The organism is Enterobacter cloacae complex sp. S2 (assembly GCF_015159675.1).
Taxonomy (GTDB): Bacteria; Pseudomonadota; Gammaproteobacteria; order Enterobacterales; family Enterobacteriaceae; genus Enterobacter; species Enterobacter intestinihominis.
The window spans coordinates 1-57095 of sequence record NZ_JADDTS010000006.1 but is presented as its reverse complement, the minus strand read 5'-3'; the positions used below and the strand labels follow the sequence as shown (position 1 = coordinate 57095).

Sequence of the window (57095 nt, the reverse complement as noted above, 5' to 3'; positions counted from 1 at the left end):
CGCCCAGCTCGCTCGCTTCGCAGCGAACCGAACCGCCCATCGCCTGGGCAATAGAACGGACAATAGCTAGCCCCAGACCACAGCCGCCGGTAGCACGGTCGCGGCTGGGGTCGAGGCGCACAAACGGCTCGAAAACTTTTTCACGCTCCGCTGGCTCAATACCGGGGCCATCGTCTTCCACACACAGAATTGCCTGGCTCCCCTGCAAATCTAAACCTATGCGCAGCGTGGTTTCGCTGTAGCGCATGGCGTTGTTCATCAGATTATCCAGCACGCGTTCCATCAGGCGCATGTCCAGCGCGCCGTACGCGCCGGGGGTAATGGCTGTAAGCAGTTTTCGCTGAGGGTTAACGCTCTGCACATCGTTAATATGCGTCTGTAGCCAGACGGGAAGATCCGGCGTACTGAGGTGCAACTCCGTCTGAGGCCGATCGAGGCGGGCATAGGTCAGCAGCTCTTCAATCAGCGCTTCAAGCTGGCCAATATCCCGATTGAGGGCCTGCGATTCTGCGGCGGTGAGGTTCTCGCTCATCTCCAGGCGATAACGCAGGCGTACCAGCGGAGTGCGCAGTTCATGCGCAATGCCGTCGATAAGCTGCTTCTTGCTGGCAATCAGGGCGTTGATGTTATCGGCCATCTGGTTAAAGGCAATACCGAGACGGTCAAAACTGGAACCACTGTCGAAATGTATGCGTTCAGTTAAATGACCCTCCCCAAAACGCTGTGCGGCGGATTCCAGTTTCAGCATGTCCTGCCAGTGCGGTCGCATCCAGATGAACACAGGGAAAGCGAGCGAGATGGCAATAAAGCCCAGCAGGGCGAGATCCAGCAGGCGCATCTGGTGCAGGTAATAGAGATAGGGCACTGGCCCGACGGCCAGGACATAGTGGCTGCGCGGAATACGCTGAATGAAGGTATATTTCTCGTCCAGTGCGACGATGTCTCCGTCGCGCAAACGCTGCATCGCCGGCGGCGCTAAATCAAAATCCTTCATGGGTTCGATACGCAGATCAAACGACAGATTCAGATCCAGCTCTTTTAACGTACGTGCCCAGTCATGCGGAGGAATTTCGCGCAGCTCGCTACGCATCAGGTAGAGCGAGCTTTTCATCAGATCGTCCAGGGATTGTCTGCCCGCACGCTCTGCGGTGAACTTATAGACCAGCCCGACCAGCATGGTCATCACCAGAAAGCAGACAAACAGCAGTAAATAAAACTGAACAAACAGCTTTTTCATTAATTTCACCGAAACAGGGGCTTCACTACACGTCTTTTACCAGCAGGGTCGCTATGGGCGCAAGTCAGGCATGATGCGTTGAAAAGGGGGTAATCGTCGAAAGGTAATAAAACACGGCATCGCTTTATTCCATCAATGCCCGGGTAATCCGTTTACGCTTCGCTATACGAGTTTATTTGCGATTGAGAGTATTTGTGAATCAGAATAACAATGACAAAGGCCACCTGCGGGTGGCTTTATTTATGGCGTTTACCAGTGAGAGGTATCCGGCGCAAACGGTGTGACAAAGATACTTATCTTTGTAACCTGAACATTACCACATTCGTTAATGTCTGGATTTGACTGTGCTGACAATCAGTGGATTCGTGGCAAACCCATGCGGACACTTACGCGCGTTGCAATGCACCGCGTAGGTACATATCTCCTCTTCCTGGTTTCGATTGTATGGGCAGGCCATCTTGTTTTTAATTTCACTCCATAACATCTCGTTGTAAGGGGAGATGTTGTATATCGATATTGGCTTGAAAACGCCATTAATGAAGACGCCATTCTTTGTCGGATATATCCTATCGCCGGGGTACAAATAGACATCGCTTTCATACCAAATGATGAGTTTCAAGAACTTGAGTCCCAAGATGCTTGAATAAACGATTCCCGTGTTAGGACAAATTACCGAGCTAATGACTCTCCATGACATTGCTATACCTCGTTCATTAAATAATTGAGAGAGTATAAGGTTTAGCATGAGAATTAGATTTCTGCAAACGCGTAAGCTATTGAAAAAGATCGATATTATTTATATGCTAACTATATCCCCTTTGTTTTCATAAGGATAAGATAATAATTTAGTCAATTGTAAAGTTCATTTTTAACACAATGTGCATTTAAGTGACGGATTTTTGATCGATAATGGTTCCTGAACTGCTGAATATATATTGTACTATAGCAATGAAATACATTAGAGCTACTTTTGTTTACGCTAAAAATGCACATCGAAATTGAACAGGTAAGAGGAATGTGAACAAGGGATATTTCATGACTGACGATGCATATAATCGAAAACTTACGACGTATACCGATAACATTCCTGATGCATCGCAAGTTATTTTTCGAAATTTACTGTGTAGTTTTTTTTCAGGTTTCCCATGCGTGCGGGGCAAACAGGTAGCCCTTATTACGTACGGTTTTAATGCGGTAGGGCTCGGTGGCGCTGTCCTGCAGTTTTTTTCGCAGGCGAGAAATCGCCACATCAACGCTACGATCCATTCCGTCGTAACTTACGCCGCGCAGATTTTTCAGCAATGCATCCCGGTCCATAATTTGCCCGGCATGAGTTGCCAGCTCCCACAGCAGGTCAAAATCTGCGGTTGAGAGCGCAATTAGCTCCCCGGAAAGCATAACCTGTCGGTTGACCGGGTCGATAGAAAGCGTGCCGAACCGCATCGCCTTATGCGGCGTTAAAGAGGGCGCAGGCGCTTCACGCTCAGCGCTGGCACGCTGACGCAGATGAAGGCGCAAACGGGCAAGCAGGACCGCCGGCGGCGTGGTTTTCAGGATGTAGTCATTCGCGCCCATCTCAAGGGACAGAATATGATTCATATCGCTGTCGAGAGAGGTCAGCAGCACGATCGGGCCGTCCCACTTCGCGCGCAGATCCCGGCAAAGCGTCATGCCATCTTTTCCGGGCAGCATAATGTCCAGCAACACCAGGTCCGGATTTTCGCGGGTGACGACGTCTTCAGCGCGATCGCCACGAGGTTCGACAACCACTTCAATATCATGTTTACCCAGATAAGCGGCGATCAATTGACCCACTTCGGGTTCATCTTCAACATAAACAATCTTATTCATACTACGTCTGTCATCGCGAAAAACGTCAACATACACCGCACAACCTTAACCTTCCATTAATCTTTCATAATTAGCCGGAGTTCCGTTATCCTGCACGGGAATGTTATTTGATTGTTAAGGGAAAAGAATGGGGCTGTTGATCAAAGCCGCGCTGGGTGCGCTGGTCGTGCTGCTGATTGGGGTGCTGGCTAAAACGAAGAGCTACTACATTGCCGGGCTTATCCCGCTGTTTCCCACCTTTGCGTTAATTGCGCACTATATTGTGGCCTCTGAGCGGGGTATAGAGGCGCTGCGTGCCACCATTGTATTCGGGATGTGGTCAATCATCCCGTATTTCATTTATCTGCTGTCGCTGTGGTACTTCACCGGTTTTCTGCGTCTGCCCCTGGCGCTGGGCGGGGCGGTGGTCTGCTGGAGCCTCAGCGCCTGGGTGCTCATCTTCTTCTGGAGCCGCTTTCACTAGCGCAGCGGGCGGCCACCGTCCACGGCAAACGTCCTTCCCGTGACGTAACAGCTGGTCAGCAGATAATCGATCAGGTCGATCACCTCTTTCTCGCCGGGCGCAATTTTCATCAACGACTTGTTAAGCGCCTGCTGACGATACTCGGCATCATCGCCCTCGTTAAATAAAATCATCGCCGGGGCAATCGCGTTGACTTTTACCTCGGGGGCCAGCTTGCCCGCGAACGAGCGAGTCATATTATCCAGCGCGGCTTTGCTAGCCGCGTAGGCGATGTGTTTATCGCTGCCTCGCTCCACCACGTAATCGGTGAAATGGATAATGTCGCCTGCGGCATGGCCGTGTCCGCGTAGCAGATCCTGTAGGGCATGGTTGAGCAGATAAGGCGCATTAACGTGGATCTGCATCATGCAGGCGAGCGTTTCGCTGAGCGAATGTCCTGCTTTTTCAGGAAGCCAGGTACTGGCGTTGTGAATAACCGCCCGCAGCCCGGGGGTGGTCGATTTCACTTTTTCCGCGAAAGCAAGAATACCTTCATCCGTGGAGAAATCCGCCTGAATGCAGACGGCTCCGGCATGTCGTAGCCCTTCAATGGAGGGATATTCCGTGCGGTAACTGACGATAACCGGATGGCGAAGATTGAGAAAGTGATGGGCGAGGGCGAGGCCGATGCGACGGCCTGCGCCAGTGATCAATATTGGGCGTTGCTGCGTGTGTCCCATCGTAATCTCCTTTTCAGTTCAACAATGGGACAGGCGGCGCTATCCCATTAACATCCACGTTGCCGGTACGGCAGCGACTAACAGCAAACCTATCAACGCCATTTCGCGGCGCTTAAGGGCATTATCAAGCTGATGCGTACGGCGAGCGTAGATAAACACCAGCAGGCCTGGCGCGTAGAGCACCACGGACAGCAGCAGATGCATCGGGCCGGAAGCATACAATAACCATAGACCGTAAATACAGGCACCTACGCCTACCGCATAGTGTGCCGGGCGGGTCGCAATTTTTAACAGATATGCGCCCACTAAGAAATAGGGTACCAGAATCATCTCGGAGGCGATGGTCAGCAGCGTGTTATAGTCCGAACCTGTGAGCCAGATCAGCACCAGACAGACCTGCACGCTGATGTTGGTGAGCCACAGAGAGGCCGATGGCGCACTGTTTTTATTCTGACGGGCAAACAGGCGCGGGAACGCTTTGTGCGTGGCGGCCAGGAACGGAACTTCCGCCGCCATAATGGTCCAGCTCAGGTACGCGCCGCAGACGGAGACAATCAAACCTGCCGCGATAACCACATCACCCCAGGGACCGAGCATTTTCACCATCAGCCCGGCCATGGACGGATTACGCATCTCCGCCAGTTCAGGGCGGGCCACCACACCGAGCGACAGCAGCGTCACCAGCAGATAAACGCCCAGCGCCGCCAGGACGGCCAGCAGTGTGGCGCGTCCCACGTCGCGTTTGTTACGCGCGCGGGCAGAGACCACGACGGCACCTTCAACACCGATGAACACCCACAGGGTAATCAGCATGGTATTTTTCACCTGCTCCCAGACGGGAACGCCCAACGCAATACCGCTGAAATCGAGCGTAAAGACATCGAGACGGAAGGCGAGGAAGGCCAGCACGACGAACAGGCCAAGCGGCACCAGCTTGGCCAGCGTCGCCACCAGGTTAATGCTGGCCGCGGTCTGAACACCGCGCAAAATCAACCAGTGAACAATCCACAGCAGCACCGAGGCGCCGACGATGGACTGCCAGGTATTGCCGTCACCAAACAGGCGCAGTTCGGGCGTATCGGTAAAGAAACTGAGCGCCGAGAAGACGATAACCAGATAGGAGACGTTGGCGATCACCGCGCACAGCCAGTAGCCCCAGGCGGAGCAGAAGCCAATCAGCTCGCCAAAACCTTCACGGGCGTAAGTGAATATTCCGCCGTCCAGATCCGGTCGGATACGGGTCAGCAGCAGCATGGCGAACGCCAGCAGCAAAATCCCGACGCCGGTGATGCCCCAGCCAATTAGTAATGCGGCCGGGCTGGCGACGGCCGCCATGTTCTGCGGCAAACTGAATACGCCCGCGCCCAGCATTGAGCTCAATACAAGTGCAGTTAACGCACTCAGGCCAAGTTTCTTTTCCATTGGCTTCCTGTTATGAATAGTCCAAATCCAGAATAATTATTTCGCTAAGGCGCATAAAAATGGTGGATCACGCTAAGGCGCGGGATTTTACGGAGTGTGACGGATGCATGCAATGACATGGGGCAGAAATCAGAAAAAAAGTAACAAAAAAGGCGGCACTGCGCCGCCTTTATGAAACCGTTTTGTTACTTGTACAGATCGGCACTGATGGTCAGGTTGTTGCCACGTTCCTGCCACTGGCGGGTGATGTGGTAATACTTCGCGCCTTTCTTCGCAGCACGCTTCGCCACCTGATAGGAGATTTCTGTCATGTTGCCATAGTTGCCCGTAAACTTGATGCTGTCGAACGGCACCATCTGCGCGGCAGTGGCTTTGTTCAGCTCTTCAATTTTCGTGCCGTCTGGTAACGTAACGGTATAACGACCGCCTTTGGTGGATTGGGTTTCAAAGAAACGACCCACTTCAGCGCTTGGTGCCGCAGACGTTGCTACGCCCGGAATTTCAACTTTCTTCGCTTCTTCACCGCCTTTTGCTAACGCAGCACGACCGGCTTCTGAATCCGCTGGAATCGCATCCGGGCTTTGCACTACGCGTTTTTTCGCATCTTGCTTATAGATGAAGGCGGTAATGCGCTGGTTTCCGCCCTGGTTGGCATCAACCTGACGCACGATATAAAACGCGTAAGCGCCTTTTTCTCTCGCGGCTTTGGTGATGGCATCGTTAACTTCAGGCTGGCTGCGGTAGAAGCCCTGAACGGTCACGGTGTCATACGGTTCCAGCTGAACAGCCTGATCTTTCGGCAGTTCAACAATGCCGTTAATCACGCGGTTTTTCTGTTGATCTGCCTTTGGGGCATTCTCTTTGTACAGCGCAACAGTCACGCGCTGGTTACCGCTGTTGCCCTGATCGGACTGGTCAACAACGTAAAACGAGGCAGCGCCGTTCTTATCGGCGGCTTTTGATGCGGCGGCGACGGCATCGCCAATGGAATTATACCGACCCACAATGACCGTATGGTCAAAAGGTTTTAACGCTGCCGCTTGCTCCGGCGTCAACTCTGTCGCAGCATTCGCTGACAGGGCGGTCGCGGAAAGAAGTGCGGACGCCAGGAGTGTGTTCTTAAGCTTCATAAAAATAATCCTTCGCCTTGCGCAAACCATGTACTGGTGTTGTTGTTAATTTGAGACGGTCCCGATTATGGCATTTAACACCCGTCGCTGTCTGCGGCATTTTTCACAGCCTGTGCTCAGCAAAGGACCTGATTCGATAACATTTTGTGATATGTGGAAAAAACAGGCGTTTCACAAGAAAAACTGATTAAGCATATGACTTTTACAAGTTAATTTAATGTTAATGAGTTGTTCTTTTATGGCGCTATATCATGTTTTTACCGCTTCGCTTGCGCGATTTATCGGTCCTGAAGGCGAATTTAAGGTAAATATCTCTGTCAGTGACCCCGATCGCTTATTTTTCACAGATAAAATAAGAAATAGTGTTTTCTGGCGGTAGATCACGGGCGCTATTTTCAGTAGGTTATAGAAAGTTTGTTACTGTTTTATTTTCCGGGGTTAATCATTCTCCGTCGTTATCGCGATGGTGAAAATTGATACGAACCGCGGGCAATTATCGACAAACCATCATCACAAACCGATGGAAGGGAAAACTATGCGTATTGGGGTACCAAAAGAACGGTTAGCCAATGAAACCCGCGTAGCGGCAACACCAAAAACGGTGGAGCAACTGCTTAAACTGGGTTTTACCGTCGCGATTGAAAGCGGCGCGGGCAAACTGGCGAGTTTCGATGACGAGGCCTTTACTCAGGCTGGCGCGGACGTAGTGGACGGTGCTGAGGTCTGGCAATCACCCATTATTCTGAAGGTAAACGCACCGGAAGAGAGTGAAATTGAACTGCTGAACGCGGGCACGACGCTTGTGAGCTTTGTCTGGCCAGCCCAAAACCCGGAGCTGATGGAGAAGCTGGCGGCACGCGGTGTCACCGTGATGGCGATGGATTCCGTGCCGCGTATTTCGCGCGCGCAGTCTCTGGATGCGCTGAGTTCTATGGCAAACATTGCCGGCTATCGCGCCATTGTCGAAGCTGCTCATGAGTTTGGTCGCTTCTTTACCGGTCAAATTACGGCCGCAGGCAAAGTACCACCCGCGAAGGTGATGGTAATTGGTGCCGGTGTGGCAGGTCTTGCCGCTATTGGGGCCGCAAACAGCCTGGGCGCTATTGTTCGTGCGTTTGATACCCGGCCGGAAGTGAAGGAGCAGGTGCAGAGTATGGGCGCCGAATTCCTTGAGCTGGACTTCAAGGAAGAAGCGGGCAGCGGTGATGGTTACGCGAAGGTCATGTCTGAAGCCTTTATTAAGGCGGAAATGGCGCTCTTTGCGGCGCAGGCAAAAGAGGTGGACATCATTGTCACCACCGCGCTTATTCCGGGTAAACCGGCACCGAAGCTGATCACCCGTGAGATGGTGGATTCCATGCAGCCGGGCAGCGTGATTGTCGATCTGGCGGCGCAAAACGGCGGTAACTGTGAGTATACCGTGCCAAATCAGGTCACGACGACCGCGAACGGCGTGAAGGTGATCGGTTATACCGACCTGCCAGGACGTCTGCCAACCCAGTCCTCTCAGCTGTACGGCACGAACCTCGTTAATCTGCTGAAGCTGCTCTGCAAAGAGAAAGACGGCAACATCACCGTTGATTTTGATGATGTGGTGGTGCGCGGCGTGACCGTGGTGCGTGAAGGGGAAATTACCTGGCCTGCACCGCCGATACAGGTTTCCGCTCAGCCTCAGGCTGCGCCGAAAGCGGCGCCTGAGCCTGCAGAACCAGCGAAACCTGCGTCGCCGTGGCGCAAATACGCCATCATGGCGCTGGTCATTATCCTGTTTGGCTGGCTGGCGGACGTCGCGCCAAAAGAGTTCCTTGGCCACTTCACCGTCTTCGCGCTCTCCTGCGTGGTGGGTTACTACGTCGTGTGGAACGTTTCCCATGCGCTGCATACCCCGCTGATGTCGGTTACCAATGCCATCTCCGGGATTATCGTGGTTGGGGCATTGCTGCAAATTGGTCATGGCGGCTGGATCAGCTTCCTGAGCTTCATTGCAGTGCTGATCGCCAGTATCAATATTTTCGGTGGTTTCACCGTGACTCAGCGCATGCTGAAAATGTTTCGTAAAGGCTAAGGGGTAGCATATGTCTGGAGGATTAGTTACAGCCGCATACATTGTTGCTGCAATCCTGTTTATTTTCAGTCTGGCGGGGCTTTCCAAACACGAAACGTCTCAGCAGGGAAATAACTTTGGTATCGCCGGGATGGCGATTGCGCTGATTGCCACCATCTTTGGGCCGGACACCGGCAACGTGGCGTGGATCCTGGTGGCGATGATCATCGGTGGTGCGATTGGTATTCGTCTGGCGAAACGCGTTGAAATGACCGAGATGCCGGAGCTGGTTGCTATTCTGCACAGCTTCGTGGGTCTGGCCGCGGTGCTGGTGGGCTTCAACAGCTATCTGTACCACGAACCGGGTCTGGAACCGATTCTGGTGAACATCCACCTGACCGAAGTGTTCCTCGGCATCTTCATTGGTGCGGTGACCTTCACCGGCTCAATCGTGGCGTTCGGCAAACTGCGTGGGAAGATCTCTTCCAAACCGCTGATGCTGCCTAACCGCCATAAGCTGAATCTGGCAGCGCTGGTCGTTTCCTTTGTGCTGCTGGTGGTCTTCGTGCGTACCGAAAGCGTAGGCTTGCAGGTGCTGGCGTTACTGGTGATGACCATTATCGCGCTGGCCTTCGGCTGGCATCTGGTGGCGTCTATCGGCGGGGCAGATATGCCGGTAGTCGTCTCCATGCTGAACTCCTACTCCGGTTGGGCAGCGGCAGCAGCAGGCTTTATGCTGAGCAACGACCTGCTGATTGTCACCGGTGCGCTGGTCGGTTCTTCCGGTGCGATCCTGTCTTACATCATGTGTAAGGCGATGAACCGCTCGTTTATCAGCGTCATCGCGGGTGGCTTCGGTTCTGACGGTTCATCAACCGGTTCTGATGAGGAAGTGGGTGAACACCGTGAAATCAGTGCGGAAGACACCGCAGAGATGCTGAAAAACTCGCATTCCGTTATCATCACCCCGGGCTATGGCATGGCGGTGGCGCAGGCGCAGTATCCGGTGGCGGAAATCACCGAGAAACTGCGCGCCCGCGGTATCAAGGTTCGCTTTGGTATTCACCCGGTGGCGGGGCGTCTGCCAGGCCACATGAACGTGCTGCTGGCGGAAGCGAAGGTGCCTTACGACATCGTGCTGGAAATGGACGAGATCAACGATGATTTCGCCGACACCGACACCGTGCTGGTGATTGGCGCCAACGACACCGTTAACCCGGCGGCGCAGGACGATCCGCGCAGCCCGATTGCGGGTATGCCTGTTCTCGAAGTGTGGAAGGCGCAGAACGTCATTGTCTTCAAACGCTCTATGAACACCGGCTATGCTGGCGTGCAGAACCCGCTGTTCTTTAAAGATAACACCCACATGCTGTTTGGCGACGCCAAAGCCAGCGTGGATGCGATTCTGAAATCTCTTTAATTCCGCTTCATCCTGACAAACCGCCCCTGGGGGCGGTTTTCTTATTTCTGCGGTCAGCCATTCTCCTCTGTCTATACTTTACCCTTTGTGTAATACGAGGAGGTGTAATGCAATTTCTGTCCCGCTTTGACATCATCGCGCTGATGATGACGCCATCATTCTGGATTGGCGTCGCCACGGTAGTCTTTGTAACTCTGCTGGTGTACTGGCTGCTGACGCGCCTGATCGCCTTTGTTAAGAAAGGGATCACCACCTGGGGCGACAAGCATCCCACCACCAACCGGATGCGTTTTATCCTGACGGATATGCTTAACCGCACCAGCCGCTTCCTGCTTTTTGTCGTGGCGCTGCTGTTCAGCCTGCGTTTCGTCGACTTACCGGATCATCTCTTTGGTACCGTGAGCCACGCCTGGTTCCTGGTCTTCGCTATCCAGGTGGCGCTGTGGATGGATCAGGGGGTGGTGTCGTGGCTTCGTCACGTCATGCTGGCGCCGGGAAGCCATAAAAACCCGGTGACGCTGGTGATCACGGGGCTTATCCTCCGTGCCATTGTCTGGTCAGTGATGCTGCTGTCTATTCTTGCTAACGCGGGCGTCAACATCACTGCTCTGGTTGCCAGCCTTGGGGTAGGGGGTATTGCTATCGCCCTCGCGGTGCAAACGATCCTGAGCGACGTGTTTGCATCGCTCTCCATCGGTTTTGATAAGCCGTTCGAAATCGGCGATTTTGTGGTGTTTAACGATGTCGCCGGGACGGTAGAGCACATCGGCCTGAAAACCACTCGTATCCGTAGCCTGAGCGGGGAGCAAATTGTCTGTGGGAACGCCATCCTGCTGCAACAGACGCTGCATAACTACAAGCGGATGCAAACGCGCCGGATCGTCTTTACCTTCGGGGTCGCCAGCGACACGGCGCCGGAAAAACTGCGTTCAGTGGGTGATATGGTCAAACAGATCATTACCGACGTCGGGGAAACGAAGTTTGACCGCGCCCATTTCCTGGGCTTCGATCGCGATCGCCTGACCTTCGAGGTGGTCCATATCGTTAATACGGCGGATTACAACAAGTACATGGATATTCAGCAGGAGATCAATATTCGTATTCTGGAGGGGCTGAACCAGCAGGAGATCAAGCTGGCGCTGCCGAGCATGGTTCTGCACGCGCCCTGGATGAATGCTGGCGACGAGGCACCGGCGCAACGGTTGAGCGAAGCGCAATAAAAAAAGCCCGCCGTTACCGGCGGGCTTTCATTTTGGGGTCAATCGTCTTCCTCATCGTCCAGTTCAACCGGCGTCTGATACTGATCCGGTTTGATAACCAGAAGGTCGCAGCGAAGATGGTCGATCACCTGCTCGGCGGTATTACCCAGGAACGCGGCAGAAATACCGGTCCGGCCAATGGTGCCCAGCACCACAATCCCGGCCTGCAAATGCTCCGCCAGATCCGGAATAACCTCTTCCGGTAACCCTTTTTCTACGTGGGTCATGTTCTCATCGATACTGAATTTCTGGCGCAGCGCTTTCATGGCCAGCAGATGCTGACCGCGAATCGCATCGTTATACACGCTCGGGTCAAATTCAGGCAGCTCGATGGCGATATTGATTGGCGTAACCGGATAGGCTCCCACCAGATGGACTTCAGTGTGGTTAACCTGGTCGGCAAGCTGAAGGGTCTCCTTCACCAGCTTCTCGTTCAGCGAATTGTGATAATCCTCTTCGCTGGCCAGATTAACCGCCACGACGGCTTTCCCGCCCTCAGGCCACGGCTGATCTTTCACCATCCATACCGGACAAGGGCATTTGCGCAGCAGGTGCCAGTCGGTCGGGGTGAAAATCACGGATTCCAGTTTGTCATGCTGGTGCGCCATTTTCAGCAGCAGGTCATGCCCACCGGCCACCACTTCCTGAATAATGGCTTCGAAAGGGCGGTTGTGCCAGACCACCTTGATATCGATAGGTACGCCCGCTTCCAGATAATACTTCGCCTGCTCGCGGATCCACGCGGTACGCTGGCTGATCACTCCCTGACGCATAGCGGTGCGCTCGTCAGGCGACAGAAGGGTGGTCATCTCGTATGAGAAGTCATAAATCGGCAAAAAGGCTTTAATTTTGCCACCAATCCGTTGATGTAAATACACAGCACGTCGTAATGCTGGCTGATCGTCCTGATTCGGATCGATAGCCACCAGCATATTTTGATACTTTGCCATACAGGTCTCCTTACTACTGTCACCACAGTCTGTAAGTAAAAGAGTAACCTATATATCTTGAATGAAACAGGGGGGAAGTTTTTGCCAGATCAATAATCATGAAAATTTATCGACCTGGCATAAGATATCCGGGAGAGTTATGCCACGTTACGTGAGTGACCCGCCAGAATGGCCAGTGCTTCACCGTTTTCAATGGTGATGTACTTACCTTTAACCGCCAGCATTCCGCTCTTCTGGAAACGACCCAGCAGACGGCTGATGGTTTCCACGGTCAGGCCCAGATAGTTACCAATATCGCCACGCGTCATGGTCAGACGGAATTCGCGTGGGGAGAAGCCACGTTCCGCGAAACGGCGGGAGAGGTTATAGATAAAGGCGGCCAGACGCTCTTCGGCATTCTTTTTGGAAAGCAGCAGGATCATATCCTGATCGCCTTTGATCTCACCGCTCATCAGACGCATCATCTGCTGACGCAGGTTCGGCATCTTACCGGACAGATCGTCCAGCGTTTCAAACGGGATTTCACAAACCATAGAGGTTTCCAGCGCCTGAGCAAAGCTCGGGTGATGGCCACTGCCGATGGCGTCAAAGCCGACTAAATCGCCCGCCAGATGGAAGCCAGTGATCTGCTCGTCACCCTGTTCGGTAATGGTGTAGCTTTTGATGGTGCCAGAACGGATAGCATAGAGCGATTTCAGTTCGTCTCCCGCTTTAAACAGCGTCTGCCCTTTCTGAATAGGCTTTTTGCGCTCGATGATATTGTCAAGCTGATCGAGTTCGTGCTCATTCAGAGTAAACGGGATACAGAGCTGGCTGATGCTGCAATCCTGGCAATGGATAGCACAACCGCCAGACTGAATGCGTCGTATAATTCGCTTTTCCGGGATCATAGGTTTGCTCAAGCCTTAATTGATATTGGTCAATTTTAACATCTTTTTGGTAAGGACGTAAGTCTGGCAAACCCCCAATAAAGACAAGAGACGGCAGCGTGTTGCCATCTCCTTGAAATTCCACAGAATGATTAAGGATTATGAACCTAACAGGAAGAAAATTAAGCACAAAAAGCCTGGGAATTACAGCAGAAAATACCCTTCGTGACGCAGCAGCCACTCTTTGCGCTGTACGCCCCCGGCATAGCCGGTGAGGGTGCCGTTGCGCCCAATCACGCGATGGCAAGGCACCACAATGCTGACGGGGTTAGAGCCATTTGCCGCACCGACCGCGCGCGCCGCACCGGCACGGCCAAGCTGTTCTGCCAGCTGACCGTAGTGCATCACCTGCCCGCAGGGAATATTACGCAGCGCCTGCCACACCTCGCGCTGGAAAGGGGTACCCGCCGTGGCGGTTGGCAGGGTATTAATAATGCTGAGATCGCCCTCGAAGTAGGCCGTCAGTTTATCGCTCAGCCCGCCAGGATTATGGGCAGTAATACGCTCGTAACCCTCGGCGCGATAATGGATGTTGAGCAGCTCAACCATCCGGTCGCTGTGCTCTTCCCATTCAACCGCGCGCAGATTGAACGCTTCATCCGCGATAACCCACAGCGGCCCCAGCGGCGTCGCAATCTTATCTTCGAGTAATCTCAGCATCAGTACTCCTTAGTTCAGCCTCGGGTAAACACCCGGTCCAATCGGCAGGCCGACAAGATACCACGCCACCAGCATCACCAGCCATACCCCTAAGAAGATAAGCGGATAGGGCAAGACCAGCGAATAGTAGGTACCCAGCTTAGCCTCCGGTCTGTAGCGTTGCAGGAAGCCTAAAAACAGCGGAACGAAGGGTGACACGGGCGCCAGCGGGATCACCGAAGAATCGGCGACACGGAACAGGATCTGGGCGAACGCCGGATGAAAGCCGAGCATCATAAACATGGGGACAAAGATGGGGGCCAGAATCGACCAGATGGCCGACCCGCTGGCAATAAACATGCACAGCAGGGACGACAGCAGCGCCAGGCCGACAAACGCCGGAACCCCGCTCAACCCCGCCGCCTCCAGCGCGTCCGTCAGGCTCACGGCCATAAACTTGCCCATGTTGCTCCAGTTAAACATGGCCACAAACTGCGCAAGCGGGAACACCATCACGATAAAACCCGCCATCTCCTTCATCGGCTCGATCATCAGGTGCGGCAGATCTCCCTGACGGCGGATTTTACCGGTAGCGATGCCGTAGGCGAGCGAAACGACGAAGAAGAAGAGAATTATCAGCGGCACAATACCCTGAATAAACGGCGAGGGAAGTACGGTGTGTTTGATTGGATCGCGCAACACGCCATTCTCCGGCACCACCATCAGCGCCACAGCCGCAATGAATGCCAGCGAGACGATCCCGGCGACGCGCAGGCCGAACTGCTGCTCTTTGCTCAGCGTCTCCAGCTTTTCATCGCTCCGGCCTTCCCATTTACCCAGGCGCGGCTCAACGATCTTATCGGTAATCAACCCCCCGACAATCGTCAGGACAATCACCGAACTGGCCATAAAGTACCAGTTGTCGATCACGCTGACGTGCATGGCCGCATCGATGGTGCTGGCTGCCTCCGTGCTGATGCCGGAGAGCAGCACATCTGTGGTCACAATAAGCAGGTTAGCGGTAAACCCACAGCCGACGCCCGCGATCGCCGACAGCAGGCCCGCAACAGGATGACGGCCAACGGCGAGGAAAATCAGCGCCCCCATCGGCGGCATGATCACCAGCGCCGCGTCGGACGAGATATGGCTGAAGAAGGCAATAAACAGCACCATATAGCTGGCATAACGCGCGCTGACGTGCGAGGCCATTTTCACCATCAGCGCGGGCAGCAGACCCACGCGTTCGGCCAGACCCGCGCCTAACACCAGCGCCAGGATGGCGCCCAGCGGCGCAAAACCGCTGAAGTTTTTAATCACGTTCGGCAAAAACCAGTGCAACCCCTCCACGCTGAGCAGATTTTTTACGGCCACCATGCTGCCGTCGGCCGGGCTGCGCACGCTCACATCAAAGGCGGACAGCACGGCTGTCGCGACCATCAGGATGACAATTAAATAGATAAAAAGCAGGAAAGGGTGCGGCACTTTATTGCCGATCCTTTCAACCCAGCCATAGAGCTTACCGGATGGGGAATGCGAAGGTATGGATGACATACTCATGGGCGTTCCTCGGGACTGTTGTTGTGTTGTGTTGTGTTGTGTTTTTTTATTTTAAAGGTGACGGTGTCACGTTCTGTGGGATCGGACACTCGTACGGTTTTTGTGTTATGTGTTGTTCAAATTCTTCACGACATTTTCGCAGCAGGTCGGCATCCTGAAGCAGATGCAGCGCGGTCGCCCCCATCACTTTTCCGGCCAGCAGCATGCCTTTATGGGCAATAGAGGTACGCCCCTGCGCCACCAATTGCCAGGTATGCAGCGGGGTGCCGACGGTAAAACAGGGGCTAAAGCACTGTGCGACAGGCATCTTCCAGCTGACATCCCCCACGTCGGTGGAGCCAGCCAGCACGTTATCGGTGATGGCGTAAGGGGCAACTTCATCCACCAGCAGCGTCTCCTGATGGCGTCGGGCAAAGGCTTTTCCCTCTTCGGCTCCCGTTGCGGCAATGTTTTTCAGGCTGTTTTGCAGGTCGTTTGCCGTGAGCGTGGCGCGGATTTCACGGGCAAATTCGCGTTCTTCTTCCGTCCAGTCCGGCGTGCCGTAATGCTGCAATGCGCGGTACATGGCCGCTTCGAGCGTACGGTTCGGCAGATAGCTGGAGCAGGCTTTATCAAAGCGACACTCGACAGTGGTTTCGGTCATCATCGCCGCGCCTTTGGCGATTTTCTCGATGCGCGCGTAGATCTGCTGCGCATCGGCCATCTCCGGGGCGCGGATCAGGTACAGCACTTCTGCCTGGGCCTGCACCACGTTAGGCGAAATTCCGCCGGTATCGGTGATGGCGTAATGAACGCGCGCTTTTTCAATGATGTGTTCGTTGAGGAAGTTTGTGCCGGTGGTCATCAACGTCACGGCATCCAGCGCGCTACGTCCCAGATGTGGGGAGTTTGCGGCGTGGGCGGCGATCCCCTTAAACCGCCAGGCGGCCTGAATATTGGCCAGCGTGCTGACGTTAAACATCCCGGCAAAGGCTTCCGGATGCCAGGTCACGGCAGCGTCCACGTCGTCAAATAATCCTTCACGCACCATAAAGGTTTTACCGGAGCCGCCTTCCTCGCCGGGGCAGCCGTAAAATCGTACCGTTCCGCTGCCGCCGTGCTGTTCCAGCCAGCTTTTCACCGCCACCGCACCGGCAAAGGCAGCAGTACCCAACAGGTTATGCCCGCAGCCATGGCCGTTAGCCCCCGGGGTGGCGGATTGCGCCGTCGCGCAGTGCGCCTGCTGGCTCAACCCGGCCAGGGCGTCGTATTCGCCCAGAAGGGCGATAACGGGCTTGCCGCTGCCGTAGCTGGCAATAAAGGCGTTGGGAATGCCTCCGGCTTCCCGCATCAGGGTAAAGCCCTCGGCTTCCAGCGCGCTGGCAAGCCGTTCGGCGGACCAGAACTCTTCAAAGCGCGTTTCGGGATGATCCCAGATGTCGTCGGCAATATCGGTAAACGTCTGACATCGCGTGTCGATGGCATCAGCGATAAAAGCGTAGTTCTCCTGCATTACACACCTCGCGTCCACGGGAAATTAAGCGCAGTTCGCGCCAGTGTTTCGATGGCAACGTTCATCACCTGCTCATCAAAATCGAATTTTTCGTTGTGATGTCCGGCGCTCAGTTCGGTGCCGAAGACCATATACGAGGCCATGCCGCCGTTCTGCTGCACGCGGGCCATCATTAGCGTGGCATCTTCGGAGCCCGCAGGCGCTTTGACCTTATTAATGGCATGAGTCACGCCGTGCACCTGGCTTGCCTGTTCGCGCAGATAATCGACCCAGGCCGGGGTGGGGGCACTGGAGGTCGCCGCCCCCATCAGGTTTATCCCGGCTGTTACGCCGTAGAGTGCTGCCGCGCCGGTAATCACCGCCTGCGCGCGCTCAAAGACATACTGATTAATAGCCTCGCTTTCACCGCGGGTTTCAACCTTAAGCAACGCATCAGCCGGAACCACGTTGCGTCCGCTGCCCGCCTGCATGACTCCGACGTTAACCCGGGACGCGCCTTCGCTGTGTGGCGCGATGCCATGCAGCGCGATAGCGGCCTGGGCCGCCGCGAGCAGGGCGTTACGGCCCTCTTCCGGTTTACCGCCAGCGTGTGCGGCAACGCCGGTAAAGCGCACGTCAAATTTGGTGGTCGCCATGAAGTTATCGCTGCCGCAGATCACCGTCCCTTCCGGAACGCCGGTTCCAATATGAATGGCGGTAAAGTAGTCCACGTCGTCCAGCGCCCCTGCAGCGACCATAGCGCGGGCGCCGCGCGTACCCTCTTCGGCAGGCTGGAAGATCAGTTTGATGGTGCCGTTGAGCTGGGCTTCATGCTGCTTAAGCACCTGCGCCAGCCCCAGACCAATGGTGGTGTGGCCGTCGTGCGCGCAGGCGTGCATCATGCCCGGGTTGCAGGAGGCAAAACCGTCGCGGTACGGCCGGTGGCTGTCGTCATGCGCTTCGCTCAGATCAAGCGCATCCATGTCCACGCGAAAGGCCAGCGTCGGGCCGGGGCGACCAGTATTCAGGGTCGCGACAATGCCGGTGAACCCGCCTTCGAACGGCGCGAGCCATTTCTCCGGTGCGCCTTGCGCGCGGGCGCGGGCAAATTCCCGCGCCAGGGTTGCGTCATCGGGCAACCCCATCCGGCTTTCGGCATCCACGACATCGCGACCCATCGCCAGCTCGTAACCCAGCGAGTCCAGGATCTCCGAGACTTTCGCGGCTGTGCGGAACTCCACCCAGCCGGATTCCGCGAAATGGTGAAAATCGCGACGCCATGCGCTCAGTTGGGGGGATAATGTGTGGATGTACTGCGCCAGTGCGTTCATATCTTTTCCTGTCATCATTAAAATATGTGAACTGCTTCACGCTGTGATAGTTTTTACTTATCACTAAGCGATTTTTCACAGTTTTAACCGTTCAGGAATTACCCTCGCACATCCGATTCCATTAAAGTAGATGACAGTTTCTTTACTCTGATAAACAACGGTTATCGGTCGGGCTATGTCATTTCAGATTAAATTTCATCAAATTCGGGCTTTTGTCGAAGTGGCGCGTCAGGGCAGTATTCGCGGAGCCAGCCGGGTGCTGAATCTTTCGCAGCCCGCGCTGACTAAATCCATTAAAGAGCTGGAAGAGGGCATGGCGGCACAGCTGTTTGTGCGCCGGAGTAAAGGTGTCGCCCTGACCGAGTGCGGGGAAGGGTTTTATCACCGCGCTAATTTGATTCTGGAAGAGCTTCGCGCAGCGCAGGATGATATCCGTCAGCGTCAGGGGGAGCTGACCGGGCAGATCAATATTGGGATGGGTGCCAGCGTGGCGCGCAGCCTGATGCCCGCCGTTATCTCCCGTTTTCATGCGCAGCATCCTCAGATCAAGGTGCGGATTATGGAAGGTCAGCTGGTATCAATGATCAATGAATTACGCCAGGGTGAGCTGGACTTTACCATCAATACCTATTATCAGGGGCCTTACGATCACGAATTTACGTTTGAAAAACTCTTTGAGAAACCTTTTGCGGTATTTTGTCGGGAAGGACATCCGGCGTTGGGGGCTACCTCTATTAATGAACTTCTTCATTATAACTGGACAATGCCAACGCCGCGGGGAAGTTATTATAAGCAGCTTGAGGATATATTTCATCATCGCTCGCAGATACCGCGTATTGGCGTCGTTTGCGAAACCTTTTCGTCCTGTATTAGCCTTGTCGCACAAAGTGACTTCCTGAGCGTGCTGCCGCAGGAGCTGGGCTGCGACCCGCTGCTGGCGCACCGGTTGGTCATGCTGCCGGTTGTGGAAACACTTCCCAGAGCGGCCTATTATTTAATTCAGCGCCGTGATGCACGCCAGACGCCCCTGGCTGAATCATTAATTACACAATTCAGAAGGGAAGCGAGAAAAATAGTTTTATCGTGAAATTGCCAAAGAAAAAATAGAGCCTGTCCGACATCAGACAGACCCTACAGTACACACAGCAGTGCGTCCTTTCGCAAATCCTGGGTATTATATCCATGAGGCAGGTATATTTAGGTATAACATCTTTCCTGAAAAAAGAAAGGCGGCACGTCATTGGTTTTACAAAATTTCAACGCAAATCACTTATTTTAACTCTGCTGTAGTTTTAGTTAAGTAATATTTAAATAACTTTAATGGTAGCTATATATATTCATCAGATTAATATTTATCTTGCCCCTTGCGGTAAGGGTTATTGAGGCCCCTGCCCGGTGCAGGTATAGTACAAGCCCCGATGTGCCCGGAGGATTTCCATGAACCCTGACGACAAATCACTTTTTCTTGACGCCATGGAGGATGTCCAGCCCCTGAAACGCTGCACCGATATCCACTGGCGCAAAGCCGTAATACCCGGGTTCGCCAGGAGATCGATACCGAGCAGCTCGACAACTTTCTCACACTGGGTTTCCTGGAACTCTTGCCGCTTGAAGAGCCGCTGATGTTCCAGCGCGAGGGCGTTCAGCAGGGCGTTATTGACAAGCTGCGCTCGGGTAAATACGCCCGACAGGCCAGCTTAAATCTGTTGCGTCAGCCCGCCGAACGCTGCCGCCAGATGCTGTACGCCTTCATTCGCCAGGCCTGCCGCGACGGTTTACGTAACCTGATTATCATTCACGGAAAGGGCCGCGAGCAGAATTCGCACCCGAACGTGGTGCGCAGTTATCTTGCCCGCTGGTTAACTGAGTTCGAGGACGTGCAGGCTTTCTGCGTGGCGCTGCCGCATCACGGCGGCAGCGGGGCATGTTATGTTTCACTCCGAAAATCCGATGAGGCGAAACAGGAGAACTGGGAACGTCACGCCAAGCGCAGCCGTTAACGGTAAGGCCTAGAACGTCTCCCAGTTTGTGTCACCTGAGGCACTGACCGTGGCGGGACGCAACAGTTGCGGTGCTTTTGTATTTTTTGGCCGCGGAGCGGTGTTTTCCTGCATGTTCAGCCGGAATGCCGCCACGGCCTGGCGCAGCTGTTCAGACTGATCTTCCAGCGCCGCCGCCGCCGTTGCCGACTCCTGTACCAGCGCGGCGTTTTGCTGCGTTACGCTGTCCATCTGCGAGACCGCCAGGCTGACCTGTTCAATACCGCGGCTTTGCTCGTCAGACGCCGACGAGATTTCAGCCATAATATCGGTTACGCGTGTCACGGCCGCGACGATCTCTTTCATGGTCGCACCCGCCTCGCTCACCTGTTCCGAGCCGGTATTCACCCGGCTGACGGAGTTTTCAATAAGCCCTTTGATCTCTTTTGCCGCCTGCGCGCTGCGGCTGGCCAGCGTCCGTACTTCGCCTGCCACGACCGCAAAGCCGCGGCCTTGTTCGCCGGCACGGGCGGCTTCAACCGCCGCGTTGAGCGCCAGAATGTTGGTCTGGAAGGCAATGCTATCGATAACGCCGGTGATATGCGCAATTTGCTGAGAACTGTCGGCAATGTCATTCATGGTACGCACTACATTATTCACCACCTGGCCGCCGCGTGCGGCGGTTTCAGACGCATTCTTTGCCAGCAGCGTCGCCTGACGAGCGTTATCCGAGTTCTGTTTCACCGTGGCCGTCAGCTCTTCCATGCTGGCGGCGGTCTCTTCCAGCGAGGCTGCCTGCTGCTCGGTTCGGGCGGAAAGGTCGTTACTCCCGGCGGCAATTTCTCCTGCGCCCGTGTAGATAGAATCTGTGCTGCCGCGCACGGCGCTGACGGTGCTGACCAGCGACTGTTGCATCTCATGCAGACCGGCGGCCAGCTGGCCCATTTCGTTGCGCCCGGTAATCGCGACGTTTTGCGTCAGATCGCCGCTCGCGATGGTGCGAATATGGTTCATGATGGCGTTGAGCGGTCTCAGGAGCAGGTGCTGTAAACCCTGCCAGATCACCACCAGCACGGCGATAACGGTCAGGAAGATCGCCGCCAGCGTCCACTGCATCTGGGTAAAGCTGTTCTGGTTCTCTTCGGCGGCGGCTTTCAGCAGGACGTTGTTTTCCGCGCGCCAGCGGGTATAGACCGCCTCCATCTCATCCTGCGCCTGCTGGGCGTCCAGGTCGCCATAGGCCTGATAGTTATCGGCGCGCAAGTACGCAATGGACAAGCGCATTACCTCGTGCATGTTCTTCCAGGCTTTCTGCATCTCTTCGGTGAGCGCGGCATTTTGCCCCTTCACCTGCGGAATCGCCTGCCAGTTTTTGTAATAGTCTTCGGCTTTGGCCAGCGAACCGTTCGCGGTGCCCAGCAGCGTATTGATTGCCGCGAGAGAGGCCGGGTCGCGCTGGTTTTTCAGGTAGCGGATCGCCACGCGGGTGACGGTAACGCGCGTTTTCACCAGGGTGTTCACACTGTCGCTGAGGCTCTCCTGCTGGGCATTAAGCAACCCGGAGTTCTGAAAGTTGTGACGATCGTTGTTAACGGCAGAGTAGAACAACCCTCCCGTGACAACTTGCAGCAGACAGAATATGGTGAGGGCAAAGATAATACCGGTAATCACGTGCAGATTTTTCAGCATGACGGTCATCCGTAATAGAAGAGGCAGGGTTACATCAATACTATCGTCGTAGCGAATTTAAACTTTAATTTTACTATTGCTTAACTAATGGTTTCGTTGGGGAACCTGTTGTAAACCCGGATCATTTTAATGAGGAAGGTCAGCATGAGCAGCATAGATAAATGCGGAACATTCACGCTCGGAACGCGTACGGTTAAACGGTTTGGCTATGGCGCGATGCAGCTTGCCGGACCTGGCGTTTTTGGTCCGCCAAAAGACAAAAATGCGGCGCTGGCGGTGTTGCGTGAAGCGGTAGAGTCGGGGGTAAATCACATTGATACCAGCGATTTTTACGGCCCCCATGTGACCAACCAGCTTATTTGCGAGGCGCTTCATCCGTACCGGGACGACCTTACGATTGTGACTAAGATCGGAGCCCGACGCGGCGAGGACGCCTCCTGGCTGCCGGCGTTTTCCGCCCAGGAGCTGACGCAGGCGGTGCATGACAACCTGCGCAACCTGAAGCGAGATGTGCTGGACGTGGTTAACCTGCGGATCATGTTTAGCGCCCACGGACCAGCGGAAGGCTCGATTGCCGCGCCGCTAAGCACCCTCGCGGAGCTGCAACAACAGGGGCTGGTTCGCCATATTGGGCTGAGCAACGTCACTGCTTCGCAGGTGGCTGAAGCGCAGAAGATGGTTTCCGTGGTATGCGTACAGAACATGTACAACGTGGTGAATCGCGGTGACGATGCGCTGGTAGATTCGCTGGCGCAGCAGGGGATTGCCTGGGTGCCGTTCTTCCCACTGGGTGGTTTCACGCCACTGCAATCTTCCGGGCTACAGGCGGTGGCGGATTCACTGGATGCGACGCCTATGCAGGTGGCGCTGGCATGGCTGCTGCAACGCTCGCCAAATATCCTCTTGATCCCGGGTACTTCTTCGGTGGCGCATCTGCGTGAAAACCTGGCGGCAGCCGATCTGGTATTGCCGCCTGAGGCGCTGGAGACGTTAAATACGCTGGTAGAGTAACCCAGACAGCAGCAAAAGCCCGGGGGGATTTTTCGGGCTTTTGGTGTTTATGACGCAATCTGATTCCTTTGGCGGTGAAGTGCTAACGCTTCCGCCACGATTTCCTGCTTACTTTTCCGTTTTTCATACGCAGTAATGCGGATGTACTCCATCAGCGCTGGATCGATGCGCGCACTTAACATCCTGAGATCGGCCTCCTTTGCTACACCGCGAGCAACACGCTTGTCGGGATAATCACGGGCTGGCATAGAAAACGTCCTCCAAAAATTGTCTTGTTAATTTGTGCTGTAAAATATGCGCTAGTCTTGGTGTAAAGTCAATGGCTAGTGAAGGCGCAGTGAATTACTGTTTTGATTTTCTGTGATTCAAGACTTCATTAAGTGATTTAATAGTGTTTGTATTGTCACTCTGTGAGTCCGCTTTGATGCGGAAAGTCACATTTTCAGTGCTGATAATGACGGAATGTTCAACGCACCAGACGCTCTAAAATTATTGATAATTTCTTCCTGAAACTTAACTCAGGTTTATCCCTGTGCTTATTCATGGTTATTGCTTAATTAAATCTTCTGTTTGAAGGCTCAGCTGTAAAAATCTGACGCTATAAGACCGGCCTTGGGGGAATCCTGATATTAATCCTTTAAGCAACTTCCGGCTGGTCATATATTCCAGCATAGGTGACGTAGTTAGCGATATTCGCTATTTTAACCCTGTTAAACCCATGTAATTTCGCTGGTTTTCATTTCTTCCGACATAATAGATTTTGTCTACGGTCTCTTTTTAATTTATGCTTCGCATACGAACAATTAGCGTTGTGCAGGGTTTTAACATCGTGGCAGTTAATAAAACCCTGCTTTATATAAAGTAATCAGGAGATTCATTTTTATGTCAGACAATAATCCCCGCCCATTGGGCTGGTTAGGCCCGTGGTGCCTGCTGGTGGGTGTGGTACTTCTTGTGACGGGGCTGTTTTTTGCCATCGGCGGTTTTAAACTGGTTTCCCTGGGGGGGAGTTGGTACTTTCTCATTGCCGGGGTTTTCACGCTGCTCTCTGCAATTCAGTTTTTCCGCCGCAAATCCTCTGCCGTAGGGCTGTTTGCTCTGGTGTTTCTTGGCACCCTGATTTGGGCATTTTTCGATGCCGGACTCGACTTCTGGCCCCTGGTTTCCCGATTAATGGTACCCGCCGGGCTGATGGTGCTGGCAGCAGCCACCTGGCCTGCATTGCGTAAGCGTGAAGGAAAACCGTCCTCTACGAAAGGGGCGATGGCGGTCTGCGCGGTCCTTATTATCGGCATGGGCGTCACCTTTGTTCAGATGTTTCAACCTCATCCGACCGTGCCGTTTAGCGGCGAAAAGCGCCCGCTGGTGCCGGTAAAAGAAGAGGCGAAACAGCAGAACTGGGATCACTACGGTAATACGGCTGGCGGTAGTCGCTTTGTGGCGCTGGACCAGATAACCCGTGACAACGTGAAAAACCTGAAACCGGTCTGGACCTACCATACCGGTGATATTCCGCAAAGTCCGGATGGCAATGGCGCAGAAGATCAGCAAACGCCGCTACAGGTAGGCGATCGTGTCTTCCTCTGTACGCCGCATAACAACGTGATCGCCGTGGATGCCGATAGCGGGAAAGAAATCTGGAAAGCGGAAATCAACGCTAAGTCTGCCATCTGGATGCGCTGCCGTGGCCTGGCGTACTTTGATGCCACCAAACCGCTGGCACAGCCAACGGTAGCCGGCTCCACACCGGTTCTGCCAGCGCAGGTCGCACCGGGCGCGGCATGCCAGCGCCGTATCCTGATGAATACCATTGACGGTAAGCTGATCGCGTTAGACGCCGATAACGGCAAATTCTGCCCGGATTTCGGCACTGACGGCAGCGTTAACCTGCATGAAGGAATGGGCGACGCGTCAGATCCAACCTATGTGTTGACGTCGGCCCCGACGCTGGCGGGTACCACGGTCGTGGTTGGCGGCCGCGTTGCGGATAATGTCAGCACCGATATGCCGGGAGGCGTAATACGTGGTTATGACGTGATCACCGGCCAGCTGCGCTGGGCGTTCGATCCGCGTAATCCGGATCCGAACTACGTTCTGAAGCCGGGCGAACACTACAAACGCAGCTCCGCAAACTCCTGGGCCCCTATGTCCTGGGATGCGTCGATGAATACCGTGTTTATCCCGATGGGAAGTTCCTCTGTCGACCTGTGGGGCGCTGACCGTATTCCGGAAGATCACAAATACGCCACCTCAATCCTCGCGCTGGATGCGACTACCGGGAAAGAGAAGTGGGTATACCAGACCGTGCATAACGACCTCTGGGATTTCGATATCCCGATGCAGCCGAGCCTGGTTGATTTCCCAACGAAAGAGGGCAACAAGCCCGCGGTGGTGGTGGGCACTAAAGCGGGGCAAATTTACGTTCTTGATCGCCTGACGGGTAAACCGCTCACTGAAGTGAAAGAGGTTCCGGTAAAACCAGCGGATATTCCACGTGAACAGTACCCGGCAACGCAGCCTCGCTCTGTGGGGATGCCGCAGATTGGCGCTGAAACCCTGAAAGAATCGGATATGTGGGGGGCGACGCCGTTTGACCAGTTGGCCTGTCGTATCAGCTTCAAATCAATGCGTTATGACGGTCTGTACACGATGCCGGGAACCGATATTTCCCTGAGCTTCCCGGGCTCGCTGGGGGGAATGAACTGGGGCAGTTTGTCCACCGATCCGAACAACCAGTATATCTTCGTCAATGACATGCGTCTGGGCCTGTGGGTTCAGCTGATTAAGCAAGATCCGCAGAGCGCGGTGGCAAACACGGGCGGTGAAGCCGTGAACGCCGGGATGGGCGCCGTTCCGATGAAAGGAACGCCGTATTCGGTCAACAAAAACCGTTTCATGTCACCGCTGGGCATTCCGTGCCAGAAACCACCGTTTGGCTCTCTCTCCGCCATTGACCTGAAAACGCAGAAAATCGTCTGGCAGGTGCCGGTCGGTACCGTACAGGATACCGGTCCGTTTGGGGTAAAAATGCGTATGCCAATGCCTGTCGGTATGCCGACGCTGGGCGGTACGCTGGCCACGCAGGGCGGTCTGGTCTTCATTGCGGGAACCCAGGATTACTACCTGCGCGCCTTTGATTCCTCTACGGGGGAAGAAGTGTGGAAAGCGCGTCTCCCGGTGGGTAGCCAGGGCGGACCTATCAGCTATGTATCACCGAAAACCGGCAAACAGTACATTCTGATCTCTGCTGGTGGTGCACGCCAGTCGCCGGATCGTGGTGACTACGTGATTGCCTACGCGCTGGATAAATAACAGCAAAATAAGCAACCTGGCCCCGTCGAAGTACGGGGCTTTTTTTTGACTAAAAACACGGATATGAAGAAAGCGGCGGGTCCGGTCAGCCCGTTAAAAGCACCCGCCAGCGACGGCGATGGCGAGTCATCTCGCGCCATAGTGCGATTATCTCGTCATGTTGCAGGGCATCAACAGCCTGCGGCGTTAACACCGGTAAACCATAGCGCTGGCGCAGGGCGGCTACTGCCGTGGCGCTGGCATTCATCGGTGACCGGATTTGCATCGCCAGCTGCTGTCGCAATACGCTGAACGCCGTCTCATCGCACAGAGTCAGCTCACGCAAAAATTGTTTGCAGCAACCCAACAGGTTCACGGGAGAGCGGTCAGGCGACTGTAACGCCAGCAGCAGGCCATCGCGATCGGCAATACGCTGATAACGACAGCTGACTACGTAGCCAATCTGCTGTTCCACGCGCAGGCGCTGGAAAAATTGCGGTTCGCAGCATAATGCCAGCAGCCGCAGCGCGGCGAGCGACGCGCGCGGCGGCAGGGGAATAAACACCAGCAGCGCCGAATCCGCGCTGGCGTGCGGAATGTGTTCGATCCCGCCGGGACAACCGCTTAATGGCGTCGGCTTAGCGTTAACCGGCGCCCGGAGCAGGCCAAGCTGCCGGGCTAACCCGTGCGCGTGCGCGACGCTGCCGCCAACTAGCGCCGCCAGCCAGCCGTCCCGTGGCGGATCCGATGCCAGACGTTCAGGCAATTGCTGAAGCAGCTCACGGATGGCAATGCCTTCTGGCACTGGCGTAAGAGCCGGGGCGGGGTGGGAGAGGCGATCGATTATCGCCCCGATGATGTGTTCCGCCGTAGCTACAGCGTCAGGAAGCCGCAGGGTGAGCTGCCAGCTACCGTCAACCGTTTGCCACTCGCCGCTGCCGTCAATATGGCGCAGTTCAGCAAGAAGAGGGCGTAACTGTTTGCCCATCGCCACCCCCTGCGCCCGTTCCAGGCACGAATAAAAAGGCCTGCGCAGGATCAGCGTTGGCGGTTGTGTCTGCGCCGACAAATGCAGCAGCGGAGCGGCTTCTGACGTCGGGGCTGGCGTAACATACCTGGCAGTCTGCGGGTAGAAGGAAAACGCGATGGGGCTATCATCTGCAACCGGCTGGCGACGCCAATGGCTAAGCGGCAGAGCAAACCCCTGGCTGGCGATAATTTCAGCGGTTTCAATTTTTTTGCAGGCCAGATACGAGGTGGGCGCCGCCAGTAAATCGGCACAAAAGGCGGAAAAACTTACGGGCGCCGCACCGGGCGCAAAACCGAACGCCCGCTGGCGCAGCTGCTCCAGCGTCGGCAGGGCGCTGAAACGCTGATGTGCCAGCCGATAATAATGCCGCTGCTGCTCATCCGTCGTTTGCTGTAGCGCCCGTAGCCAGTGGGTAATATGCGGGTCAACCTCCTCGGGTCGTTCGCTATCAACCGTTAGCGCCAGCCAGCCGTTATCGTTATCCTGATAAAGCCAGTTCAGGGCGACATCTTCTGCCAGCCCGCGCGCCCGCAGCCCGGCAATCAGGCTTCCGGGGGCGTCGTCCAGTAAAAACTCCCGAAATAAGGTGACGTTGTCACTTTTTCGAATTAACGGACAACGCCACAGTGCGGGTCGCTCTGTCACTGCCAGCTGAAAATCTGCTTCAGCGCTAAGACGCAACGGGGGAGCGGTTTCAGGCATACCACCAGAAGCAAAACCGGACGCAAACGTATGGGCAAGCTCGGCCAGCGCATCCAGCTTTTGCGGCCCTTGCAGCCACAATTGCAGGTGTCCGGCCACATAATAGCGCCGATGAAAGTCGCGCAACGCGGTTTGCAGCGATCCCGGGCCCTGCCCCAGAGAATCCTTGCAACCCACCTGAAAACGGCGGAAAACTGTGGGTTCTTCCATCGCGTGGCGTGCCGCCGCTTCGCGCCTGGCGGAATCATGCTGCTGGATGAGCCGGTTTTCCGCATCAATGACCGCCACTTCGCGCTGTATGTCATCGCATGAAAGCAGCGGCGCCTGCAACATATCCCGCAGTCGCGCGACGCCGTCGGACAGGTTATCGGCCGCCACATCGAAGAAAAATGCGCTGTGGCGAGCCAGCGTGGTGGCATTGACGCTACCGCCCTGACGCTGGACCCAGGCCATGAGTCGATCGTCGCCCTGATAGCGCTGGCTACCGCGGAACAGCAGGTGCTCAAGTAAATGCGCAAGACCGGCGAAGCGCGGTGGCTCGTGATGGCTTCCGGCACTCACGCGCGCCAGCGCCGCCGCGCGTGTCGCCTGCGGCTGATGCACCAGCGTTGCGCGTAAACCGCCTGCCAGCTCCACGATGCGGGTGGTCATTATCGCTACAGTTCCCGGGTTTTATAGATAAGCTGCGAACGGGTACGGTTGCGGAACTGAAGCTGGCCGATTTTCATGTCGTTACAGGCTGCTTCGCGTCGCGCGTCCAGAATTTTATGATGATGCGGCGATTTGCTGCACACCGGATCGGCGTTATCAGCATTCCCGGTGAGCATAAAGGCCTGACAGCGGCAGCCGCCGAAGTCCTTCTCCTTTTCATCGCAGGAGCGGCACGGCTCCGGCATCCAGTCAAACCCGCGATAGCGGTTGAAGCCGAAAGAGTCATACCAGATGGATTCCAGACTCTGATCAAGCACCGAGGGGAACTCCACCGGTAGCTGGCGCGCGCTGTGGCAGGGCAGCGCCGTGCCTTCCGGGGTCACGCTGAGGAAAATCGACCCCCAGCCGCCCATACAGCCTTTTGGTCGCTCTTCGTAATAATCAGGGGTGACGAACAGCAGGTTGGTCAGATTGCCGCTGGCGGCCATTTTTTGCCGATAGTCGGCAACCACGCGTTCCGCGCGGGCGATCTGTTCTCGCGTCGGCAAAAGGCCCTGACGATTAAGGAACGCCCAACCGTAGAACTGGCAGGTGGCAAGTTCGACGTCGTCGGCGTCCAGTTCAATGCACAGCTCGATGATTTTATCGATCTGGTCGATGTTGTGCCGGTGCAGGACGAAATTCAGCACCATCGGGTAATCGCGCGCTTTGACCGCTTTGGCCATCGCCAGCTTCTGCTGGAAGGCTTTTTTATTCCCCGCCAGCGCGGCGTTGAGCACTTCATCGCTAGCCTGGAAGCTAATCTGGATATGGTCCAGACCGGCCTCGCTGAACGCGTCGAGCTTGCTTTCCGTCAGGCCAATTCCCGAGGTGATCAGGTTGGTATAAAAACCGAGATCGCGGGCGGCGCGGATCAGCTCCGGCAGATCTTTACGCGTCAACGGTTCGCCGCCGGAAAAACCTATCTGCACGCTGCCCATCGCCCGCGCCTGGCGGAAAACCTCAATCCACTGTTCAGTGGTCAGCTCCTGATCCTGCCGGGCAAAGTCCAGCGGGTTAGAGCAGTAAGGACACTGTAGCGGACAGCGATAGGTCAGCTCCGCCAGCAGCCACAGCGGTGGATTGACGGCGGGTTTATTCTGGCTCACGGAAAATAATCCACTTCTGTTGATAAGCGATTTGCAGGAATTCTACGACGTCGTCATCCACGCCGCCGGCTTCCGGGAACCGTTCGTTGAGTATGGCAATGATGGCCGCCGCGTCGCGTTGGCCATCGACCAGTTCGAGGATTGCGGCCGCGGTCTCATTGAGTTTAGCCATGCCTTCCGGATAAAGGATGACATGGCTGTCCTGAGCGGCTTCCCATTGCAGGCGATAGCCGCGACGAAAGGCGACGATGGAGTTTTTTTGCATGCTTATACCAGTCGGGTTGTGTGCCAGGCCGCTTTGTCGGTGACCGTGTGATAAGGCGGACGCTGTAGCGCGTAGGCCATGGTCATCGCGTCGAGCATCGACCACAGGATATCGAGTTTGAACTGAAGGATCTCCAGCATCCGATTCTGCTTTTCTGCGCTATCGCAGTAACTCTTCGCCAGCTCCAGACCGTGTTCAACGTCGCGGCTGGCCTGGCTGAGGCGGCTACGAAAATAAAAATAGCCTTCCTCTTTGATCCACGGATAGTGCTGCGGCCAGCTGTCGAGACGCGACTGATGAATTTGCGGGGCAAACAGTTCGGTGAGCGAACTGCATGCCGCCTCCTGCCAGTTGGCGCGGCGGGCGAAGTTAACGTAAGCGTCCACGGCAAAACGAACGCCGGGCAGCACGTGGCGTTCGCTGATTAAGTCGTCGCGGCTAAGCCCTACGGCTTCGCCCAGCTGTAGCCAGGCTTCGATCCCGCCGTCATGACCGTTGCTGCCGTCGTGATCGAGGATCCGCTGCACCCATTTGCGACGCGTGTGCGGATCCGGGCAGTTCGCCATAATGGCCGCGTCTTTCAGCGGGATCGTCGTCTGGTAGTAAAACCGGTTCGCCACCCAGCCCTGGATCTGCTCGCGGCTGGCCTCGCCGTTATGCATCGCGATATGGTACGGATGGTGAATATGATAGTAGGCGCCTTTCGCCCGGAGGGCGTGTTCAAACTCTTGCGGCGAGAGCGTTTCGCGAATGTGCATAGTTAGTCCTGAAGCGTGATGGTCATCCCGTCCCAGCTCACTTCAATTCCCTGCTGCGTGAGGGCGTGACGCTGCGGCGACTGCTCGTTAAGGATCGGGTTAGTGTTATTAATGTGAATCAGAATCTTGCGCTTTGCCGGCAGTGAGGCCAGCAGCGCCATCATGCCGTGTTCATCGCCGAGCGCCAGATGGCCCATATCGCGGCCGGTATTGCGCCCGACGCCAGCGGCCTGCAGTTCATCGTCCTGCCAGACTGTGCCGTCAATCAGCAGACAGTCCGCTTTTTTAAGCCACGGCAGGATGTCGTCATCGGGTTCACCGAGACCCGGCGCGTAGAACAGCGTCTGACCGTTGCGGCGGTTTTCGATAAACAGCGCCACGTTATGCCCCGGTAGCGGGCGGTCGCGCCACGGCGAATAGGGCGGTGCGTTACTGGCGATGGGGACAGCGGTAAACTGCAAATCAGGGCAGGCTTCCACGCTAAAGGCGGTGAGCGGCGCAATCGGATGATGGACCAGGCCGCCGTTCCAGTGCCGGAGCATGGTAAAAATCGGGAATCCGCTGGAAAGATCTTCATGCACCTCCGGCGTACACCATACCTGATGCGGACACCCTTCGCGCAGACTGAGCAGCCCGGTGGTGTGGTCAATCTGGCTGTCGGTGAGAATAATGCCGCCAATATGCGTGCCGCGCAGAACCTCTTTCTTATTCAGTTCTGGCGTATGGGCAATCTGCTGGCTGATATCGGGCGAGGCGTTACACAGTATCCACTCTTCGCCGTTATCGCTGACGATGATCGACGACTGGGTGCGGGGGGTCGCCTGAAGGGTACCGTTGCGCAAACCCTGACAGTTGGCGCAATTACAGTTCCACTGAGGGAAACCGCCGCCGGCGGCGGAACCGAGGACTTTAATAAACATGAAGATAGGCCAGGTAGTAAAACAAAAATGCCCGCACGGATGGCGGGCTGAGCGATTAGCGGTTGGAAATGTACAGCGTCACTTCCAGGCCAAGACGTAAATCAATAAAAGCAGGTTTCTTCCACATCGTTTTTTCCTCTTTAAAAATGCAGCACCAACACCATTGTTTGTGCCAGTTTTGTGATGGTCATCAAATAATGCGTCACAGTGGGGCAAAGCTCAACCCGAAAGATGTAAGGAATTAACGTAATGTTTACAACGTAACCTATTGTTGCCAAACATTTTGCAATACCTTTTGCCAGTTGCCCCACAGCAGCTTATTCAGCACAAATTGATCATAGCCGCTGTCACGCAACGCGCTGATTAGCCGCGGTAAACCACTCACATCATGCAAATCATCAGGTAACGTGATGCCGTCAAAATCGGAGCCCAGCGCAACATGATCTTCGCCCATGATGTTAATAAGATAGTCGATATGGCGAACGATTGTGCTCAGCGGGGTATCGCTATCGCGTTTACCGTCGGCGCGCAGAAAGGCGTTGCCGAAATTGACCCCTGCCACGCCGCCGCTGTCGCGGATAGCCAGCAGTTGCCGATCGGTCAGATTACGCGGTTGCGGGCACAGCGTATGGGCGTTGGAATGGGTGGCGACCAGCGGTGAAGAGGAATGACGAGCAGTATCCCAGAACGCCTTTTCATTCATATGAGAAACGTCAATCAGCATGTTCAGGGCGTTAGCGTGCTTAATGAGGGCGATACCCTCTGCGGTAAGCCCTGGGCCGCTGTCCGGGCTGCCGGGAAACGCCCCGTTAACGCCGGTGCCAAAACGGTTAGCAATGTTCCAGAAAGGCCCAATGCTGCGCACGCCAGCGGCATAGAAAGCCTGTAGATCGCCACCCTCGCCGTCAAAACCGCCCGCACCCTCAATATGCGCCACCATCGCCAGCACCTTATCCTGACGGCAGCGTTCGATATCTGCCGCGCTCAGGCACAATCGCGCCCGCCCATCGGAGTGTGCGACAAGCTGCTTGAGGATCGTCAACTGCTGCCAGAGAATGTCGATCGGTTGCCACGGCTCGCTGGCGTAGTGCGGCGCCATGCGGGCGATATACTCCTGCGGCGGCACGAACAGCGCGAACAGCCCGCCGGAAAATCCGCCTTGCTGCATGCGCGGATAATCGAGGTGTCCGTTCTCAATGCCGGAAAAGAAGGCCTTTACCGGATCCTGGCGATGATGAAGCCATAAATTAAGCAACAGGTCATTGTGACCATCAAAAATCGCCATAGCGCATCCCACTGTTTTTTATTGCTGAAAAAGTTGCCTGGCACGATAACTGATTTGTCCTGTCCGGCAAGGAGAAACTTACAACTTAGCAGCAATTGTTAATATCACTTAACCCTGAGGAGATCCGCACATCATATTGCGTGGCGAGATAAGAGCATTTCCCGTTCCATCTGCGATTGCATCGCGTACGTTCCCTGAGCTACAGGGCTACGCTATACTTCGCCACTTTGAGTTATGCGTGGCAGGTAACGAAATATGCGGGAGAGCATTAATTTTCTTTTCGTGGTGCTGTCTTTCACGGCACTGATTATGCTGATGCGCTTTTTCATCAGGCGTATTCGGCATCCAAAGCGCATCGTTGCCGACAGCCGGGGAATGAAAAAAATCTCTACCCATCCTTCCTGGTTTGGCGGATCGTCAGGTAAAACCTACTTTTATGATGAGCAGTATTTATACGAGGTCATAAATAGCGTCACCCGTAAAATTGAGCTGGCGGCTATCGTAAAAATTAAGCCGGGCTCGACAGTGGTAAATAACAGGCGGATCTGGTCTGTGAGCTATCTTGAGGGAACCCGTGAAAAACAGGTGCAATTTTATAATAATCTGACGGTGTTTAATCAAAACTTTGCTGCGTTTTTAGAGGCTGTAAAACGCGTGAATCCTGAAGCCGATATTAAGGCCGTCTCCTTGTTCAATCTGTGACTGGAATACATTACCTTTATCTTTCTGACTGCCCATACGGCAGGTATGGGCAGTAAAGCCGCCGATATTACTTCTTCTTGTTCATCATCGCCTTGAGATCGGCAAAGGGGTTAAACGTGGCGACACCCACGTCTTTTTGCGCATCCTCACCTGCGACAACGGTGGTGCCATACTGATCCGCTTCGGTGTACTTTGAGTGTTCGTGGTCATGGCAAAACAGGCACAACAACTCCCAGTTACTGCCATCTTCCGGATTATTGGTGTGATCGTGGTCGATATGGTGGACCGTGAGTTCACGAAGATTCGAATACACAAACTCCCGCGAGCAGCGTCCACAGACCCACGGGTAAATTTTTAGCGCTTTTTCACGGTAGCCGCTTTCCAGCCGTGCGTAGTTTTTGGGGATCAGAGCCATTGCTGATGTTACCTGTTAAAAAAGAGAATAGTTCACACTATATCCCATTTTGAGATGCCAGGAGAATGCCTCCTCTGCGGGAAGGCAGCGTGCGATTTGCGTATTTCTGTCAGTTTATTTGAAGCATTCCGTTAAATAATCACCATTTATTCTCATCGGTTAATGCGTAGAGTAGGGATAACGCAATGCTTTATCAGGATACTCCACTATGAAAAAGATCGGATTTTTGTCGTTTGGTCACTGGACGCCGTCTTCCCAGTCCGGCACGCAAACCGCAGCTGACACGCTGCTACAGTCCATCGATCTGGCTGTCGCCGCTGAAGAGCTGGGCGCGGACGGTGCTTATTTCCGCGTGCACCACTTTGCCCGCCAGCTCAGTTCGCCATTCCCCTTGCTGGCTGCGATAGGCGCGAAAACCAAACGCATCGAAATCGGTACGGGCGTGATCGACATGCGGTACGAGAATCCGCTGTATATGGCGGAAGATGCTGGCGCGGCAGATCTCATCTCCGGCGGGCGATTACAGCTTGGTATCAGCCGGGGCTCCCCGGAGCAGGTGATTGATGGTTGGCGTTATTTTGGTTACGTGCCGCAGGAAGGGGAAAACGAATCTGATATGGCGCGCCGTCACACTGAGGTACTGCTTGATGTATTACGCGGTGAAGGGTTTGCGAAGCCTAACCCACAGCCGATGTTCCCAAACCCGCCGGGATTGTTGCGTCTGGAGCCGCATTCAGAGGGCTTACGCGATCGTATCTGGTGGGGGGCTGGCTCCAATGCAACGGCAGTATGGGCGGCAAAACTGGGGATGAACCTGCAAAGCTCAACGCTGAAAGATGATGAAACCGGCGAGCCGTTCCATATTCAGCAGGCAAAACAGATCCGTGCCTACCGACAGGCATGGGCCGAGGCAGGGCATACCCGTCAGCCACGCGTTTCGGTCAGCCGCAGTATTTTTGCCCTGATGGACGATCGCGACCGGATATATTTCGGTTCAAGCCGCAATGAGAGCGACAGCGTTGGCTATCTGGATGAGAAAACGCGTGCCATTTTCGGACGCAGCTATGCCGCAGAGCCAGACAAGCTGATTGAACAGTTGAAAAAGGATGAAGCGATCGCGGAAGCGGATACGCTGTTGCTTACCGTGCCGAATCAGCTGGGCGTGGAATACAACGCACATGTGATCGAGTCCATCCTGAAACATGTCGCACCGGAAATGGGATGGCGCGATCGCAATGCGTAATCTGGCCCTCTGGTATCGCCGGTTTGGTGAGCCTGAATCGGTACTGCAAGCGGAAACCACACCATTGTCACCGCGACAGCCGGGAGAGATACGTGTGCGCATGCTTTTTTCTCCGGTGAACGCCTCCGATCTCATCCCCATCACCGGGGCATATCGCCATCGCACGCCGCTGCCCGCAATAGCCGGTTATGAAGGGGTCGGAATAGTGACCGAAACGCCCGCCGCTTACCCGGCGCTGCTGGGCAAGCGGGTCCTGCCGTTACGGGGGCAGGGAACCTGGCAGCGCTATGTCGACTGCCCGGTGGCGTATGCGGTTCCCGTCCCGGACGACGTCGACTCGCTTCTTGCCGCGCGGGCGTATATCAACCCGCTTGCCGCTCAGATGATGCTGGACCGTTATCCTCCGGTCGGGAAAACGGTGCTGCTCACCGCTGCCGGTTCTGACTGCGCCGTTCTGCTCGGGCAATGGGCACGCCAGGCGGGTGCAGAGGCGGTTTACGGGATCCATCGCTCGCCCGTGCACGCTCAACGTCTGGCTGAAATGGGGATCGTCCCGATTGCGCAAGATGATACGGCCGCCGTCAACGCTGCCGCCGCGCAAGCGGGGGTGGTGTACGACGCCACGGGCGGCAGCCTGGCGGAGGCGATCCTGAGCGTGATGCCCGAAACCGGTACCTTTGTCTGCTACGGGCTACTCTCCGGGCAGACCTTCCGGCAGCAGCGGCCGTTGCCGCGCGTGGCGTGGTTTCACATTCGTAACTATCTGGACGCGCTGAGCGCTGAGGCGTGGCAGGCGGAGTTTCGGCGCATCTGGCCTAAACTGCGCGCCAGCCAGTGCAGCGATGTTACCCTCTACCCGCTGTCGGAATGGCAGCGGGCAGTGGGCAACTACCGCGAAGCGGGAAGAACGGGCAAGCCTATGCTGTCGATGGACAATTAATCGGCCTTATGGCTCATGTCGCTCAGCAGTACAGCGATACTTTGTCCACCGGCGGTCTGCTCCAGGCCAATTTTGACAATAATTGTCAGCGGAACGGAGAGCAGCATGCCGACAGGCCCGAGCAGCCAGCCCCAGAAAATCAGGGACAGGAACACAACAAGAGTTGAAAGCCCCAGCCCGCGTCCCATTATCCGTGGTTCGAGAATGTTCCCGAAGACAAGGTTAATCACCAGATAGCCTGCCAGCAGAATCAGGGCATCATACAAACCGCTGAAAACCAGCACCTGAAGGATAGGGGGGATCGCCGCCAGCACGGAGCCAATGTTAGGAATATAGTTGAGCGCAAAGGCCAGCAGCCCCCAGACGAAGGCAAAACGCACATCCAGCGCGGCGAGCATCCCCCAGACCACTAATCCCGTCACCAGGCTGATGGCCGTTTTCAGCACCAGATAGCGTGAAACGCTGTCGAGCGCGCGCTGAATGGCACCCATTCCCTCAACCGGACGCACCATGATGTGCTGGAGTTTTGCAGGCAGCTGTGGAACTTCCAGCAGCATAAACACAACCGTCAGGAACAGCAGGAAAATCGAGGTCATGGCGTTGGAGAGCTGTGCCAGCAGGCTGGTGACAATCGTCATGGCGGCATTCGGATCGATGTATTTAAGCAGTTCCTCAACCGAGACTTCGATACCCGCGCGTTGCAGCCAGGGTTCAATTTGCAGCAGCGGGGTCGCCAGGGAAGAGCGGTATGTCGGCAGCGTCCGCGCCAGCTCGTTCAGGGAGGTTCCCAGATAGGCGACTAACAGCACCATCGCAACGATAATAATACTGATAAGCAGGCTTATCGCCAGCACACGCGGGATGCGTAGCCGCACCATTCGCTGCACCAGTGGATTGAGGATCACCGCGATAAAAAGCGCCAGGATAAAGGGCACGATGATATCGGCCGCAAAACGAACGCCGGTCAGAATGATCACCAGCATGCCCAGCATGATGACGATCTTAAGCCCGTTGAGGGTGATAATGGGTTTGGCCATGGACGTTCCTGAACAGTTTTTTATTTATAATAGAGGGGAAAGTGGATTAAAAAAACTAACCAAAATCAAACAGACTGGGTAAAGAAATGAAAAGGCTTTGAGTAAATTCCTGGCTTATGATACAAATCAGGCGTGTTCAACTACTGAGGACAATTTTCATCCGCAAAGACGAGAAGCAACACCGCGGATAATTGTAATTTTATGGACAATTTGTTCAGGACGTATTTTTCAAACAACTCTGCTCTGTTTTCTACCTCCCTCTACACGCTTTCCGGTGAACAACACTGGCGTTCCGCGCTATAGTCACGTCTTCTGCCTGAGCTGGCGCTATGCGCTTAGCTAACTGATTTAATTCCCACTTTTTTGGTTTGCTGTTCGCAGCGAGCCTCGATGGATTATATTCTCAAGCAGGAGAAAAACATGTTTTACTGGATTTTATTAGCTCTGGCTATCGTTGCTGAAATTACCGGCACCTTGTCGATGAAATGGGCGAGCGTGAGTGACGGCAGCACCGGATTTATTTTGATGCTGGTCATGATTACGCTTTCCTATATATTCCTCTCTTTCGCGGTTAAAAAAATCGCGCTGGGCGTGGCATACGCTTTGTGGGAAGGTGTTGGTATTTTATTGATTACGCTGTTCAGCGTCATGATATTTGATGAAACCCTGACGACAATGAAAATTGCCGGGCTGACGACCCTGGTCGCAGGTATCGTGCTGATTAAATCGGGTACGCGCAAACCAGCCAAACAGCAGAAGGAGCAGACCCATGCAGCAGTTTGAATGGATCCACGCGGCCTGGCTGGCTTTCGCCATCGTTCTGGAAATTATTGCGAACGTCTTTTTGAAGTTCTCCGACGGCTTTCGTCGCAAAGCCTACGGCTTGTTATCGATTGCCGCGGTTCTGGGGGCGTTTAGCGCTCTGTCACAGGCGGTGAAAGGCATCGATCTTTCCGTGGCCTACGCGCTGTGGGGCGGCTTCGGTATTGCCGCCACCCTGGCGGCAGGCTGGATTATGTTCGGGCAGCGTTTAAACCATAAAGGCTGGATAGGGCTGGTATTACTGCTCGCTGGCATGATCATGATTAAACTGGCCTGAGTGACCTACTGCTGCGCCAGGGCTTCCAGCCGGTCGCGAAAACCGGTCACCGCCAACGCTCGGTTATCGGCGCGCCAGCGGTCTTTCGCTGCCGGAGCAGAACTCTGAACGCCAATCAGTTGCCAGCCGTTAACGGTTTTTAACATCAGGGGCGATCCGCTATCACCCGGTAGCGTATCGCACTGATGCGAAAGCACGCTGTTTTGCGCCCAGCCCGTCACCACGCAGTCCGTATGGGTGTACAGCGAATCGAGGTGATCAACAGGGTAGCCTGACTGCGTCACTTTTCGATCGGCGGCTTTCAGGGCGGCGGTAAGCGCGTCTTTGTCACCATCAAAGAGCGGTAGCGGAGCGATCCCGGACGGCGGATAACGTAAAACGATCAGACCGAAATCCCAGGATGCCGCCCCGGGCGGCACAATCCATCCATCGCCATCCGGTTTCAGGCGTTTCCCGAGCGACGGATCCACCCGCCCCTCAATACCGTGAATTTCGTAGCGCCAAATCCCTTTCTGCGAGACAAAGCGCAGGGCGATCGCTTTATCCGGTTTGCCTTCGGGCGGCATTAACAGGCAATGACCCGCCGTCAGCGCAAGGCGTGGCGTTATGAGAGTTGCGGTACATAGATTGCCGCTGGCGGTTTCCAGTTGCCCGATGGCATCCCAGGGCGCTTCGGTAGGATCGGTGACACGCGTACGATCGTCATGACCAAAAAACAGCGTCTTTACCTCTTTGGCGCTGATGGCGTCATCGTCGCCCTCATCCGCATGTGAAAAGCCTGCAAAAAGGCTAAACGTTCCCAGTAACAACACAACAGATTTACGCATATCACACTCTGGTGGGGGTAATTATGATTATTAAAAGTGAACCCTATGAAAATACTATAGACGCGACGGCGAGAAAGTGGGAGTAAAATCAGCGTGCTACATTCAGGAAAGATAAAAGTGGCTGGCGATGAGCGCGCATAAAATTAGCAGGATAAGAATGAACTCAAACCGATAGCGCCGCAGCATACGCCCTCCGTATAAAAAACCGGCGCTGACCGCAATCCCGTTCAGCGCCGGTTTACCAACGTGCCCCGAAGGGCACGGTTAAGCTTGTACTCTTACGCTGCTGGCTGTGCAGCAGGTTTAGCCGCTTCGTGTTTTGCCGCTTTTTTGTGATGCTTTTTAGCCGCCTGGGCTTTCTGCTCTACCGCAGGTTTTGCCGCTTTTTTGTGGTGCTTTTTCGCGGCCTGCGCTTTCTGTGCTGCCGCTGGTTTAGCCGCTTTGTGATGTTTTTTATGGTGAACCGTTTTGGCCGGAGCAGCGGTGGATGCCGCAGGCGCTGCGGTGGCGGTAGTTTCAGCCGCGAATGCAGCGGAAGAAAGACCCATAGCAGCGGCAACAACCAGAGCTAATACTTTTTTCATTTTCATACCCTCGAATTTGGTTTTTCATTTAACCCCACTGCGGGGCCGTTGAAATAACTATATCCCTGTAAATTCGGGGTTTCCGTGAGTGATTGGTATCGGCGTGTAACCATATGTACAACGCCGGGGTGGCCCCCGGCGCGTTCGTTTACAGGTAGCGGGACGTCAGGTGTTCGCGGAAGTAGCGGATATTCAGATCTTCACCTGTGGCCTGGGTGATGAGCTGCGACGTGCTGAAACGGCTGCCGTGCTGCCAGATATTCTGACGCAGCCAGTCAAACAGCGCCGAGAAGTCGCCTCCGGCAATGGATGCCTGCAACCCGGGCAGCGCAGTTTTGGCGGCATGGAACAGCTGTGCCGCATACATTGCCCCCAGCGTGTAAGACGGGAAGTAGCCAAAACCGCCGTCGGTCCAGTGGATGTCCTGCATACAGCCGTTGCGGTAGTTATCTTTGGTGGATAATCCAAGCCAGGCCTGCATTTTCTCATCCCATAACGCGGGGATATCATCGACTTCAATTTCGCCATTGATCAGCGCGCGCTCAATCTCATAGCGCAATACCACATGCGCCGGATAGCTCACTTCATCTGCGTCAACGCGGATGTAGCCCGGTTTCACGCGCTGATTCCAGGCAATAAAATTCTCTTCACTGAATGCCGCCTGGCTGCCGAAACGGGCATGGACCGCCGGAAGCAGATGCTTCAGGAAAGCCTCACTGCGGCCCAGCTGCATTTCAAAGAACAGACTTTGGGATTCATGGATCGCCGTAGAGCGCGCCAGCGCAACGGGCTGGCCGGCCCACGCTCGCGGAAGGTTTTGCTCGTAGCGGGCATGTCCGGTTTCGTGGATCACGCCGAAAAGCGCGCTGAGCAACTCGTCTTCATCGTAACGCGTGGTGATACGCACATCTTCCGGCACGCCGCCGCAGAACGGGTGGGCGCTAACGTCCAGACGACCGCCGTTAAAATCGAAGCCAAGCATTTTCATCGCTTCCAGGCCCAGCTCGCGCTGGGTGGCGGTGGGGAAGGGACCCTGTGGCGGAACGAACGATCGTTGAACCTGTTTTTCCACAACCTTTGCCAGCAGCTCCGGCAGCCAGGACTTCAGATCGCCGAACAGCACATCCAGGCGAGCGCTGGACATGTCGGGTTCAAAGATATCCAGCAGCGCGTCGTAAGGCGTGCAGCCTTTAGCCTCGGCGCGCAGGCGGGCCTCTTCACGACTGAGCTTCACCACCTCTTTCAGGTTGGCTGAAAAGCCCTGCCAGTCGTTGGCCGGACGCTGAGTACGCCAGGCGTGTTCACACCTGCTGCCCGCCAGCGATTTGGCCTCTACCAGCGATTCCGGCAGTAAAGTGGCCTGCTGGTAGTGGCGCGTCATTTCACGCAGGTTGGCCTGCTCAACGTCGTTCAGATCTTCTTCTGCCGCCGCCGCCAGCCATTCACCCACTTTTTTATCGGTCAGGATCTGATGTTGCAGGACGCTCATCTCCGCCAGCGCTTCACCGCGCGCGGCGCTGCCGCCGGGCGGCATCATGGTAAACATGTCCCAGCTGGCGATGGAGGAGAGGTGAGAGAAGCGGGAGAGACGCTGGAAGGTGCGGGTGAGTTGTTGATAGTTATTGTTTTTCATGAAGTCCTCGTGTCTGAATCAGCCGATGACAAAAATTAGCATCGGCTCGATTTAAACACGAAGAGGGCTGAATGTTAATGCAGTCGTTTATGCAGGCTCGCGCCCACCAGCAGTGCCGCGCACAGCATCAGCGCGATAAATCCGCCCACGCCGTTCCAGCCGTAGTTATGCCAGAACACCCCGCCGAGCGTGCCGGCTATGCTGGAACCAAGATAGTAACTGAACAGATACAGTGACGAAGCCTGACCTTTAGCGCGGCGCGCGCGTGGGCCAATCCAGCTGCTGGCAACGGAATGCGCGGCAAAGAAGCCCGCAGAGAAGAGCAGCATTCCGGCAAAAATCAGCCACAGGGAAGAGACAAGCGTCATCAGCAGTCCGAACAACATCACAGCTGTGGACACCAGCATCACCGGACCACGGCCGAAGCGCGCGGTCATGGCGCCCGCTTTTGGCGAACTCCATGTCCCGGTGAGATACGCCACAGAGAGCAAACCCACCAATGCCTGGCTAAGATGCCACGGCGAGAGCATCAGCCGGTAGCCAATATAGTTAAACAGCGTGACAAATGACCCCATCAGCAGGAATCCCATCAGAAACAGTCGCGGCAAACCTTTGTCGCGCCAGTGCAGACGGAAGTTGATAAACAGTGTTTTCGGACGCAGAGAAGTCGGGCGGAAATGGCGCGATTCCGGCAGGATTTTCCAGAACATTAGCGCCGAAGCGAGGGCGAAGCAGCCGATTACGGCCAGCGCAATGCGCCAGTTAAAGAAATCGGTAAACACACCGCTGAGCAGGCGTCCGCTCATCCCGCCGATAGAGTTCCCGCTAATGTACAGCCCCATGGAGAAGGCCACGAAACTCGGGTGGATCTCCTCGCTGAGATAGGTCATCCCGACCGCCGCCACGCCGCTGAGGGATAACCCAATCAGCGCGCGCATGATCAGAATGCCGTGCCAGCTGGTCATCATGGTGGACAGCAAGGTACACACGGAGGCCAGCATTAACGCCGTTACCATGACCTGCTTACGCCCGATGGCATCTGAAAGTGGCCCGGTGAACAGCAGACCGATCGCCAGCATCCCGGTTGAAATGGAGAGCGAAATACTGCTGCTGGCTGGCGACACGCCAAATTCATGCGACAGGACCGGCAGGATCGGCTGAACGCAGTAGAGCAGGGCGAAAGTGGCGAGACCCGCTGAAAAGAGCGCCAGCGTGACGCGCATAAACTGGGGGGTACCACGTTTTATAAACTGAACCGGCTGCGGTACTGCGGGTAAATCATCAATGTCGCTGGCCGGCGCGATATCAACGGTCGTTGTACGGCTCACACATAATCCTTGCTTAAACTTCCCCGTGGTTTCTGGTGACGGGTATGACCACAAGATTAGGGTAGGAAAATGTAAATATTCTGTCTAATATATTAATAATCTCAAATGATACTTTAAAAATATGAATATCGAGCTGCGCCATCTGCGCTATTTTGTCGCCGTCGCCGAAGAGCTCCATTTTGGTCGTGCTGCGGCAAGGCTGAATATCTCCCAGCCACCGCTGAGCCAACAGATCCAGATCCTTGAGCAGCAGGTTGGGGCGCGTCTGCTGGCGCGAACCAACCGCAGCGTGAGCCTGACGGCGGCGGGAAAACAGTTTCTCGCCGATAGCCGACAGATCCTGAGTATGGTGGTGGACGCCGCCGCCAGAGCGGAACGGCTTCATCTCGGGGAGACGGGGGAGCTACGCATCGGGTTTACCTCGTCGGCCCCCTTCATCAGCGCTGTTTCACAAACGCTATCCTCGTTTCGCAGTAACTTTCCGGATGTGCATATTCAGACGCGCGAAATAAATACCCGGGAGCAAATATCGCCGCTTAATGAAGGATCGCTCGACCTGGGGCTAATGCGTAACACGCAGTTGCCTGATACCCTGGCGTGGCAGGTGATCCTGCGCGAACCGCTGATGGCGATGATCCCCCGGGATCACCCGCTCGCCGCGCAGCATAGCGTCACGCTGGCTGAACTGGCGAAAGAACCCTTTGTCTTTTTTGACCCACAGGTGGGTACCGGATTGTATGACGATATTCTTGGTCTGATGCGGCGATATGGCCTTGTCCCGACTATCGCGCAGGAAGTGGGGGAAGCCATGACGATTATTGGTCTCGTTGCCGCAGGGCTTGGCGTGTCGATTCTTCCGGCCTCGTTTAAACGGGTACAACTGCCGGAAATGCGCTGGGTGAATATTGCCGAGCAGGATGCGGTCTCGGAGATGTGGCTGGTGTGGTCTAAACATCATGAACAGAGCCATGCGGCACAGCGTTTCAAAGAACAATTAATTACCGCTTCTCACGGGCGTTATTTATAGGGAAAAGCGGGTGAAAATGTGCAGTAAATCACATGGCTAAGTAAAAATTTGACGTCAGCCATTGAAGTGCTTCACCATAGCCCTCAGTTTATTTCGAAGCTCGAAAATAAGGGAGTACGAGGTGGTTGCTGATAGTCAGCCAGGGCATATCGATCAGATCAAGCAGACCAACGCGGGCGCCGTTTATCGCCTGATTGATCAGCTGGGTCCGGTTTCGCGTATCGATCTTTCGCGCCTGGCACAACTGGCACCCGCCAGTATTACCAAGATTGTCCGCGAAATGCTGGAAGCCCATCTGGTTCAGGAGACAGAAATTCAGGAGCCGGGCAGCCGTGGCCGTCCGGCGGTAGGGCTGGTGGTGGAAACGGAAGCCTGGCACTACCTGTCGCTGCGAATTAGCCGCGGGGAAATCTTCCTCGCGCTGCGCGACCTCAGCAGCAAGCTGGTGGTGGAAGACCGGCTGGAACTCCCGCTCGATGCAGAGCAACCACTCCTCGATGCCATTCTGACCCACATCGACCAGTTCTTTATTCGTCACCAGCAGCGCCTTGAACGTTTAACGGCGATTGCGATCACCCTGCCGGGAATTATTGATACCGAAAATGGCATTGTGCACCGCATGCCGTTTTATGAAAACGTCAAAGAGATGCCGCTGGGCGACGTGCTGGAAAACCACACCGGTGTGCCGGTCTACATTCAGCATGATATCAGCGCCTGGACGATGGCGGAGGCGTTGTTTGGCGCTTCCCGGGGCGCGCGCGACGTGATTCAGGTGGTGATTGATCATAACGTTGGCGCAGGTGTGATCACCGACGGGCGTCTGTTGCATGCTGGCAGCAGTAGCCTGGTGGAGATTGGCCATACGCAGGTCGATCCGTACGGAAAACGCTGCTACTGCGGTAATCATGGCTGTCTGGAGACAATTGCCAGCGTCGAAAGCGTGCTGGAGCTGGCGCAGGTGCGGCTCAGCCAGTCAATGAGCTCCACGCTGCACGGTCAACCGTTGAGCGTCGAGGCATTATGCACTGCGGCAAGGCAGGGCGATCTGCTGGCGAAGGACATCATTACCGGCGTGGGCAATAATGTCGGGCGCATTCTGGCCATTATGGTGAACCTGTTTAACCCGCAAAAAATACTGATCGGCTCCCCGCTCAGCCAGGCGGCGGATATCCTCTTCCCGGCGATTTCCGCCTGCATCAACCAGCAGGCGCTTCCCGCGTACAGTAAAAACATCGTGGTCGAAAGTACGCAATTTTCCAACCAGGGTACGATGGCTGGCGCCGCGCTGGTAAAAGATGCGATGTACAACGGCTCGTTACTGATTCGTTTGCTTCAGGGCTAACTCTTTTCCATAGATGTACGAAAAATTGCGCTATCTCAAGCCCGGTAGCGCACGCTTCCCGTAGACTTTCCCCACTGAATTATTTACCTGGTTTATATTTTTTGAAGCATACCCAAGAGGTGGAATGAGTCATGCTTAAGCGTTTCTTTATTACTGGTACGGATACGTCTGTCGGGAAGACCGTCGTATCCCGCGCGTTACTTCAGGCCCTGGCGGCAAGCGGTAAACGCGTTGCAGGATACAAGCCGGTAGCAAAAGGCAGTAAAGAGACGCCAGAAGGGCTGCGCAATAAGGACGCCCTGGTTCTGCAAAGCGTCTCGTCTCTGGAACTGCCTTATGATGCCGTCAATCCCATCGCGTTAAGCGAAGAGGAAAGCAGCGTTGCTCACAGCGGGCTTATCAACTACAGTCTGCTTTCTGATGGCCTGGCAAATCTGAGTGAAAAGGTTGATCACGTTGTCGTTGAAGGGACCGGTGGCTGGCGCAGCCTGATGAACGATTTACGTCCCCTTTCCGAGTGGGTGGTGCAGGAGCAGCTGCCGGTGATTATGGTCGTGGGCATTCAGGAAGGGTGCATCAACCATGCCTTGCTGACGGCGCAGGCTATCGCTAATGACGGCCTGCCACTGATTGGTTGGGTGGCGAACCGTATTAACCCGGGCCTTGCGCACTACGCAGAAATCATCGACGTGCTGAGCAAAAAGCTGCCTGGCCCGTTGGTAGGCGAACTGCCTTATCTGCCCCGCGCCGAGCAGCGCGAATTAGCGCACTATATCGATCTCTCGGCTTTCGGCGGTATGCTGGCCGTAGATCGAGTCGTGGCGTAGCGTTCTCGACAATACCGACGCCACAACACAGGCAACCAGCAAACCGGGAAGTAAAAAATACTGCCCGGTCATCTCACATACCATCAAGGCCGACATGATTGGCGCATGCGTTGTGGCGGCGAGCAGCGTCGCCATTCCTGCCAGCCCAAGCAGGATCGCCGTCTCAGAGCCAGGAAACCACAGCGCAAAGATCTGCGCAAACAGCATTCCCGTTGCCATACCAACGAACAAGGTTGGCGTAAACACGCCTCCCGGTGCGCCGGACCCGCTGCTTGCCAGCACCGCCAGGAGCTTGCAGATAAAGACGCCGGCAATTACCGACAGCAGCGGCGGCGACTGCAAAAACGCCTGAACCACGCTATAGCCATTCCCCCATACCTTCGGCGTCAGCAGCGACAGCAGCCCGACGATCAGCCCCCCCAGCGCCAGCTGCCACGGCGGTGAAAGTTTGAGACGCAGAAACAGAGAATGGCTGAAAGCCATTAGCCACATCAGCAGCGGGCCGCAAACGCCAGCCAGCAGACCCACGCCAACGATCAGGAAATAATCCACCGCCGTAAGCATCTCGCTGAGATGGACATCATAAAGTGTATTCGCGCCGGGACTTAACAGGCGCGTGGTCAGCAGAGCCACCACAGCGGCAATCACCACCGGGCCGAGGGAGGCCAGCATCAGCGTGCCAAACAGGATCTCTGCGATAAACAGGCTGCCCGCCAGCGGCGCATGATAGGCGCTGGCCATCCCGGCGGCGGCACCGCAGGCGATCCACAGTTTCCATTCGGATTTCGGCGTACAACGTTGTGCAAAAAAGGAGGCAGCGAGGGCGGCAAGCAGGATCATGGCGCCTTCCCGGCCGATGGCGCTGCCGCTGGCGACCACCAGCAACGAGGCGAGGGATTTCACCAGGCTGGCGCCGTAATCAAACTGGCCATCACCCGTCTCCAGCGCCTCCATATAATCGGTCGGGGCGTGGGGACGTTGTGCCGTCATGCGCTGCCATCCCCACAGTAGCACTCCCGCGGCCAGACCACCCAGCGCAGGCGTGAGCGCCCGCCGCCAGGGCGATAACGCGGCAGCGGCGTTCACCAGGCTTCCGCTTTCGTTGCTGAGAAACAACCACTCCAGCAGATACATGCTGTGGCGGAACACCGCAACGGCCAGCGCTGCCAGCACGCCGGTGACGGTAGCAATCAGGAGACGGCGAAACATCGCGCGGATGTCGGGGTAAGCGTGAAGACGTTGCATGAAGTCGTGATTAACGGGGACGATACGATATTGTGGCGGGAAAACGTGAGGTTAGCAAAAGGTATGCGTGCGGAAAAAGGCCGGGCAGTACCCGGCCTGAATGCTTAACTCTCGCTATGAATATTCAACGCCCGGCGCGTACGCCCGGAACTCAAATACTCTGCAATATAATCCTGGGATATCTCGCCGTTATAGCGTCCGTCCTCGTCCACAATCGGCATCCAGCTGGTATTGCTCTCATACAGGCGAGAAAGCACCACGCGCAGGTTATCCTCGGCCTTACCTGTCATGCGGAACGGATGCAGAATATCACCGCAGCTGCCGCTGGCATTACGCGCTTCGCGGCGCTTCACAAAGCCCAGCGGTTTGCCGAGATCATCAACCACGGTAATGGCGCGAATATCGTTGTCATCCATGGTGGCGAAGGCCTCTGGCAGCGGCGTCGATTCGCGTACCGTAATTGTTGGCTGCTGGTCAGTGACGTCGCCCGCCGATACCAGCAGCAGGCGTTTCAACGTCCGGTCCTGACCAACAAACGAGCCGACAAACTCATTGGCGGGTTTCGCCAGCAGCTCGTCCGGGCTGGCGCACTGAACAATACGCCCCTGACGGAAGACGGCAATACGGTCGCCCAGCTTCAGCGCTTCGTCAATATCGTGGCTCACCAGCATCACGGTCTTTTTCAGCTTGCGCTGCATCTCCAGGAACTGGTTCTGGATCACCTCACGGTTAATCGGGTCAACCGCGCCGAATGGTTCATCCATCAGCAGGACCGGAGGATCCGCTGCCAGCGCGCGGATGACGCCGATACGCTGCTGCTGACCGCCGGACATTTCGCGCGGATAGCGGTGAAGGAATTTATGTGGATCCATTGCCACCATATCCATCAGCTCCTCGGCACGGGATTTACAGCGCGCTTTGTCCCAGCCCAGCATGCGCGGCACGACGGTAATGTTCTCTTCGATAGTCATGTTCGGGAACAGGCCAATCTGCTGGATCACGTAGCCAATGTTGCGGCGCAGGGTCACGGTGTCCATCCCGCTGGTGTCTTCGCCGTTAATCAGGATCGTCCCGCTGCTTGGCGTAATGAGACGGTTAATCATCTTCAGGGTAGTGGTTTTTCCGCAGCCGGACGGGCCGAGCAGCACGCACATTTCCCCTTCAGGCACGTTCAGATTGACGTTGTCGACGGCCTTAAACGTCTGGCCGTGCTTCTGTGAAAATTGTTTGGTGAGGTTTTCCAGTTTTATCATTATCGAATCCCCTTCGGAGTCAGTACCACCTGCAAACGGTGCAGCAACCAGTCGAGCACAATCGCTAAAAGACAAATCATCAGCGCGCCCGCAATTAACATACGAATATCACTCCCGCCAATACCGTTAAGCAGCAGCAGGCCCAGACCGCCCGCGCCAATCACGGCAGCAATCGCCATGACGCCGATGTTCATCACCACGGCGGTGCGGATGCCGCCAAAAATGACCGGCAGCGCCATTGGGATTTCCACCCAGCGCAGACGCTGCCAGAAGGTCATGCCGATGCCGCGTCCCGCTTCGCGCAGGCCGGGTGGCAGGCTGTCGAGCGCCGTGTGGGTGTTGCGCACAATCGGCAGCAGTGAATAGAGGAACACCGCCGTAATCGCGGGCAGGGCGCCAATGCCCTGACCGATCAGCGAAAAGAGCGGGATCATCAGGCCGAAAAGCGCAATTGACGGGATGGTGAGCACAATGGTGGCAATCCCCAGCACCGGCGTTGCCAGCCATTTATGGCGGACAATTAAAATACCCAGCGGCACGCCAATAACAATCGCCAGGCCCACGGCGAGTGCCACCAGCCAGAGGTGTTGCAGCGTCAGGGTTAAGAGATAGTCCCAGTTGTCGAGAATATAGTGAATCGTCTCCATAGCGCCTCCTACAGCAACTGTTTGCTACGCAGGAAATCACGGGCGACCTGCTGCGGTGACTGATGGTCGATATCCACCTTTTTATTTAGTTCGGTGATAACGTCGTTGTTGAGCTGGGCTGAGAGGGTGTTCAGCGCCTCCTCCAGCCCCGGGTTAGCCTCCAGCGTGTCTTTTCGAACAACTGGCGTCACGGCGTAACTCGGGAAGAAGCCTTTATCGTCTTCCAGCACTTTAAGATCGAAGCCCTTCACGCGCCCGTCGGTGGTGTAGATCAGCCCGGCATCGACAAACCCGTCGCGCACCGCGTTATAGACCAGCCCCGGATCCATCTGGCGGATCTGCGGGCGGTCCAGCTCCATGTTGTAGGCCGCCTGCAACGGTTTCATCCCGTCGCTACGCCCGGCAAATTCCAGGTCAAGGCCCAGCAGCCAGTTGTTATCTGGATCGGTTTTACGGATCTGCTCAATCTTTGCCACCATCTCAGACATGGTATTGATATGTTCAGCCTCGGCGCGCTTGCGCTGCATGGCAAAGGCATAGGTATTGTTCATATCGGCAGGTTTAAGCCACACCAGACCGTGCTTTGCGTCGAGGCGTTTCACCGTCTCGTATGACTCCTGCGGCGACATGCGTTTGTTGATATGGTTGAAGATGATCAGCGACGTGCCGGTGTACTCCCAGGTCATATCAATCTGCTTGTTAATCATCGCGTTACGGGAAATCACCGTCGCAATATTAGTCTGCGGCTGCACCTGAAATCCTTTCTTTTGCAGATACTGTACGGTCATGGCCGAGAGAATGTGCTGCTCGGTAAAGCTCTTTGTTGCCAGGATCAGCGGCGCGGCGAGCGCCTGGCTGGTGAAGAGCGCGGCGGCGCACAGCGCCGTCAGGCCGGAAAACAGTCTCATAGAAGCTCCTTGTTATAATTATCGCGCGAGATGCGGGCTCAGTAGTCGACCCAGTGCCGCCAGCAGCGTATCCAGAATCAGGGCGAACAGGGCGGTGGCCGCCGCGCCCAGGATCAGCGTCGGGAAGTCATTCAGATAGATCCCCGGGAATATCAGCTCGCCGTAGCTGCTGACGCCAATCAGGAATGCCAGCGGTGCGGTACCGACGTTAATCGCAGTGGCAATGCGAATACCGGAAAGCATCACCGGCCAGGCGTTAGGAATTTCGACCTGATGCAGGCGCTGCCATTTGGTCATGCCGATGCCGTTTGCCGCTTCCAGCAACGACGCGGGAACAGAGCACAGCCCGGCATAGGTGTTACGCACAATTGGCAGCAAAGAAGCGAGAAAGAGGGCGATAATGGCCGGTTTATCACCGATGCCAATCACCACCATCGCCAGCGCCAGAACGGCCAGCGGCGGCAGGGTGTTGCCCACGTTAAAGATTTGCATCACGTATTCGGCGATACCCCGTGCCGCCGGACGGCTCAGCAGAATACCGCTTGGAATGCCCACCAGCAGGGCAAAGAACATTGATGAAAAGACCAGAATCAGGTGCTGTTGACCGAGGTAGAGCAGGTCAACCTGGCGCGCCTTAATCGTCTCCAGTCCAATTCCCCAGGTGAGGAGAGCGAGGACCACGATAATCGCGCCGACAAAAAGCAGCGAACGTTTAAGTAATGGGTGCATTGCGGTGTGTCTCCCTGTGCGCATGCGTTATAGCAACCACCTGTTGCGGTTGCCTGTTGTTATGCCATGTTTCGGCAGGGGTACTTCACCTATAGCAAGCGAAACGGAAGGGTTCCAGCAAAGGGGGTAAAACAGTAACCCTATGAAATTAGTGACAACCTGAGTTAAGCCTTATGGCGTAAGGGCTGTCAGTGGGAAGGCAGAATAGTCTTAAAGAAGCACGCCTCAAGTGACAACGTCACTTGAGGCGTGCTGATCACCCTATCGACTAAGCGCGGCGCGTACCTTTCGAACGCGCCACGAGATACGAACGATTGAAAAGGCGGCGATAAACACCAGCATCAGGCCCAGTGCCAGCATCGCGTGGAATCCAAACTCTCTGAAGAGGATCAGCCCCGCAATCCCGCCGGTAATAAACGAGAAAAGGGTGGTTAAATGGGTTTTGAGCTGGCTCTTTTGCGCGGCCGTGTCTTTGGAATAATCCCGGCGCAGCATGGCGACCATAACGGAGGCCAGCGAAATGCCGGCATCGGTCAGCGTACCGGTAATGTGCGTGGATCTCACCCGACCGCCGGAAAGCTGAGTTGAGGTGGAGTTATGAATTCCCATCAAACCGCACAGGAAAAGAATAATCTCCTGATTCGTGGCGAAGGAGTGAAAATACATTTCATAAAGGGATACCCCGGCAAGTAATAGCCCTTCAACAAATAAAACCTGGCTGAATATCAGCCTGACGTTATGGATAATTCCCCAGATAACAATAATCCGCGCAACAATGGCGCCAGTGACAAACGACAGAATAATGGCGCCAAAAAAAAGAATATCACTGAGATCGGTGGAGGAAACTTCGCTGGATAACTGCGATGTATTACCCGTCATATGAGAGGGGAAAAAGCCGAACGCGCCCAGCGCAATGGCATTCAGCAGTCCCGCGGAGGTCGCCAGCCAGAGTGCAAGACGACGATCCTCCTGATGCGTTCGTTCTTTCTTTAATTTAATCAGCAAAGAATACCTCCAGTTTGAGCTTTGCCTGACTTCTCAAGCTAACAAAGCGATGTCGCCGACTGACCAGGATATTGCTTAATTATTATTTCAACGGGAGGTATTCGAGGTTTTGTAATTAAATAAAATAACCCTGTTAATATAATGCCTTATTGCAGATGCCACGAGCAGACTGACGGGCAAAAATACTGTCCCAGTGTGCATGCTCGCTGTAGCGGGATGGGATTTGATTCAGTGTAGACATAGGTGTCATTCACGACGATGAGAAGAGATGCCCCCGTGATTTCCGGGGGCTTTGAGTGTTATTTCAGACTGGTTTTGAAGAACTGCTCAAACTGCGCGAACGGGATTTTTCCTGCGACGTTATCGTAGAGATCAACATGGTTTGCACCGGGAACAATCACCAGCTCTTTCTCTTTGCTGCCGACGGCCTTGAACGCATCCTCCGCAAAATATCGAGAGTGTGCGTTTTCACCGGTCACAATCAGCGTTGGGATAGTGATCTCCCCGGCATAGCTCAGCAGCGGCATATTCATAAAGGATAACGGCATGGTCGCAGTCCACGCGCCGGTGGAGTTTACGGAACGAGCATGGAAACCGCGCGGCATACGGTAGTAATCATAGAACTCTTTCAGTACCGGATGCGGATCGGTGGGCAGTGCTTCCGGCAGAATGCGCTCGGCCGCCGTCACCTTGCCATTCTCATCGACATTAATATCGTGGCCGCCATGGGCGAAAGTGCCGCTTTCAGCATCTTTCCAGCGCTGCGCGTTCAGATACTGAAACACGGCCCGACGATCGGCCGCTAATAGCGATCTTTCCCGTTGCCCACGCCGTGACCCATCGCGCGGCTCATATCGTACATTACGCTGGTGGCGACCGCCTTCACGCGGGTATCCATGGATGCCGCGTTCAGCGCCATACCGCCCCAGCCGCAGATACCAAGAATGCCGATACGGTTACGGTCGACTTCTTTCTGTAACCCCAGGAAATCCACAGCGGCGCTAAAGTCTTCGGTGTTGATGTCAGGGGAGGCAACGTTACGCGGCTGGCCGCCACTTTCCCCCGTGTAGGATGGGTCGAAGGCCAGGGCCACGAACCCCTGCTCAGCCAGAGTCTGGGCGTACAGACCGCTGGATTGTTCTTTAACCGCACCGAACGGCCCACTGACGGCTATCGCCGCCAGTTTCTGGTCGCCGTGGTTCCTGGGAATGTACAGATCGCCCACCAGAGTGATCCCGTACCGGTTCTGGAACGTCACTTTGCGGTGGTTGACTTTATTGCTCTCGGCGAAGGTTTTATCCCAGGTTGTCACCATCGAAACGGGGGCGTTAGGATTTAGCGTTTCTGCATAACTCATTGTTGTCACTCCACTTAATGATGCGCATAACAGCAGCGCAACGGACAGTTTTTGGGTGAATGTTTTCATAAGAGGTACCGTGTGTTGTTGTAATGAGGCCATTATAGTTAGCAGAAATAATGCTGATTAGAGGCCTGAAGCTGCTAGGATTAATATCATTTTGTTATGAATTGACGAGGCATGATGGCGAAGCGGGAAAACTATAATGAACTGTATCTCTTTATCCAGGTGGTGCGGGAGGGAAGCTTCACGGCAGCCGCACAGCGGCTCGGGCTGGCGCAATCCGGGATCAGCCGATCGGTTCGCGAGCTGGAAGAGCGGCTGGGCGTTCAGCTTCTGGTGCGTACTACGCGCAAGCTGTCGCTGACACACGCCGGGGAACAGCTTTACCAGACCGCCGGCTCCGCCTTTGATGCGCTTGATACCGGGTTGACCAGACTGGCGCATTACCGTCAGACGCCGTCCGGCACGGTGCGCATTAATGCCAGCCAGCACGCCATCGAGAAATGTCTGCTGCCAAAGCTCGCTATCTTCAAACAGCGTTACCCGGATATCCGTCTGGAATTGATGAATGAGAGCCGGTTCGTGGATATCATTGCCGAGCGATTCGACGCGGGCGTCCGGCTGGGGCCGGAGGTGGGACAAGGAATGATTGCGGTGCGCATCACGCCCGATATGGAGATGGCTGTGGTTGCCGCCCCGGCGCATTTTCGGCGCTATGGTTTCCCGCAGACGCCCGCCGATCTGGATGCTCATCCCTGCATTGCCTACCAGTTTGCCGACGGTAACCACTATCAATGGGAGCTTGTTCAGGACGGGAAGCGAGTTACGCACCGGCCTGAGGGGCAATGGGCCTTTTCCGACAGCTACATGGAGGCCGAAGCGGCCCGGCTGGAACTCGGGCTGGCCTATGTCCCGGTTGAGCTGGTGTCTGACGATCTGGAGCGTGGCACGCTTATACGCGTCTTACAGCGCTACAGCCTGCGGATGGAAGGGCTTTACCTCTATTATCCGCACCGCAACGTGTCCCCGGCGCTGAGAGCGGTTATTGATACGTTGAAAATTTAAGGCAGCCTCTGCTCGATGGTCTATACAGCTCCTGGGTTTATGGTACGCTACTATTTTATATAGCGCTGCTTAATTAAGGCAAAGAAATGACAAAAATTACGCCAGAATATACGGCTGTAGACTTATCGAGTTGGGCAAGGAAAGAACATTTTGAAGTCTTTCAGAGCTTTGCTCAATGCACGATTAACCAAACGGTTCAGCTGGATATCACTGCGCTGCTGAAACATATCAAACAGGTTGGCTGGAAATTTTATCCTTCGATTATTTCCCTTATTTCGACAGTCGTTAACCGCCATTCTGAGTTCCGTATGGCTATGAAGGATAATGAGCTTGTAATATGGAATGAGGTGCATCCCAGCTATACCCTTTTCCATAAAGAGACGGAGACGTTTTCATCATTATGGAGTCACTTCGACGGGAATATTCATCACTTTCAGAACGTTTATGCAGAAGACGTTTCTCGCTATGGTGATAATCTTGCCTACTGGCCCAAAGAAGAGTACCGGGAAAATATATTCTTCATATCGGATATTCCGTGGGTCAGTTTTACCAGTTTTAATATCAACGTGGCTAACATGCAGAACTTTTTTGCGCCCATGTTCACGTTTGGAAAATACTTTAACCAGGATGGAAAAGTCTTGTTGCCTTTCGCCGTTCAGGTTCATCATTCTGTCTGTGATGGTTTCCATGTGGCCAGACTAATCAACGAGTTGCAAGAGTTGTGTGATAATTTACCGCACTATTAAGCCGCGAGCCGTTTCCGGCCCGCGGCAGCAGGACAGGTGATGAGTCGTTCTGACGATCAGGCGGCTTTGACGGCCCGGATTTTTTTGCTGCTATCCGCCTCTGGCGCTGTTTTATCCGTTGCAGCATTGAGCTCGGGAAGCTTGCTGGTACGCAGGATATGCTGCACGGACTCTTTCTGCTCGGCAAGATACAGACCAAGGTTTTCCGCCTGCGTTTCATCCATCTGCATTCCGCTTTGCAGCAGCCAGTCGGTGAACGCTTCTGCCATGTCGAGCAGTTTGTCGTGAGCGTCAGCCTCTTTCTTACTGGCAAAAGTCATTTTCTCTTCACCTTTTCTTACGACCACGAATTTTGTTTCAACAGCCATTTTGCACCTCCAGAACTGTAATTATATACAGTATAGCAGTTCCGGATCTGCGTTGCAGCAAAAATGTCCGAACCTGGCTTACACAACGGATGTACAAGCCAGTAGCTGCTATCGGTACAGCGTTTTTTCTGCAATCGGGATCAGCAAAGTGGACTGCCATTCTGCCAGCGTCAGCTGGGCAAGTTTACCCAGCGCCGTGTAGAACGGATGGGCCGCGTTTTCAACGAATACGCTAAGGAAACGCGTGCTCCACGGCAGCAGATGCCAGGCCATAAGCTGGTCGCGTTCTGTGTCGCGACCGTTCTCGGCAAGCCATGCCGCCAGCATCAGCAACGTTCCGAAGTGATCTTCCGGCTCATTCTGCTGCATCTCAAAGGCGATATGGTTTTCACGCATCCACTGGCGCAATGCAAGGGTCGAATCGCCAAACAGCACGGACTCGCGATCGAGCCAGACGGAGCCCCACGGGGGGGCGGGCAGGGCATACGGGCCAATAAACAGACGCTGCCAGGCGTCTTTCAACGCTTCGTCCGACGGGTTCTTAAACATACTGGCCACGGGCTGCAGGCTTTCCTGCGCCAGCGGCCAGTCCTGCATCCAGTCACCTGCGGTCAGGGCACTCACCAGCGGTGCGGTCTGCTCGCTGTCAGGGGCAAAATAAAACAGCGCGCCCAGTACCCGGGCGCTGAACGCGAACGATTCGCGGTGTGAGACGTCATTCATTACAACTTTCCTTACTTGTGCGCGGGGGTAGCCCGCGCACCTGTGTTAACCTGCAATTGCTAACCCTGCGGTCATATGCAAACCATAAAATAGCCCACGGCCAATCAGTTCACCCACCGCCACCAGCACGAAACCTGCAAACAGGCCGAGCGTTTTCGGTTCCTGACGACGAATAAGCGGACAGATCCAGCAGCCTAAACCCGCCGCCAGCAGCGCGATGCGCCATACCTGAAGCGAACCATAATCCGGCAGCAGGGCGTTAGCCTGCTGGATAGAACTCTGGATCGTCCCCAGCGTATTGCTTTGCAACACGACGACCGCCACGCAGGCGATGAGTGCCAGTACGCTGACAGACGCGGCAAGGGTACCTTTGTATGTCACGTTTGCGACCCGCAGCAGCAGCGCGGCCAGCAGCGGGCCAGTAAGAGCCATCGTCAGGAAGAAGGCCAACGTGGTGTAGCCCGTATACCAGGTCGGTACGGTATCGATCTGATAGACCCGGGTCATAGCCCAGACAAAAACGACACCCAGGAGCTGGCTGACAACCAGCCAGATTTTGCCTAAAGCTGGGGGCATTTTACCGATAACCGACACCAGCCACCAGAAACCGCCCACGGCAAAGAAGATCGAACCCGCCGCGATCTCATTACTCAGCGCTGACGTTCCCACGCTGTTAAGCGAGTTGAAGGCGCGCAGCGGGGAGCCAAGATGCAGTACCGAGGCCATAAACCCAATACCCATTACCAGCCAGAGAAAAAACAGGCTGCGCACGATGCGTATTCTGGCCTTGTCATCACGTTCATTCAGCCAGGCGAAGCCCATCACGATTAATGCGCCAGCCACGCACTGCCCGAAAACGGTGAAGATCACCAGCGGCCATTCATGCCATCC

The 57095-nt window shown here is 55.2% G+C and carries 54 protein-coding genes and 2 pseudogenes (1 of these 56 running past the window's edge); 18 read left to right on the top strand and 38 right to left on the bottom strand.

Annotation, left to right across the window (positions count from 1 at the left end):
• The 3 genes from rstB to rstA form a co-directional block, all read right to left on the bottom strand.
• Positions 1–1237 carry the 5' portion of a two-component system sensor histidine kinase RstB gene (gene rstB, locus IPZ49_RS04670; protein ID WP_063145994.1) on the bottom strand. It extends 62 nt beyond the left edge of the window, so only the first 1237 of its 1299 coding nucleotides appear in the window; it begins with the start codon at positions 1235–1237; its stop codon lies off the left edge, out of view.
• A gap of 325 nt (positions 1238–1562) precedes the next feature.
• Positions 1563–1934, bottom strand: a complete 372-nt coding sequence (iraM, locus tag IPZ49_RS04665; protein ID WP_022647932.1) for an anti-adapter protein IraM — start codon at positions 1932–1934, stop codon at positions 1563–1565.
• A 437-nt stretch (positions 1935–2371) separates the two neighbouring features.
• Positions 2372–3088 (bottom strand): two-component system response regulator RstA, encoded by a 717-nt coding sequence (rstA, locus tag IPZ49_RS04660; protein ID WP_032671147.1) that lies wholly within the window; start codon positions 3086–3088, stop codon positions 2372–2374.
• A gap of 127 nt (positions 3089–3215) precedes the next feature.
• Between rstA and IPZ49_RS04655 the strand changes: the two genes are divergently transcribed.
• Positions 3216–3551 (top strand): GlpM family protein, encoded by a 336-nt coding sequence (locus IPZ49_RS04655; protein WP_063145992.1) that lies wholly within the window; start codon positions 3216–3218, stop codon positions 3549–3551.
• On the opposite strand, the gene folM is transcribed toward IPZ49_RS04655, so the two are convergent.
• The 3 genes from folM to ydgH all read right to left on the bottom strand — a co-directional run bounded on the left by folM (position 3548) and on the right by ydgH (position 6822).
• Positions 3548–4270 (bottom strand): dihydromonapterin reductase, encoded by a 723-nt coding sequence (gene folM, locus IPZ49_RS04650; protein WP_063145991.1) that lies wholly within the window; start codon positions 4268–4270, stop codon positions 3548–3550. The genes IPZ49_RS04655 and folM overlap by 4 nt on opposite strands.
• Positions 4271–4309: 39 nt before the next feature.
• Positions 4310–5692, bottom strand: a complete 1383-nt coding sequence (locus IPZ49_RS04645; RefSeq protein WP_023306086.1) for an amino acid permease — start codon at positions 5690–5692, stop codon at positions 4310–4312.
• Between the two features lie 185 nt (positions 5693–5877).
• Positions 5878–6822 (bottom strand): DUF1471 family protein YdgH, encoded by a 945-nt coding sequence (ydgH, locus tag IPZ49_RS04640; protein ID WP_063145990.1) that lies wholly within the window; start codon positions 6820–6822, stop codon positions 5878–5880.
• A gap of 535 nt (positions 6823–7357) precedes the next feature.
• On the opposite strand from ydgH, the gene pntA reads away from it, so the two are divergent.
• The 3 genes from pntA to IPZ49_RS04625 all read left to right on the top strand — a co-directional run bounded on the left by pntA (position 7358) and on the right by IPZ49_RS04625 (position 11506).
• Complete coding sequence (gene pntA / locus IPZ49_RS04635) at positions 7358–8887, top strand: Re/Si-specific NAD(P)(+) transhydrogenase subunit alpha (protein WP_017384575.1); 1530 nt, start codon at positions 7358–7360, stop codon at positions 8885–8887.
• Between the two features lie 10 nt (positions 8888–8897).
• Positions 8898–10286 (top strand): Re/Si-specific NAD(P)(+) transhydrogenase subunit beta, encoded by a 1389-nt coding sequence (gene pntB / locus IPZ49_RS04630; protein ID WP_022647939.1) that lies wholly within the window; start codon positions 8898–8900, stop codon positions 10284–10286.
• 107 nt (positions 10287–10393) lie between these two features.
• Complete coding sequence (locus IPZ49_RS04625) at positions 10394–11506, top strand: mechanosensitive ion channel family protein (RefSeq protein WP_022647940.1); 1113 nt, start codon at positions 10394–10396, stop codon at positions 11504–11506.
• 38 nt (positions 11507–11544) lie between these two features.
• Here IPZ49_RS04625 and uspE read toward each other — a convergent pair whose 3' ends face one another.
• The 6 genes from uspE to IPZ49_RS04595 form a co-directional block, all read right to left on the bottom strand.
• Positions 11545–12495, bottom strand: a complete 951-nt coding sequence (gene uspE, locus IPZ49_RS04620) for a universal stress protein UspE (RefSeq protein WP_003857535.1) — start codon at positions 12493–12495, stop codon at positions 11545–11547.
• 137 nt (positions 12496–12632) lie between these two features.
• Entirely contained in the window at positions 12633–13385 is a 753-nt protein-coding gene (fnr, locus tag IPZ49_RS04615) for a fumarate/nitrate reduction transcriptional regulator Fnr (protein ID WP_000611906.1), read from the bottom strand.
• A gap of 183 nt (positions 13386–13568) precedes the next feature.
• Entirely contained in the window at positions 13569–14084 is a 516-nt protein-coding gene (gene ogt, locus IPZ49_RS04610) for a methylated-DNA--[protein]-cysteine S-methyltransferase (RefSeq protein WP_045622839.1), read from the bottom strand.
• 9 nt (positions 14085–14093) lie between these two features.
• A complete protein-coding gene (gene abgT / locus IPZ49_RS04605) occupies positions 14094–15620 on the bottom strand; it encodes a p-aminobenzoyl-glutamate transporter (protein ID WP_045622841.1) in 1527 nt (508 codons plus the stop codon).
• Positions 15621–15666: 46 nt separating this feature from the next.
• A complete protein-coding gene (locus tag IPZ49_RS04600) occupies positions 15667–17112 on the bottom strand; it encodes a M20 family metallopeptidase (RefSeq protein ID WP_063145988.1) in 1446 nt (481 codons plus the stop codon).
• Complete coding sequence (locus IPZ49_RS04595; RefSeq protein WP_063145987.1) at positions 17112–18422, bottom strand: M20 family metallo-hydrolase; 1311 nt, start codon at positions 18420–18422, stop codon at positions 17112–17114. Before IPZ49_RS04595 ends, IPZ49_RS04600 begins: the two co-directional genes overlap by 1 nt.
• A 175-nt stretch (positions 18423–18597) precedes the next feature.
• Here IPZ49_RS04595 and IPZ49_RS04590 point away from each other — a divergent pair, with 175 nt between their 5' ends.
• Both IPZ49_RS04590 and smrA read left to right on the top strand, forming a co-directional pair.
• Positions 18598–19509, top strand: a complete 912-nt coding sequence (locus tag IPZ49_RS04590) for a LysR family transcriptional regulator (protein ID WP_046620072.1) — start codon at positions 18598–18600, stop codon at positions 19507–19509.
• Positions 19510–19859: 350 nt separating this feature from the next.
• Positions 19860–20422, top strand: a pseudogene (smrA, locus tag IPZ49_RS04585) (DNA endonuclease SmrA).
• Between the two features lie 9 nt (positions 20423–20431).
• On the opposite strand, the gene IPZ49_RS04580 reads toward smrA, so the two are convergent.
• A complete protein-coding gene (locus IPZ49_RS04580) occupies positions 20432–22090 on the bottom strand; it encodes a methyl-accepting chemotaxis protein (protein ID WP_023299980.1) in 1659 nt (552 codons plus the stop codon).
• Between the two features lie 144 nt (positions 22091–22234).
• Here IPZ49_RS04580 and IPZ49_RS04575 point away from each other — a divergent pair, with 144 nt between their 5' ends.
• On the top strand, positions 22235–23101 hold the full coding sequence (locus IPZ49_RS04575; protein ID WP_023299981.1) for an aldo/keto reductase family oxidoreductase: 867 nt from the start codon (positions 22235–22237) through the stop codon (positions 23099–23101).
• Positions 23102–23148: 47 nt separating this feature from the next.
• Here IPZ49_RS04575 and IPZ49_RS04570 read toward each other — a convergent pair whose 3' ends face one another.
• Positions 23149–23349, bottom strand: coding sequence for a hypothetical protein (locus IPZ49_RS04570; RefSeq protein ID WP_063145986.1), 201 nt, complete (start codon positions 23347–23349; stop codon positions 23149–23151).
• 634 nt (positions 23350–23983) lie between these two features.
• Between IPZ49_RS04570 and IPZ49_RS04565 the strand changes: the two genes are divergently transcribed.
• Positions 23984–26413: a glucose/quinate/shikimate family membrane-bound PQQ-dependent dehydrogenase gene (locus IPZ49_RS04565; RefSeq protein ID WP_063145985.1), complete on the top strand. Its 2430-nt coding sequence runs from the start codon at positions 23984–23986 to the stop codon at positions 26411–26413.
• An 85-nt stretch (positions 26414–26498) separates the two neighbouring features.
• On the opposite strand, the gene pqqF is transcribed toward IPZ49_RS04565, so the two are convergent.
• The 7 genes from pqqF to IPZ49_RS04530 form a co-directional block, all read right to left on the bottom strand.
• On the bottom strand, positions 26499–28775 hold the full coding sequence (gene pqqF / locus IPZ49_RS04560; protein WP_063145984.1) for a pyrroloquinoline quinone biosynthesis protein PqqF: 2277 nt from the start codon (positions 28773–28775) through the stop codon (positions 26499–26501).
• A 5-nt stretch (positions 28776–28780) separates the two neighbouring features.
• A complete protein-coding gene (gene pqqE, locus IPZ49_RS04555) occupies positions 28781–29923 on the bottom strand; it encodes a pyrroloquinoline quinone biosynthesis protein PqqE (protein ID WP_063145983.1) in 1143 nt (380 codons plus the stop codon).
• Positions 29910–30188, bottom strand: a complete 279-nt coding sequence (gene pqqD, locus IPZ49_RS04550) for a pyrroloquinoline quinone biosynthesis peptide chaperone PqqD (RefSeq protein ID WP_003857508.1) — start codon at positions 30186–30188, stop codon at positions 29910–29912. The genes pqqE and pqqD overlap by 14 nt, the downstream gene beginning before the upstream one ends.
• A 2-nt stretch (positions 30189–30190) precedes the next feature.
• A complete protein-coding gene (pqqC, locus tag IPZ49_RS04545) occupies positions 30191–30946 on the bottom strand; it encodes a pyrroloquinoline-quinone synthase PqqC (protein ID WP_023306095.1) in 756 nt (251 codons plus the stop codon).
• Positions 30947–30948: 2 nt separating this feature from the next.
• Positions 30949–31866 carry a pyrroloquinoline quinone biosynthesis protein PqqB gene (gene pqqB, locus IPZ49_RS04540; RefSeq protein ID WP_048965714.1) on the bottom strand — a complete coding sequence of 306 codons (918 nt, stop codon included), beginning with the start codon at positions 31864–31866 and terminating at the stop codon, positions 30949–30951.
• 55 nt (positions 31867–31921) lie between these two features.
• Positions 31922–31993 carry a pyrroloquinoline quinone precursor peptide PqqA gene (gene pqqA, locus IPZ49_RS04535; protein ID WP_002905689.1) on the bottom strand — a complete coding sequence of 24 codons (72 nt, stop codon included), beginning with the start codon at positions 31991–31993 and terminating at the stop codon, positions 31922–31924.
• A gap of 138 nt (positions 31994–32131) precedes the next feature.
• On the bottom strand, positions 32132–33151 hold the full coding sequence (locus IPZ49_RS04530; RefSeq protein ID WP_058678023.1) for a dipeptidase: 1020 nt from the start codon (positions 33149–33151) through the stop codon (positions 32132–32134).
• 255 nt (positions 33152–33406) lie between these two features.
• On the opposite strand from IPZ49_RS04530, the gene IPZ49_RS04525 reads away from it, so the two are divergent.
• Positions 33407–33853 (top strand): hypothetical protein, encoded by a 447-nt coding sequence (locus tag IPZ49_RS04525; protein WP_022647956.1) that lies wholly within the window; start codon positions 33407–33409, stop codon positions 33851–33853.
• 67 nt (positions 33854–33920) lie between these two features.
• On the opposite strand, the gene yajD is transcribed toward IPZ49_RS04525, so the two are convergent.
• Complete coding sequence (gene yajD, locus IPZ49_RS04520) at positions 33921–34268, bottom strand: HNH nuclease YajD (protein ID WP_006808895.1); 348 nt, start codon at positions 34266–34268, stop codon at positions 33921–33923.
• Between the two features lie 208 nt (positions 34269–34476).
• Here yajD and IPZ49_RS04515 point away from each other — a divergent pair, with 208 nt between their 5' ends.
• Positions 34477–35511, top strand: coding sequence for an LLM class flavin-dependent oxidoreductase (locus IPZ49_RS04515; RefSeq protein WP_063145982.1), 1035 nt, complete (start codon positions 34477–34479; stop codon positions 35509–35511).
• On the top strand, positions 35504–36451 hold the full coding sequence (locus tag IPZ49_RS04510; RefSeq protein WP_063145981.1) for a zinc-dependent alcohol dehydrogenase family protein: 948 nt from the start codon (positions 35504–35506) through the stop codon (positions 36449–36451). Before IPZ49_RS04515 ends, IPZ49_RS04510 begins: the two co-directional genes overlap by 8 nt.
• Here the strand turns inward: IPZ49_RS04510 and IPZ49_RS04505 are convergent.
• Positions 36448–37488, bottom strand: a complete 1041-nt coding sequence (locus IPZ49_RS04505; protein WP_003857467.1) for an AI-2E family transporter — start codon at positions 37486–37488, stop codon at positions 36448–36450. The two genes, IPZ49_RS04510 and IPZ49_RS04505, sit on opposite strands and share 4 nt — an antisense overlap.
• A gap of 420 nt (positions 37489–37908) precedes the next feature.
• On the opposite strand from IPZ49_RS04505, the gene mdtJ reads away from it, so the two are divergent.
• The gene (gene mdtJ, locus IPZ49_RS04500) at positions 37909–38271 is read left to right on the top strand and encodes a multidrug/spermidine efflux SMR transporter subunit MdtJ (protein WP_032624865.1); all 363 of its coding nucleotides are present in this window, start codon (positions 37909–37911) and stop codon (positions 38269–38271) included.
• The gene (gene mdtI, locus IPZ49_RS04495) at positions 38258–38587 is read left to right on the top strand and encodes a multidrug/spermidine efflux SMR transporter subunit MdtI (RefSeq protein ID WP_022647960.1); all 330 of its coding nucleotides are present in this window, start codon (positions 38258–38260) and stop codon (positions 38585–38587) included. The genes mdtJ and mdtI overlap by 14 nt, the downstream gene beginning before the upstream one ends.
• 5 nt (positions 38588–38592) lie before the next feature.
• On the opposite strand, the gene IPZ49_RS04490 is transcribed toward mdtI, so the two are convergent.
• The 5 genes from IPZ49_RS04490 to IPZ49_RS04475 all read right to left on the bottom strand — a co-directional run bounded on the left by IPZ49_RS04490 (position 38593) and on the right by IPZ49_RS04475 (position 42959).
• Positions 38593–39414 carry a serine protease gene (locus IPZ49_RS04490; protein WP_023299991.1) on the bottom strand — a complete coding sequence of 274 codons (822 nt, stop codon included), beginning with the start codon at positions 39412–39414 and terminating at the stop codon, positions 38593–38595.
• A 102-nt stretch (positions 39415–39516) separates the two neighbouring features.
• Positions 39517–39600, bottom strand: coding sequence for a hypothetical protein (locus IPZ49_RS23435; protein WP_057979992.1), 84 nt, complete (start codon positions 39598–39600; stop codon positions 39517–39519).
• Positions 39601–39692: 92 nt separating this feature from the next.
• On the bottom strand, positions 39693–39998 hold the full coding sequence (asr, locus tag IPZ49_RS04485) for an acid resistance repetitive basic protein Asr (RefSeq protein ID WP_022647962.1): 306 nt from the start codon (positions 39996–39998) through the stop codon (positions 39693–39695).
• Positions 39999–40146: 148 nt separating this feature from the next.
• Positions 40147–41631, bottom strand: a complete 1485-nt coding sequence (locus tag IPZ49_RS04480; protein ID WP_063145980.1) for a carboxypeptidase M32 — start codon at positions 41629–41631, stop codon at positions 40147–40149.
• 74 nt (positions 41632–41705) lie between these two features.
• Positions 41706–42959, bottom strand: coding sequence for an MFS transporter (locus IPZ49_RS04475; RefSeq protein ID WP_063145979.1), 1254 nt, complete (start codon positions 42957–42959; stop codon positions 41706–41708).
• Positions 42960–43080: 121 nt separating this feature from the next.
• On the opposite strand from IPZ49_RS04475, the gene IPZ49_RS04470 reads away from it, so the two are divergent.
• The 3 genes from IPZ49_RS04470 to bioD all read left to right on the top strand — a co-directional run bounded on the left by IPZ49_RS04470 (position 43081) and on the right by bioD (position 46155).
• Positions 43081–43986, top strand: coding sequence for a LysR family transcriptional regulator (locus tag IPZ49_RS04470; protein WP_022647965.1), 906 nt, complete (start codon positions 43081–43083; stop codon positions 43984–43986).
• A gap of 121 nt (positions 43987–44107) precedes the next feature.
• A complete protein-coding gene (mlc, locus tag IPZ49_RS04465) occupies positions 44108–45328 on the top strand; it encodes a sugar metabolism global transcriptional regulator Mlc (RefSeq protein ID WP_022647966.1) in 1221 nt (406 codons plus the stop codon).
• A 131-nt stretch (positions 45329–45459) separates the two neighbouring features.
• Positions 45460–46155: a dethiobiotin synthase gene (bioD, locus tag IPZ49_RS04460; protein WP_015570628.1), complete on the top strand. Its 696-nt coding sequence runs from the start codon at positions 45460–45462 to the stop codon at positions 46153–46155.
• On the opposite strand, the gene clcB is transcribed toward bioD, so the two are convergent.
• The 7 genes and pseudogenes from clcB to IPZ49_RS04425 all read right to left on the bottom strand — a co-directional run bounded on the left by clcB (position 46090) and on the right by IPZ49_RS04425 (position 53299).
• The gene (clcB, locus tag IPZ49_RS04455; RefSeq protein WP_063145978.1) at positions 46090–47400 is read right to left on the bottom strand and encodes a voltage-gated ClC-type chloride channel ClcB; all 1311 of its coding nucleotides are present in this window, start codon (positions 47398–47400) and stop codon (positions 46090–46092) included. The genes bioD and clcB overlap by 66 nt on opposite strands.
• Positions 47401–47504: 104 nt before the next feature.
• Positions 47505–48653 (bottom strand): osmoprotectant ABC transporter ATP-binding protein OsmV, encoded by a 1149-nt coding sequence (gene osmV, locus IPZ49_RS04450; RefSeq protein ID WP_022647969.1) that lies wholly within the window; start codon positions 48651–48653, stop codon positions 47505–47507.
• Complete coding sequence (gene osmW, locus IPZ49_RS04445) at positions 48653–49300, bottom strand: osmoprotectant ABC transporter permease OsmW (protein WP_022647970.1); 648 nt, start codon at positions 49298–49300, stop codon at positions 48653–48655. The genes osmV and osmW overlap by 1 nt, the downstream gene beginning before the upstream one ends.
• An 8-nt stretch (positions 49301–49308) precedes the next feature.
• The gene (gene osmX / locus IPZ49_RS04440; RefSeq protein WP_017694085.1) at positions 49309–50208 is read right to left on the bottom strand and encodes an osmoprotectant ABC transporter substrate-binding protein OsmX; all 900 of its coding nucleotides are present in this window, start codon (positions 50206–50208) and stop codon (positions 49309–49311) included.
• Positions 50209–50226: 18 nt separating this feature from the next.
• Positions 50227–50937 (bottom strand): osmoprotectant ABC transporter permease OsmY, encoded by a 711-nt coding sequence (gene osmY, locus IPZ49_RS04435; protein ID WP_063932772.1) that lies wholly within the window; start codon positions 50935–50937, stop codon positions 50227–50229.
• Between the two features lie 261 nt (positions 50938–51198).
• Complete coding sequence (locus IPZ49_RS04430) at positions 51199–51942, bottom strand: YoaK family protein (RefSeq protein ID WP_045621656.1); 744 nt, start codon at positions 51940–51942, stop codon at positions 51199–51201.
• A gap of 299 nt (positions 51943–52241) precedes the next feature.
• Positions 52242–53299: pseudogene (locus IPZ49_RS04425) on the bottom strand (alpha/beta hydrolase).
• A gap of 183 nt (positions 53300–53482) precedes the next feature.
• On the opposite strand from IPZ49_RS04425, the gene IPZ49_RS04420 reads away from it, so the two are divergent.
• Positions 53483–54367, top strand: coding sequence for a LysR family transcriptional regulator (locus IPZ49_RS04420; protein ID WP_038417031.1), 885 nt, complete (start codon positions 53483–53485; stop codon positions 54365–54367).
• A gap of 86 nt (positions 54368–54453) precedes the next feature.
• Entirely contained in the window at positions 54454–55113 is a 660-nt protein-coding gene (gene catA, locus IPZ49_RS04415) for a type A chloramphenicol O-acetyltransferase (RefSeq protein WP_023300000.1), read from the top strand.
• A 56-nt stretch (positions 55114–55169) separates the two neighbouring features.
• Here the strand turns inward: catA and IPZ49_RS04410 are convergent, their stop codons facing one another.
• The 3 genes from IPZ49_RS04410 to IPZ49_RS04400 form a co-directional block, all read right to left on the bottom strand.
• Positions 55170–55481: a YebG family protein gene (locus IPZ49_RS04410; RefSeq protein ID WP_022647976.1), complete on the bottom strand. Its 312-nt coding sequence runs from the start codon at positions 55479–55481 to the stop codon at positions 55170–55172.
• Between the two features lie 108 nt (positions 55482–55589).
• On the bottom strand, positions 55590–56204 hold the full coding sequence (dmsD, locus tag IPZ49_RS04405; RefSeq protein ID WP_022647977.1) for a Tat proofreading chaperone DmsD: 615 nt from the start codon (positions 56202–56204) through the stop codon (positions 55590–55592).
• A 45-nt stretch (positions 56205–56249) separates the two neighbouring features.
• Positions 56250–57095: dimethyl sulfoxide reductase anchor subunit family protein (locus tag IPZ49_RS04400; protein WP_193762835.1), on the bottom strand; the 846-nt coding region annotated here is incomplete at its 5' end.

Bases quoted from the DNA above. Each gene is read 5' to 3' on its own strand.
- dmsD (WP_022647977.1), bottom strand. From the start codon at position 56,204: ATGAATGACGTCTCACACCGCGAATCGTTCGCGTTCAGCGCCCGGGTA.
- pqqF (WP_063145984.1), bottom strand. From the start codon at position 28,775: ATGACCACCCGCATCGTGGAGCTGGCAGGCGGTTTACGCGCAACGCTG.
- IPZ49_RS04420 (WP_038417031.1), top strand. From the start codon at position 53,483: ATGGCGAAGCGGGAAAACTATAATGAACTGTATCTCTTTATCCAGGTG.
- mdtJ (WP_032624865.1), top strand. From the start codon at position 37,909: ATGTTTTACTGGATTTTATTAGCTCTGGCTATCGTTGCTGAAATTACC.
- pqqC (WP_023306095.1), bottom strand. From the start codon at position 30,946: ATGCACATTCGCGAAACGCTCTCGCCGCAAGAGTTTGAACACGCCCTC.
- folM (WP_063145991.1), bottom strand. From the start codon at position 4,270: ATGGGACACACGCAGCAACGCCCAATATTGATCACTGGCGCAGGCCGT.
- IPZ49_RS04490 (WP_023299991.1), bottom strand. From the start codon at position 39,414: ATGCGTAAATCTGTTGTGTTGTTACTGGGAACGTTTAGCCTTTTTGCA.
- IPZ49_RS04575 (WP_023299981.1), top strand. From the start codon at position 22,235: ATGAGCAGCATAGATAAATGCGGAACATTCACGCTCGGAACGCGTACG.
- osmV (WP_022647969.1), bottom strand. From the start codon at position 48,653: ATGATAAAACTGGAAAACCTCACCAAACAATTTTCACAGAAGCACGGC.
- osmW (WP_022647970.1), bottom strand. From the start codon at position 49,300: ATGGAGACGATTCACTATATTCTCGACAACTGGGACTATCTCTTAACC.
- IPZ49_RS04515 (WP_063145982.1), top strand. From the start codon at position 34,477: ATGAAAAAGATCGGATTTTTGTCGTTTGGTCACTGGACGCCGTCTTCC.
- uspE (WP_003857535.1), bottom strand. From the start codon at position 12,495: ATGGCAAAGTATCAAAATATGCTGGTGGCTATCGATCCGAATCAGGAC.
- IPZ49_RS04510 (WP_063145981.1), top strand. From the start codon at position 35,504: ATGCGTAATCTGGCCCTCTGGTATCGCCGGTTTGGTGAGCCTGAATCG.
- fnr (WP_000611906.1), bottom strand. From the start codon at position 13,385: ATGATCCCGGAAAAGCGAATTATACGACGCATTCAGTCTGGCGGTTGT.
- IPZ49_RS04595 (WP_063145987.1), bottom strand. From the start codon at position 18,422: ATGAACGCACTGGCGCAGTACATCCACACATTATCCCCCCAACTGAGC.
- abgT (WP_045622841.1), bottom strand. From the start codon at position 15,620: ATGAGTATGTCATCCATACCTTCGCATTCCCCATCCGGTAAGCTCTAT.
- IPZ49_RS04590 (WP_046620072.1), top strand. From the start codon at position 18,598: ATGTCATTTCAGATTAAATTTCATCAAATTCGGGCTTTTGTCGAAGTG.
- osmY (WP_063932772.1), bottom strand. From the start codon at position 50,937: ATGCACCCATTACTTAAACGTTCGCTGCTTTTTGTCGGCGCGATTATC.
- IPZ49_RS23435 (WP_057979992.1), bottom strand. From the start codon at position 39,600: ATGCTGCGGCGCTATCGGTTTGAGTTCATTCTTATCCTGCTAATTTTA.
- IPZ49_RS04480 (WP_063145980.1), bottom strand. From the start codon at position 41,631: ATGAAAAACAATAACTATCAACAACTCACCCGCACCTTCCAGCGTCTC.
- IPZ49_RS04570 (WP_063145986.1), bottom strand. From the start codon at position 23,349: ATGCCAGCCCGTGATTATCCCGACAAGCGTGTTGCTCGCGGTGTAGCA.
- rstA (WP_032671147.1), bottom strand. From the start codon at position 3,088: ATGAATAAGATTGTTTATGTTGAAGATGAACCCGAAGTGGGTCAATTG.
- IPZ49_RS04600 (WP_063145988.1), bottom strand. From the start codon at position 17,112: ATGCAGGAGAACTACGCTTTTATCGCTGATGCCATCGACACGCGATGT.
- IPZ49_RS04625 (WP_022647940.1), top strand. From the start codon at position 10,394: ATGCAATTTCTGTCCCGCTTTGACATCATCGCGCTGATGATGACGCCA.
- IPZ49_RS04565 (WP_063145985.1), top strand. From the start codon at position 23,984: ATGTCAGACAATAATCCCCGCCCATTGGGCTGGTTAGGCCCGTGGTGC.
- osmX (WP_017694085.1), bottom strand. From the start codon at position 50,208: ATGAGACTGTTTTCCGGCCTGACGGCGCTGTGCGCCGCCGCGCTCTTC.
- bioD (WP_015570628.1), top strand. From the start codon at position 45,460: ATGCTTAAGCGTTTCTTTATTACTGGTACGGATACGTCTGTCGGGAAG.
- clcB (WP_063145978.1), bottom strand. From the start codon at position 47,400: ATGCAACGTCTTCACGCTTACCCCGACATCCGCGCGATGTTTCGCCGT.
- IPZ49_RS04645 (WP_023306086.1), bottom strand. From the start codon at position 5,692: ATGGAAAAGAAACTTGGCCTGAGTGCGTTAACTGCACTTGTATTGAGC.
- IPZ49_RS04410 (WP_022647976.1), bottom strand. From the start codon at position 55,481: ATGGCTGTTGAAACAAAATTCGTGGTCGTAAGAAAAGGTGAAGAGAAA.
- ogt (WP_045622839.1), bottom strand. From the start codon at position 14,084: ATGCTGAGATTACTCGAAGATAAGATTGCGACGCCGCTGGGGCCGCTG.
- pntA (WP_017384575.1), top strand. From the start codon at position 7,358: ATGCGTATTGGGGTACCAAAAGAACGGTTAGCCAATGAAACCCGCGTA.
- ydgH (WP_063145990.1), bottom strand. From the start codon at position 6,822: ATGAAGCTTAAGAACACACTCCTGGCGTCCGCACTTCTTTCCGCGACC.
- yajD (WP_006808895.1), bottom strand. From the start codon at position 34,268: ATGGCTCTGATCCCCAAAAACTACGCACGGCTGGAAAGCGGCTACCGT.
- IPZ49_RS04525 (WP_022647956.1), top strand. From the start codon at position 33,407: ATGCGGGAGAGCATTAATTTTCTTTTCGTGGTGCTGTCTTTCACGGCA.
- asr (WP_022647962.1), bottom strand. From the start codon at position 39,998: ATGAAAAAAGTATTAGCTCTGGTTGTTGCCGCTGCTATGGGTCTTTCT.
- IPZ49_RS04505 (WP_003857467.1), bottom strand. From the start codon at position 37,488: ATGGCCAAACCCATTATCACCCTCAACGGGCTTAAGATCGTCATCATG.
- IPZ49_RS04530 (WP_058678023.1), bottom strand. From the start codon at position 33,151: ATGGCGATTTTTGATGGTCACAATGACCTGTTGCTTAATTTATGGCTT.
- pntB (WP_022647939.1), top strand. From the start codon at position 8,898: ATGTCTGGAGGATTAGTTACAGCCGCATACATTGTTGCTGCAATCCTG.
- IPZ49_RS04470 (WP_022647965.1), top strand. From the start codon at position 43,081: ATGAATATCGAGCTGCGCCATCTGCGCTATTTTGTCGCCGTCGCCGAA.
- catA (WP_023300000.1), top strand. From the start codon at position 54,454: ATGACAAAAATTACGCCAGAATATACGGCTGTAGACTTATCGAGTTGG.
- mdtI (WP_022647960.1), top strand. From the start codon at position 38,258: ATGCAGCAGTTTGAATGGATCCACGCGGCCTGGCTGGCTTTCGCCATC.
- IPZ49_RS04580 (WP_023299980.1), bottom strand. From the start codon at position 22,090: ATGCTGAAAAATCTGCACGTGATTACCGGTATTATCTTTGCCCTCACC.
- IPZ49_RS04655 (WP_063145992.1), top strand. From the start codon at position 3,216: ATGGGGCTGTTGATCAAAGCCGCGCTGGGTGCGCTGGTCGTGCTGCTG.
- pqqB (WP_048965714.1), bottom strand. From the start codon at position 31,866: ATGTTTATTAAAGTCCTCGGTTCCGCCGCCGGCGGCGGTTTCCCTCAG.
- iraM (WP_022647932.1), bottom strand. From the start codon at position 1,934: ATGTCATGGAGAGTCATTAGCTCGGTAATTTGTCCTAACACGGGAATC.
- pqqD (WP_003857508.1), bottom strand. From the start codon at position 30,188: ATGCAAAAAAACTCCATCGTCGCCTTTCGTCGCGGCTATCGCCTGCAA.